This is a genomic window from Enterobacter cloacae complex sp. IR5403, from assembly GCF_049238705.1.
In the GTDB taxonomy this organism is placed as follows: Bacteria; Pseudomonadota; Gammaproteobacteria; order Enterobacterales; family Enterobacteriaceae; genus Enterobacter; species Enterobacter hormaechei_C.
Genome location: NZ_JBMKHP010000015.1, coordinates 1 through 57,671, shown reverse-complemented (window position 1 = coordinate 57,671; position 57,671 = coordinate 1). Strand labels below are relative to the sequence as shown.

Annotated in this window: 52 protein-coding genes, 1 tRNA gene and 2 rRNA genes (1 of these 55 running past the window's edge); 27 read left to right on the top strand and 28 right to left on the bottom strand. The window is 55.0% G+C overall.

Going from position 1 to position 57,671, the window contains the following annotated elements; genetic code table 11:
• The 4 genes from gltB to ACOTW6_RS17865 all read left to right on the top strand — a co-directional run.
• Positions 1-917: the end of a glutamate synthase large subunit gene (gene gltB, locus ACOTW6_RS17880; protein WP_116329940.1), read on the top strand. 3,544 nt of this gene lie to the left of the window's left edge; the window shows 917 of its 4,461 coding nt (coding positions 3,545-4,461); its start codon lies beyond the left edge, outside the window; its stop codon occupies positions 915-917.
• Positions 918-926: 9 nt separating this feature from the next.
• Positions 927-2,345, top strand: coding sequence for a glutamate synthase subunit GltD (gene gltD / locus ACOTW6_RS17875; protein ID WP_017382721.1), 1,419 nt, complete (start codon positions 927-929; stop codon positions 2,343-2,345).
• A gap of 187 nt (positions 2,346-2,532) precedes the next feature.
• On the top strand, positions 2,533-3,783 hold the full coding sequence (gene codB, locus ACOTW6_RS17870; protein WP_062933429.1) for a cytosine permease: 1,251 nt from the start codon (positions 2,533-2,535) through the stop codon (positions 3,781-3,783).
• Positions 3,773-5,065, top strand: a complete 1,293-nt coding sequence (locus tag ACOTW6_RS17865) for a cytosine deaminase (RefSeq protein WP_062933430.1) — start codon at positions 3,773-3,775, stop codon at positions 5,063-5,065. Before codB ends, ACOTW6_RS17865 begins: the two co-directional genes overlap by 11 nt.
• A gap of 89 nt (positions 5,066-5,154) precedes the next feature.
• Here ACOTW6_RS17865 and nanQ read toward each other — a convergent pair whose 3' ends face one another.
• The 10 genes from nanQ to zapE form a co-directional block, all read right to left on the bottom strand.
• A complete protein-coding gene (nanQ, locus tag ACOTW6_RS17860) occupies positions 5,155-5,622 on the bottom strand; it encodes an N-acetylneuraminate anomerase (protein WP_032670742.1) in 468 nt (155 codons plus the stop codon).
• A complete protein-coding gene (nanK, locus tag ACOTW6_RS17855) occupies positions 5,622-6,494 on the bottom strand; it encodes an N-acetylmannosamine kinase (RefSeq protein WP_213789280.1) in 873 nt (290 codons plus the stop codon). The genes nanQ and nanK overlap by 1 nt, the downstream gene beginning before the upstream one ends.
• Before the next feature lie 88 nt (positions 6,495-6,582).
• Positions 6,583-8,073, bottom strand: a complete 1,491-nt coding sequence (locus ACOTW6_RS17850) for an MFS transporter (RefSeq protein WP_015572000.1) — start codon at positions 8,071-8,073, stop codon at positions 6,583-6,585.
• 112 nt (positions 8,074-8,185) lie between these two features.
• Entirely contained in the window at positions 8,186-9,079 is an 894-nt protein-coding gene (gene nanA, locus ACOTW6_RS17845) for an N-acetylneuraminate lyase (RefSeq protein ID WP_015572001.1), read from the bottom strand.
• A gap of 122 nt (positions 9,080-9,201) precedes the next feature.
• Complete coding sequence (gene nanR / locus ACOTW6_RS17840; protein ID WP_047732305.1) at positions 9,202-9,984, bottom strand: transcriptional regulator NanR; 783 nt, start codon at positions 9,982-9,984, stop codon at positions 9,202-9,204.
• Positions 9,985-10,086: 102 nt separating this feature from the next.
• A complete protein-coding gene (gene sspB, locus ACOTW6_RS17835; RefSeq protein ID WP_213789281.1) occupies positions 10,087-10,584 on the bottom strand; it encodes a ClpXP protease specificity-enhancing factor in 498 nt (165 codons plus the stop codon).
• Between the two features lie 5 nt (positions 10,585-10,589).
• A complete protein-coding gene (sspA, locus tag ACOTW6_RS17830) occupies positions 10,590-11,228 on the bottom strand; it encodes a stringent starvation protein SspA (RefSeq protein ID WP_003860438.1) in 639 nt (212 codons plus the stop codon).
• Positions 11,229-11,535: 307 nt separating this feature from the next.
• Positions 11,536-11,928, bottom strand: coding sequence for a 30S ribosomal protein S9 (gene rpsI / locus ACOTW6_RS17825; RefSeq protein ID WP_003860436.1), 393 nt, complete (start codon positions 11,926-11,928; stop codon positions 11,536-11,538).
• A 15-nt stretch (positions 11,929-11,943) separates the two neighbouring features.
• Positions 11,944-12,372 carry a 50S ribosomal protein L13 gene (gene rplM, locus ACOTW6_RS17820; RefSeq protein ID WP_003860434.1) on the bottom strand — a complete coding sequence of 143 codons (429 nt, stop codon included), beginning with the start codon at positions 12,370-12,372 and terminating at the stop codon, positions 11,944-11,946.
• A gap of 349 nt (positions 12,373-12,721) precedes the next feature.
• The gene (gene zapE, locus ACOTW6_RS17815; protein ID WP_421766271.1) at positions 12,722-13,846 is read right to left on the bottom strand and encodes a cell division protein ZapE; all 1,125 of its coding nucleotides are present in this window, start codon (positions 13,844-13,846) and stop codon (positions 12,722-12,724) included.
• Positions 13,847-14,035: 189 nt separating this feature from the next.
• Between zapE and zapG the strand changes: the two genes are divergently transcribed.
• The 3 genes from zapG to degS all read left to right on the top strand — a co-directional run bounded on the left by zapG (position 14,036) and on the right by degS (position 17,132).
• Positions 14,036-14,434: a Z-ring associated protein ZapG gene (zapG, locus tag ACOTW6_RS17810; RefSeq protein WP_003860432.1), complete on the top strand. Its 399-nt coding sequence runs from the start codon at positions 14,036-14,038 to the stop codon at positions 14,432-14,434.
• Positions 14,435-14,604: 170 nt separating this feature from the next.
• Positions 14,605-15,972, top strand: a complete 1,368-nt coding sequence (gene degQ, locus ACOTW6_RS17805) for a serine endoprotease DegQ (RefSeq protein ID WP_006812158.1) — start codon at positions 14,605-14,607, stop codon at positions 15,970-15,972.
• Between the two features lie 92 nt (positions 15,973-16,064).
• Complete coding sequence (gene degS / locus ACOTW6_RS17800) at positions 16,065-17,132, top strand: outer membrane-stress sensor serine endopeptidase DegS (RefSeq protein ID WP_003860430.1); 1,068 nt, start codon at positions 16,065-16,067, stop codon at positions 17,130-17,132.
• Positions 17,133-17,183: 51 nt separating this feature from the next.
• Here the strand turns inward: degS and mdh are convergent, their stop codons facing one another.
• Positions 17,184-18,122, bottom strand: a complete 939-nt coding sequence (mdh, locus tag ACOTW6_RS17795) for a malate dehydrogenase (protein WP_003860429.1) — start codon at positions 18,120-18,122, stop codon at positions 17,184-17,186.
• Between the two features lie 397 nt (positions 18,123-18,519).
• On the opposite strand from mdh, the gene argR reads away from it, so the two are divergent.
• Both argR and yhcN read left to right on the top strand, forming a co-directional pair.
• Positions 18,520-18,990: a transcriptional regulator ArgR gene (gene argR, locus ACOTW6_RS17790; protein WP_003860428.1), complete on the top strand. Its 471-nt coding sequence runs from the start codon at positions 18,520-18,522 to the stop codon at positions 18,988-18,990.
• A gap of 379 nt (positions 18,991-19,369) precedes the next feature.
• The gene (gene yhcN, locus ACOTW6_RS17785; protein ID WP_006812160.1) at positions 19,370-19,633 is read left to right on the top strand and encodes a peroxide/acid stress response protein YhcN; all 264 of its coding nucleotides are present in this window, start codon (positions 19,370-19,372) and stop codon (positions 19,631-19,633) included.
• Positions 19,634-19,692: 59 nt separating this feature from the next.
• Here yhcN and ACOTW6_RS17780 read toward each other — a convergent pair whose 3' ends face one another.
• The 5 genes from ACOTW6_RS17780 to aaeX form a co-directional block, all read right to left on the bottom strand.
• The gene (locus ACOTW6_RS17780) at positions 19,693-19,965 is read right to left on the bottom strand and encodes a barstar family protein (RefSeq protein ID WP_048246795.1); all 273 of its coding nucleotides are present in this window, start codon (positions 19,963-19,965) and stop codon (positions 19,693-19,695) included.
• A gap of 45 nt (positions 19,966-20,010) precedes the next feature.
• A complete protein-coding gene (locus ACOTW6_RS17775; protein ID WP_121478537.1) occupies positions 20,011-21,465 on the bottom strand; it encodes an NAD-dependent succinate-semialdehyde dehydrogenase in 1,455 nt (484 codons plus the stop codon).
• 86 nt (positions 21,466-21,551) lie between these two features.
• Positions 21,552-23,519: a p-hydroxybenzoic acid efflux pump subunit AaeB gene (aaeB, locus tag ACOTW6_RS17770; protein WP_213789282.1), complete on the bottom strand. Its 1,968-nt coding sequence runs from the start codon at positions 23,517-23,519 to the stop codon at positions 21,552-21,554.
• A 5-nt stretch (positions 23,520-23,524) separates the two neighbouring features.
• Positions 23,525-24,457, bottom strand: coding sequence for a p-hydroxybenzoic acid efflux pump subunit AaeA (gene aaeA / locus ACOTW6_RS17765; RefSeq protein ID WP_062933449.1), 933 nt, complete (start codon positions 24,455-24,457; stop codon positions 23,525-23,527).
• 7 nt (positions 24,458-24,464) lie between these two features.
• Positions 24,465-24,668 (bottom strand): p-hydroxybenzoic acid efflux pump operon protein AaeX, encoded by a 204-nt coding sequence (gene aaeX / locus ACOTW6_RS17760; protein WP_003860416.1) that lies wholly within the window; start codon positions 24,666-24,668, stop codon positions 24,465-24,467.
• 179 nt (positions 24,669-24,847) lie between these two features.
• On the opposite strand from aaeX, the gene aaeR reads away from it, so the two are divergent.
• Entirely contained in the window at positions 24,848-25,774 is a 927-nt protein-coding gene (gene aaeR / locus ACOTW6_RS17755; RefSeq protein ID WP_003860415.1) for an HTH-type transcriptional activator AaeR, read from the top strand.
• 48 nt (positions 25,775-25,822) lie between these two features.
• On the opposite strand, the gene tldD is transcribed toward aaeR, so the two are convergent.
• From tldD to csrD, 8 genes are all read right to left on the bottom strand, one after another.
• Positions 25,823-27,268 carry a metalloprotease TldD gene (tldD, locus tag ACOTW6_RS17750; RefSeq protein ID WP_045340029.1) on the bottom strand — a complete coding sequence of 482 codons (1,446 nt, stop codon included), beginning with the start codon at positions 27,266-27,268 and terminating at the stop codon, positions 25,823-25,825.
• Positions 27,269-27,352: 84 nt separating this feature from the next.
• Positions 27,353-31,153 (bottom strand): AsmA2 domain-containing protein YhdP, encoded by a 3,801-nt coding sequence (yhdP, locus tag ACOTW6_RS17745; RefSeq protein ID WP_062933434.1) that lies wholly within the window; start codon positions 31,151-31,153, stop codon positions 27,353-27,355.
• A 42-nt stretch (positions 31,154-31,195) separates the two neighbouring features.
• Positions 31,196-32,665: a ribonuclease G gene (gene rng, locus ACOTW6_RS17740; RefSeq protein ID WP_003860405.1), complete on the bottom strand. Its 1,470-nt coding sequence runs from the start codon at positions 32,663-32,665 to the stop codon at positions 31,196-31,198.
• Positions 32,655-33,248, bottom strand: coding sequence for a Maf family protein (locus tag ACOTW6_RS17735; RefSeq protein WP_040118162.1), 594 nt, complete (start codon positions 33,246-33,248; stop codon positions 32,655-32,657). The genes rng and ACOTW6_RS17735 overlap by 11 nt, the downstream gene beginning before the upstream one ends.
• A gap of 9 nt (positions 33,249-33,257) precedes the next feature.
• Positions 33,258-33,746: a rod shape-determining protein MreD gene (gene mreD, locus ACOTW6_RS17730; RefSeq protein ID WP_003860402.1), complete on the bottom strand. Its 489-nt coding sequence runs from the start codon at positions 33,744-33,746 to the stop codon at positions 33,258-33,260.
• A complete protein-coding gene (gene mreC, locus ACOTW6_RS17725; RefSeq protein ID WP_003860400.1) occupies positions 33,746-34,762 on the bottom strand; it encodes a rod shape-determining protein MreC in 1,017 nt (338 codons plus the stop codon). Before mreC ends, mreD begins: the two co-directional genes overlap by 1 nt.
• Positions 34,763-34,824: 62 nt before the next feature.
• The gene (mreB, locus tag ACOTW6_RS17720) at positions 34,825-35,868 is read right to left on the bottom strand and encodes a rod shape-determining protein MreB (RefSeq protein ID WP_000913396.1); all 1,044 of its coding nucleotides are present in this window, start codon (positions 35,866-35,868) and stop codon (positions 34,825-34,827) included.
• A gap of 282 nt (positions 35,869-36,150) precedes the next feature.
• Entirely contained in the window at positions 36,151-38,091 is a 1,941-nt protein-coding gene (csrD, locus tag ACOTW6_RS17715; RefSeq protein ID WP_062933435.1) for an RNase E specificity factor CsrD, read from the bottom strand.
• Positions 38,092-38,275: 184 nt separating this feature from the next.
• Between csrD and ACOTW6_RS17710 the strand changes: the two genes are divergently transcribed.
• From ACOTW6_RS17710 to ACOTW6_RS17645, 14 genes are all read left to right on the top strand, one after another.
• On the top strand, positions 38,276-39,250 hold the full coding sequence (locus ACOTW6_RS17710; RefSeq protein ID WP_213789283.1) for an MDR family oxidoreductase: 975 nt from the start codon (positions 38,276-38,278) through the stop codon (positions 39,248-39,250).
• A gap of 77 nt (positions 39,251-39,327) precedes the next feature.
• Entirely contained in the window at positions 39,328-40,329 is a 1,002-nt protein-coding gene (gene msrP, locus ACOTW6_RS17705) for a protein-methionine-sulfoxide reductase catalytic subunit MsrP (RefSeq protein WP_062933437.1), read from the top strand.
• Positions 40,330-40,929 carry a protein-methionine-sulfoxide reductase heme-binding subunit MsrQ gene (msrQ, locus tag ACOTW6_RS17700; protein ID WP_003860393.1) on the top strand — a complete coding sequence of 200 codons (600 nt, stop codon included), beginning with the start codon at positions 40,330-40,332 and terminating at the stop codon, positions 40,927-40,929. It abuts the gene before it with no gap.
• 234 nt (positions 40,930-41,163) lie between these two features.
• Positions 41,164-41,616 (top strand): type II 3-dehydroquinate dehydratase, encoded by a 453-nt coding sequence (gene aroQ / locus ACOTW6_RS17695; protein WP_003860391.1) that lies wholly within the window; start codon positions 41,164-41,166, stop codon positions 41,614-41,616.
• 21 nt (positions 41,617-41,637) lie between these two features.
• The gene (gene accB / locus ACOTW6_RS17690) at positions 41,638-42,102 is read left to right on the top strand and encodes an acetyl-CoA carboxylase biotin carboxyl carrier protein (RefSeq protein ID WP_003860389.1); all 465 of its coding nucleotides are present in this window, start codon (positions 41,638-41,640) and stop codon (positions 42,100-42,102) included.
• Between the two features lie 10 nt (positions 42,103-42,112).
• Positions 42,113-43,462, top strand: a complete 1,350-nt coding sequence (gene accC / locus ACOTW6_RS17685; RefSeq protein ID WP_003860388.1) for an acetyl-CoA carboxylase biotin carboxylase subunit — start codon at positions 42,113-42,115, stop codon at positions 43,460-43,462.
• A 108-nt stretch (positions 43,463-43,570) separates the two neighbouring features.
• A complete protein-coding gene (locus ACOTW6_RS17680; protein ID WP_003860385.1) occupies positions 43,571-43,813 on the top strand; it encodes a YhdT family protein in 243 nt (80 codons plus the stop codon).
• A complete protein-coding gene (panF, locus tag ACOTW6_RS17675) occupies positions 43,803-45,254 on the top strand; it encodes a sodium/pantothenate symporter (RefSeq protein WP_213789288.1) in 1,452 nt (483 codons plus the stop codon). The genes ACOTW6_RS17680 and panF overlap by 11 nt, the downstream gene beginning before the upstream one ends.
• An 11-nt stretch (positions 45,255-45,265) precedes the next feature.
• The gene (gene prmA, locus ACOTW6_RS17670; protein WP_213789284.1) at positions 45,266-46,147 is read left to right on the top strand and encodes a 50S ribosomal protein L11 methyltransferase; all 882 of its coding nucleotides are present in this window, start codon (positions 45,266-45,268) and stop codon (positions 46,145-46,147) included.
• 137 nt (positions 46,148-46,284) lie between these two features.
• On the top strand, positions 46,285-47,025 hold the full coding sequence (locus tag ACOTW6_RS17665) for a carbonic anhydrase (protein ID WP_213789289.1): 741 nt from the start codon (positions 46,285-46,287) through the stop codon (positions 47,023-47,025).
• Positions 47,026-47,354: 329 nt separating this feature from the next.
• Positions 47,355-48,320: a tRNA dihydrouridine synthase DusB gene (gene dusB, locus ACOTW6_RS17660; protein WP_006812176.1), complete on the top strand. Its 966-nt coding sequence runs from the start codon at positions 47,355-47,357 to the stop codon at positions 48,318-48,320.
• A gap of 23 nt (positions 48,321-48,343) precedes the next feature.
• The gene (fis, locus tag ACOTW6_RS17655) at positions 48,344-48,640 is read left to right on the top strand and encodes a DNA-binding transcriptional regulator Fis (RefSeq protein ID WP_000462905.1); all 297 of its coding nucleotides are present in this window, start codon (positions 48,344-48,346) and stop codon (positions 48,638-48,640) included.
• Between the two features lie 178 nt (positions 48,641-48,818).
• A complete protein-coding gene (locus ACOTW6_RS17650) occupies positions 48,819-48,983 on the top strand; it encodes a DUF2556 family protein (RefSeq protein WP_003860373.1) in 165 nt (54 codons plus the stop codon).
• 140 nt (positions 48,984-49,123) lie between these two features.
• Positions 49,124-51,208, top strand: a complete 2,085-nt coding sequence (locus ACOTW6_RS17645) for a putative bifunctional diguanylate cyclase/phosphodiesterase (protein ID WP_213789285.1) — start codon at positions 49,124-49,126, stop codon at positions 51,206-51,208.
• Here ACOTW6_RS17645 and envR read toward each other — a convergent pair.
• The gene (gene envR / locus ACOTW6_RS17640) at positions 51,203-51,850 is read right to left on the bottom strand and encodes an acrEF/envCD operon transcriptional regulator (protein WP_213789286.1); all 648 of its coding nucleotides are present in this window, start codon (positions 51,848-51,850) and stop codon (positions 51,203-51,205) included. The two genes, ACOTW6_RS17645 and envR, sit on opposite strands and share 6 nt — an antisense overlap.
• A gap of 398 nt (positions 51,851-52,248) precedes the next feature.
• Here envR and ACOTW6_RS17635 point away from each other — a divergent pair, with 398 nt between their 5' ends.
• From ACOTW6_RS17635 to ACOTW6_RS17625, 3 genes are all read left to right on the top strand, one after another.
• Complete coding sequence (locus tag ACOTW6_RS17635) at positions 52,249-53,388, top strand: efflux RND transporter periplasmic adaptor subunit (RefSeq protein ID WP_047051267.1); 1,140 nt, start codon at positions 52,249-52,251, stop codon at positions 53,386-53,388.
• A gap of 11 nt (positions 53,389-53,399) precedes the next feature.
• Positions 53,400-56,513, top strand: coding sequence for an efflux RND transporter permease subunit (locus tag ACOTW6_RS17630; RefSeq protein WP_213789287.1), 3,114 nt, complete (start codon positions 53,400-53,402; stop codon positions 56,511-56,513).
• 248 nt (positions 56,514-56,761) lie between these two features.
• On the top strand, positions 56,762-56,983 hold the full coding sequence (locus ACOTW6_RS17625) for a lipoprotein (protein WP_003860364.1): 222 nt from the start codon (positions 56,762-56,764) through the stop codon (positions 56,981-56,983).
• A 340-nt stretch (positions 56,984-57,323) separates the two neighbouring features.
• Here the strand turns inward: ACOTW6_RS17625 and rrf (ACOTW6_RS17620) are convergent.
• From rrf (ACOTW6_RS17620) to rrf (ACOTW6_RS17610), 3 genes are all read right to left on the bottom strand, one after another.
• Positions 57,324-57,439 (bottom strand): 5S ribosomal RNA (gene rrf / locus ACOTW6_RS17620).
• A 43-nt stretch (positions 57,440-57,482) separates the two neighbouring features.
• Positions 57,483-57,558: transfer RNA gene (locus ACOTW6_RS17615), tRNA-Thr, on the bottom strand.
• Between the two features lie 14 nt (positions 57,559-57,572).
• Positions 57,573-57,671 (bottom strand): 5S ribosomal RNA (gene rrf / locus ACOTW6_RS17610); the annotation flags it as partial.

Below are 57,671 nucleotides of genomic sequence, written 5' to 3'. Positions count from 1 at the left end.
TGGAGCTGTCTAAGCTGCTGGAAACCGCTCAGCCGCATCCTGGCAAAGCGGTTTACTGTACCGAGAACAACCCGCCGTTCGACAACGGCGTGCTGAACGCACAGCTGCTGCAACAGGCGAAGCCGTATGTGGATGAGAAGCAGAGCAAAACGTTCTGGTTTGATATCCGCAACACCGACCGTTCTGTGGGTGCGTCTCTCTCCGGTTACATCGCGCAAACGCACGGCGATCAGGGCCTGGCGTCGGATCCGATTACCGCGCACTTCAGCGGTACCGCGGGTCAGAGCTTCGGCGTGTGGAACGCAGGCGGAGTTGAGTTATACCTGACCGGCGATGCCAACGACTACGTCGGAAAAGGCATGGCGGGCGGTCTGCTGGCGGTGCGTCCTCCGGTTGGTTCAGCCTTCCGCAGCCATGAAGCGAGCATCATCGGCAATACCTGTCTGTACGGCGCAACCGGCGGTCGTCTGTTTGCCGCGGGCCGTGCGGGCGAACGTTTTGCGGTGCGTAACTCCGGCGCCATCACCGTGGTGGAAGGCATCGGCGATAACGGCTGTGAATACATGACGGGCGGAATTGTGTGCGTCCTGGGGAAAACCGGCGTGAACTTTGGCGCGGGTATGACGGGCGGTTTTGCCTACGTCCTGGATGAAGACGGTGAGTTCCGCAAACGCGTGAACCCGGAGCTGGTGGAAGTGCTGGACGTTGATACGCTGGCCATCCACGAAGAACACCTGCGCGGTTTAATTACCGAACACGTGCAGCATACCGGTTCTTCGCGCGGCGAAGAGATCCTGGCGAACTGGCCGGCGTTCTCTGCGAAATTCGCGCTGGTGAAGCCGAAGTCCAGCGATGTTAAAGCCCTGTTGGGTCACCGTAGTCGTAGCGCAGCAGAGCTGCGCGTGCAGGCGCAGTAAGGAATTCAGATGAGCCAGAACGTTTACCAGTTTATCGACCTTCAGCGTGTTGATCCGCCAAAGAAACCGCTGAAGATCCGTAAAATTGAATTTGTTGAAATCTATGAGCCGTTTTCAGAAGGCCAGGCCAAAGCACAGGCAGACCGCTGCCTGTCCTGCGGTAACCCTTACTGCGAATGGAAATGTCCGGTCCATAACTACATCCCGAACTGGCTGAAGCTGGCCAACGAAGGGCGTATTTTTGAAGCCGCCGAGCTGTCTCATCAGACCAACACCCTGCCGGAAGTGTGCGGCCGCGTGTGCCCTCAGGATCGTCTGTGTGAAGGCTCCTGTACGCTGAACGACGAGTTTGGCGCGGTGACCATCGGCAACATCGAACGCTATATCAACGATAAAGCGTTCGAGATGGGCTGGCGTCCGGATATGACCGGTGTGCGTCAAACCGACAAGCGCGTAGCGATTATCGGCGCGGGCCCGGCAGGCCTGGCCTGTGCGGACGTGCTGACCCGTAACGGCGTGAAGGCGGTGGTCTTTGATCGCCACCCGGAGATTGGCGGCCTGCTGACCTTCGGTATCCCGGCCTTTAAGCTGGAAAAAGAGGTGATGACCCGCCGCCGTGAAATCTTCACCGGCATGGGCATTGAGTTCAAACTCAACACCGAAGTGGGCCGCGACGTGCAGCTCGACGACCTGCTGAAGGATTACGACGCCGTGTTCCTGGGCGTGGGCACTTATCAGTCCATGCGCGGTGGTCTGGAGAATGAAGATGCGCCAGGCGTGTACGACGCGCTGCCGTTCCTGATTGCGAATACCAAACAGCTAATGGGCTACGGCGAGACCGCCGATGAGCCGTTCGTCAGCATGGAAGGCAAACGCGTGGTGGTGCTGGGCGGCGGTGATACCGCGATGGACTGCGTGCGTACCTCCATTCGCCAGAATGCGGCGCATGTTATCTGTGCCTACCGTCGTGACGAAGAGAACATGCCGGGCTCTAAGCGCGAAGTGAAAAACGCACGTGAAGAGGGCGTCGAGTTCCAGTTCAACATCCAGCCTCTGGGTATTGAAGTGAATGCCAACGGTAAAGTGAGCGGCGTGAAGATGGCGCGCACGGAGATGGGTGCGCCGGATGCGAAAGGCCGTCGTCGCGCGGAGATCGTGGCCGGTTCTGAACACGTGATCCCGGCTGACGCCGTGGTGATGGCGTTTGGTTTCCGTCCTCACAGCATGGAGTGGCTGGCGAAGCACAGCGTAGAGCTGGACTCTCAGGGTCGCATCATTGCGCCAGAAGGCAGCGATAACGCGTTCCAGACCAGCAACCCGAAAATCTTCGCCGGTGGCGACATCGTTCGCGGCTCTGACCTGGTGGTCACAGCGATTGCCGAAGGCCGTAAAGCGGCTGACGGGATCATGAACTTCCTGGAAGTGTAAGCCCCTCTGACTCCCCGGCAGAAGCATAAAGCGGAACGCTGGGGAGCCTGTTTTCAGTAGCCTGCCCTAAAGTTAATGGTACCTTTTTAAGCAAAAAAGCAGCCTAAATCCCGACGTAAACGTTTGCTTTCATGAAAAAAATGTATATTATGCGGCGGATTTTTTGGCCAAAATTCAAGGAGGCGTTGTGTCGCAAGATAACAATTATAGCCAGGGCCCCGTCCCTCTGGCGGCGCGGAAAGGCGTGGTTCCACTCACTTTTGTGATGTTAGGGTTAACGTTTTTTTCCGCCAGTATGTGGACCGGAGGCACGCTCGGTACCGGTCTTTCCTATAATGATTTCTTCCTTGCAGTTCTCTTCGGCAATCTCCTCCTCGGTATTTACACTGCTTTTCTTGGCTACATTGGCGCAAAAACCGGCCTCTCAACCCATCTTCTTGCGCGTTACTCGTTCGGTATTAAAGGTTCCTGGCTTCCCTCCATGCTTTTAGGCGGTACGCAGGTAGGATGGTTTGGCGTCGGCGTAGCGATGTTTGCCATCCCGGTGAGTAAAGCCACGGGCATCGACGTGAACATCCTGATTGCGGTTTCCGGCCTGTTGATGACGTTAACCATTTTTTTTGGCATCTCGGCACTGACGATTTTATCCATCATCGCCGTACCCGCTATCGTCATCCTGGGTAGCTACTCCGTCTGGCTGGCGGTGGACGGCGTGGGAGGAATGGACCACCTCAAATCCATTGTGCCGCAGACGCCGCTCAACTTTTCCAGCGCGCTGGCGCTGGTTGTAGGCTCGTTTATCAGCGCAGGCACGCTGACCGCCGACTTCGTCCGCTTTGGCCGCAATGCCAAAGGTGCCGTTCTGGTGGCGATGGTGGCATTTTTCCTTGGCAACTCGCTGATGTTTATCTTCGGTGCGGCAGGCGCTGCCGCCGTAGGACAGGCCGATATTTCTGACGTGATGATCGCCCAGGGACTGCTGCTGCCGGCCATTGTCGTTCTTGGCCTGAATATCTGGACCACCAATGACAACGCGCTGTACGCCTCTGGTTTGGGTTTCGCCAATATCACTGGCCTTTCCAGCCGTACGCTGTCGGTGGTAAATGGCATTATCGGTACGCTGTGCGCGCTGTGGCTTTACAACAACTTCGTTGGCTGGCTGACCTTTTTGTCGGCAGCGATTCCGCCGGTTGGCGGGGTGATTATCGCCGACTACCTGATTAATCGCCGCCGCTATGCCAGCTTCGACCACGCAAAATTTGTGTCCGTTAACTGGATTGCCATTTTCTCGGTCGCCCTGGGTGTTGCTGCCGGGCACTACATTCCGGGAATTGTCCCCGTTAACGCAGTATTGGGTGGCGTCTTCAGCTATTTGGTGTTAAACCCATTCGCCAAACGTACCCTTGCTAATCCTTCGGAGGTTTCCCATGCAGAATAATTCCCTCACTATCCGTCAGGCCCGTTTGCAGGGGCAAGAGGGTTTATGGCAAATCACGATTGAGGACGGACGCTTCAGCCGTATCGATCCTCAGGAAACCGCCTCTGCGCCAGTCGGTCAGGTGCTGGACGCCGAATGCGGGCTGGTTATCCCTCCTTTCATCGAGCCGCATATCCATCTGGATACAACGCAAACGGCGGGTGAACCGAACTGGAACCAGTCCGGCACGCTTTTCGAGGGAATCGAGCGCTGGGCCGAACGCAAGGCGATGCTTACCCACGAAGACGTTAAAACTCGCGCGATGCAGACCCTGAAGTGGCAAATCGCCAACGGCATTCAGTACGTACGTACACACGTTGACGTCTCGGACCCCACCCTTACGGCACTGAAAGCCATGCTGGAGGTGAAGCAGGAAGTCGCCCCGTGGGTCGATATGCAAATTGTGGCATTCCCGCAGGAAGGCATTCTTTCTTATCCGAACGGTGAAGAACTGCTTGAGGAAGCCGTGCGTTTAGGGGCGGATGTCATCGGCGCAATCCCCCACTTTGAATTTACGCGTGAATATGGCGTTGAGTCGCTGCATAAAACGTTTTCCCTGGCCAGAAAGTACGACCGACTGATCGATGTCCACTGTGATGAAATTGATGATGAACAATCGCGCTTCGTTGAAACCGTTGCCGCACTGGCACATCGTGACGGAATGGGTTCACGCGTGACCGCCAGCCATACCACGGCGATGCACTCCTATAATGGCGCGTATACGTCCCGACTGTTCCGCCTGTTAAAAATGTCAGGCATTAACTTCGTGGCAAACCCGCTGGTTAACACGCATTTGCAGGGCCGTTTCGATACCTATCCCAAACGCCGAGGCATCACACGCGTCAAAGAAATGCTGGAAGCGGAGATCAACGTCTGCTTTGGTCATGACGACGTTTTCGATCCGTGGTATCCGCTGGGAACCGCGAATATGCTTCAGGTTCTGCATATGGGACTGCACGTTTGCCAACTGATGGGTTACGGGCAAATAAACGATGGGCTTAACCTGATCACTACCCACAGCGCGAAAACGCTCGATTTGCAGGACTATGGCGTGCGCGTTGGCAATTCAGCAAACCTGGTGATTCTCCCGGCAGAGAATGGGTTTGATGCAGTTCGTCGCCAGACGCCGGCACGATACTCTGTTCGCCACGGCAAGGTGATTGCCGAGACGGTGCCCAGCCAGACAACCTTGCACCTGACGCAGCCGGAAGCGGTGACGTTTAAGCGCCAGAATATCGAATAACATTGCCGGATGGCGGCTGCGCCTTATCCGGCCTGCAAATTACGTTATGCCCGCAGGCCTGATAAGCGAAGCGCCATCAGGCCTATAAACTACGTATCCAGCAAGCGGGCGCGTACCTTCACCACGACTTTCTTTATCTCGCCTGGCTCAAGGATTGCGCATCCTGGCTTATGTGGCTCTCCCGGCATAAATACGGCGCACATCCCCGACCGGAGGGTGACACACTGTTCACCTGCAATCTCACTGCACAACTGATAATCTTCTTCAGGATGAAAATCTTCACGCTGGCGTGCCGAGCCCGTCACGCCAAAGAGGATGCGCTCTTCTCCCGTCAATAACACCTGGATATCAATATATTGCTCATGCAGTTCCGCTTTCTTCTGGTCTGGAAACTGCGTGGCAAACGTCATCACGTTCATGAAGATATCCTCACCGCGAAGCTCATAACGTCCTGCCGCTTTTTCCAGCGGACGGGCAGCCAGCGCGAGGGTTAGCGCCTCCAGAAGAACGGGATGCAACCCCGTGGAGGGAAGCGTCCGAATCTCACCAAAAAACATCATCTTTCTCCCTGAGCTAACAGCGCCGCGCCCAGTAAGCCCGCATCGTGTCGATAGTGCGCGGCGGTTAATTCAACGTGATAAACAGAAGGATGCTCCTCAAGATACGCGCGGACCCGCGCCAGATACCCTCCTGCCAGCCCGATGCTGCCGCCAATCACCACGCGCTGGCAGTCCATCACCGCTTTCGTGTCGGCAATAAGCCGCGCCAGTACCTGTGCAGAACGTTGGACCAGTTCCGCCGCCTGTTTATTTCCCTCTGCCGCGCGCGCAAAAATCGTTTTTGCATCGCATCCTGCAAGCTCTCCCCTGGCTGCGGCGGCAATACCGCGACCAGACGCGATGGCTTCCACGCACCCCACGCGACCACAGCCGCATTGCGGGCCGTTTGGATCGGCGAGCGTATGCCCAAGATGCCCTGCCAGTCCGCCGCTTCCGGTCACGAGTTTCCCGTTACTGACTACGCCGCCCCCCACGCCCGTTGAAACGGTCAGGAATACCATGTCTTTAATTTCCTTCGCACTAACGTGATATTCCGCCCATGCCGCAGCCTGAGCATCATTGATCGCCAGGGTCGGCAAACCAGCAATGTCTTCGAGCGTCTGCACCAGCGGAAAATGGTGCAATCCTCCGAGATTTTGCGGGTTAATCGCCAGCAGATTGCCGTCCTGAATGATTCCGGTTGAGGCAATGGCCGCACGCGTCGCCTGGGTCTGTAACGGCTTGACCAGCTCAGCCAGCGCCTCACGCAGCGCGTCAGGCGTCTTACTGGCGGGCGCAGGGCGCTCGCGTCGCGCGTGGATCTGTAAACCGTCATCCACCAGGGCGGCGGCAAGTTTAGTTCCACCTATGTCTATCGCCAGTGTCGTCATAGCACCACCCCGCTCGGAAATGTTTTTATCCCGTTGTGACATACCTCATCCCTTACGAATGTGCCCGGTACAGGTCCGGGCAAGCGGATTAACTTTTGCTTTTCGCTAAAGCGCTTTTATCGCCGCCAAACGGGACGGCTCCGCTGAAAGGTTTACCGTCAATAGCGTCATGCGTACGCAGGGCTTCTGGCCTGATCCAGCGCTGAACGCGGGAGGGCATATCCAGACCAATAAGCAAGATCACCACAAACGTCAGGCCAAAGGAGAGCGACCCCAGGGCCGTGCCCAGCGCCATATCCTGCGACAGCAGCGCGCCAATCACCGGGGCAATCGCGCCGCCCAACGCGCCAACGTTGTAGGTAAAGCCCAGACCCGCCGCACGCTGGTCGGTATCGAAATAGCCGCCGATGAGTTTGGGTAAGATCCCGGAGATCCCCTGCCCCAGCATCTGCTGGAAAAAGAGTAACAAGCCCAACACCCAGACATTGGCGCCGCCGATCGCAAAGACGGGAACAATCAGGAGCTGTGAGGCCAACAGGCTACAGACATAGGCCTTGCGGGTGCCAAGCCAGTCGCCGAGAAAACCACCCACGCAGCAGCCTACCGCCGCGCCGAAGCCGCTAAAGAACAGCACCTTCGCCACCGTTGACGGATCATAGGCCAGGTCGGTTTTCAGATAAGTGGGTAATAGCGCCTGAATCGGCCAGGAGTAGAGAAAGGCGAAGAGCACGACAACCATCAACGTGACGCCCGTCGGCCAGCGTTTACCGCTGCTTTGCACCATAAAGCTGATAAAGACGATGGCGCACAGCAGGCCGAGAATAACGACCAGCCCCGCGTTGTTGAGTTCGCCTGCAAAACAGAACCACAGCGCCGTACCGGCAAACAGCGTCATCGCCATATTGATGACGCGGTATTTACCGCGATACAGAATATCCACCATGGTGCGCACCGGGGCTTTGCCTTCGTGCTTCGCTTTCCAGTCCTCAGCTTCCGGAATATTTTTCCGCAGCCACAGGGCAAAGACGATGGGCAGAATGCCGATAAAGAACAGCGCCCGCCAGCCCCAGACGGGCACGACAAGGCTGTAGACCTGGGCCGCAACCACGGCGCCGACGGAGAAACCGGAAATCAGAAAACCACTCGCCTTGTTGCGCAGGTGCTTTGGCCAGCTTTCAATCACATAGGTTGCGCTGGAGCCATATTCCCCCGCCATCCCCATCCCTATCACCATCCTGGCGATAAACAGGGTGACGTAACCCGGCGCAAAACCGCAGGCCAGCGTACCGCAGGAAAAGAGTACGATGCTGGTGATCATCGCCAGCTTGCGACCATAGCGGTCGCCCATGGCGCCCAGCAGCAGGCCGCCGAACCAGCGCGATATAAAGGCCGCCGAAATCAGGCTCGCCGCTTCCACTGTCGTCAGGGCAAACTCGCTTTTTATTTCTGTCAGGACTAAGGCTATCAATACAAAATCGAAGCCATCAAGCAGATATCCCAGCCAGGCGGCGGAGAAGGCGCGCCACTGAGGACGGGTAAGATGGCGGTACCACGGGATGCTTTGGGTAGACTTACTCATTTCACTCTCCCGACGATTTCTCTGTCGTTTTGCCGGATGGCGGCTGCGCCTTATCCGGCCTACGTAGCATGTTTTTGTAGGCCGGATAAGGCGAAGCGCCCCCGGCTATGCGTTAGCGTTTTTCCGCCATTAGCTGCTCCGCCAGCGCTTTCAGCGCTGGCACGAATTTTTCATCCACAGGGGCAAACGGCTTACGGCACAGCGGCACGGATACCACGTCCATATAGTGCAGAACCGTTTTCAGACCACGGAACACCCCGGCTTTAATCAGCAGATCGATCACCGTGTTGCATTCGCTTTGCAGGCGCTGTGCGGTGGCGTTATCCCCTTCACGAACCGCTTTAGCGATCGCCTGGTAGCGCCAGCCCATAATGTTGTAGGTGCTGCCGATCCCCCCGTCCGCGCCGGCCAGCAGGCCGGAGGCGAAAATCTCGTCATAACCGTTGTAGAGCACCAGATCCGGATGTTCACGACGGATCTGCTCCATCTGGAAGAGATCGCCGGAGGTTTGCTTCAGCGCGCCGACGCCCGGCAGCGTTACCAGCGTGTTGATCTGATCCAGGCTTAACTTCACGCCGCTTAACGCAGGGATGTTATAGACCACCATCGGCAGACCATCCGCCGAATCAATAATTGCACGGTAATGATCGCAATGTTCTTCAAAGCTAAAGGGATAGTAAAACGGTGTGACGGCGGACACAGCGTCAAAACCGACGCGGGCGGCGGCCATGGCTAACTGCTGGCTTTCCGCCGTGCTGACGCAGCCAACATGGGCGATGAGCGTGATTTTCCCCTTCGCCTCTTCCGCCACAATCTCCATCACCTGCTCTCGTTCCGAAAGGCTCTGTACAAAGGCCTCTCCCGTTGAACCGCCGACGTACAGCCCATCGATACCCTGTTCAATATTGAACCGCACCAGACGTCGCAGGCTCTCTTTATCCAGCATCTGCTCAGAGTTGAACGGGGTCAGGAGTGCGGCCATTACGCCGCGTAATTGCGTTGCCATAGTTACCTCAATCGATCGTGTGTTTGTTATAACGACATACCTTTATACCTGTTATACCAGACTAATTAAGCAGCAGTGGAATACAGAACGCTTATATTGCGATCTGCTTCACTAAAGGATCGTTATTTTTTGGCTTTTGAATGCTGACCGAAAGCGTGCCAGGTGGCGGAGACGCTGTTGAGGTGAGTTTGCAACGCCCGATCCGCTTCATCGGGATCGCGGCGGCGGATCGCATCCACAATTGCGATATGCTGGCGATAGCTGACTTCATTATGCTGATAAAGCTCTGCGTCCGGCACTTTAGGACGCGCCGCAATTAACCAGTCTAGCAGCGCAACGTGGATCGCATTGAAGATCGGATTGCCGGGGATCTCCGCCAGCACGCGGTGAAAATCGACATCGGAACGAATAAATAGCGTGTTGTCATCCAGGGACTGGCTGTTGATCTCCAGGGCTTTCGTGAGCTGCGCAATCTGATCGTCAGTGGCATATTCTGCGGCATAACGAACGAGGCTGGATTCAAAGAACAGGCGAAGCTGCTCGAAATGGGCAATACCGTCGGGCTGGGTCAGAAAGTCTTTCGCCATTCCCGACAATTCACTGATGATGGTATCGGCAGACGGCATGGTTACGCGGGCACGTTCACCGTTGTTAATCTGCACCAGCCCTTTACGCTTTAGCGCCGCCAGCGCTTCGCGCACCGAGGGGCGACCCACGTTGAAGAACTCCATCAGTTCGCGCTCGGAGGGTAACTGCTCTCCCTGGGCAAATTCCTTCCGACGGATCATCTGCTCCAGCTCTTCTTCCACCATATCAGACAGTTTTTTGCGCGCCAGCGGTCGACGGCGCAGGCTGCGACCAATGGTTTCATCAGAGTTTTCAGCTTTAAGATCAGTCGGTTTCATTGCAGTCCGGTGCCATTGAAGGAAAACAGTTCATCATAACACAGGAAATTAGAGGGGGCGAAAAGGGACGGAAAGCAAAACAGGCCCGTCGGGCCTGTTTGTTTATTTCACAACGCGCAGTGCGGGACGACCACCGCGTGGTGGTGGCTCGTCATCCGGATCGGTGTCGTCATTATGATCGGGTTTATCGCCATCGATGACAGACATTACCGTGTCGCTTTCGCGTTCATCGGATGCCTCATCATCATTCAGGTTGGCAACCTCTTCATCATAAGCCGCTTCCGGCTCGAACATGGTGCCCGCACCGTTTTCACGGGCGTAGATAGCCAGCACAGCTGCCAGCGGCACGGAAACCTGACGCGGCACGCCGCCGAAGCGCGCATTAAAGCGCACTTCGTCGTTCGCCAGCTCCAGGTTACCCACTGCGCGTGGCGCAATATTCAGTACAATCTGTCCGTCGCGCGCGTATTCCATTGGAACCAGCACGCCCGGCAACGTCACATCCACAACCAGGTGCGGCGTGAGCTGGTTATCCAGCAGCCATTCATAGAAGGCGCGCAGCAGATACGGACGGCGTGGTGAAAGTTGTGACATTTCCACAGTCATTAGCCTCGGCCGAGACGCATTTCACGTTCCGGTTCAGTTAAAGATGCCAGGAAAGAGTCGCGCTCAAAGACGCGAGTCATGTAGCCTTTCAGCTCTTTCGCGCCAGGGCCGCTGAACTCTACGCCCAGGGTTGGCAGACGCCACAGCAACGGAGCCAGGTAGCAATCCACCAGGCTGAACTCGTCGCTCAGGAAGAAAGGCTTTTGACCAAATACCGGCGCAATCGCCAGCAGCTCTTCACGCAGCTGTTTACGTGCAGCATCCGCTTCAGAAGAGGAACCGTTGACGATAACGTTCATCAGCGAGTACCAGTCTTTCTCGATACGCTGCATGTACAGGCGGCTTTCACCACGCGCAACAGGATAAACAGGCATCAGCGGCGGATGCGGGAAACGCTCATCCAGGTATTCCATAATGATACGGGATTCCCACAGGGTCAGCTCGCGATCCACCAGCGTCGGTACGCTTTGGCTCGGGTTGAGATCGATCAGATCCTGAGGTGGGTTATCCTTTTCCACATGCTCGATCTCAAAACTGACACCCTTCTCGGCCAGCACGATACGAACCTGATGGCTATAAATGTCAGTAGGACCAGAAAACAGCGTCATTACCGAACGTTTGTTGGCAGCGACAGCCATGAAAACCTCCAGGTATATTCAGAATTTTTACTGCTACCAGCCCAACGGGGCCAGCCAGATGATGTATCGCCCATCCCAGAGAAGACACATTGTTCAAGAATCGAACAAAAATCGAGTATTCACCGATATTTGGGCAGAAAATTGGATGATAGTTTACCAGATTTTGATGGCTTTGTGGTGAGGGGATTCCGGAAATGTGGAAAAAGAGAAGATATATGAAATGTTACTGTGGATAACCTGCGCATTATCCATAAAAAAACCCGCCGAAGCGGGTTTTTCGCCAATCGTTCTGCGTAAGCAGAATGGATTAACGTTTGGAGAACTGTGGACGACGACGCGCTTTACGCAGACCCACTTTCTTACGTTCAACCTGACGAGCGTCACGAGTAACGAAGCCAGCTTTACGCAGTTCAGAACGCAGGGATTCGTCGTACTCCATCAGCGCGCGGGTGATACCGTGACGGATCGCACCTGCCTGACCGGAGATACCACCACCTTTAACGGTGATGTACAGATCCAGTTTTTCTACCATATCAACCAGTTCCAGCGGCTGGCGAACTACCATGCGGGCAGTTTCGCGACCGAAGTATTGTTCCAGAGAACGCTGGTTGATTACGATTTTACCACTGCCCGGTTTGATGAAAACGCGAGCTGCGGAACTTTTGCGGCGACCAGTGCCGTAGTATTGATTTTCAGCCATTGCCTATAATCCCGATTAGATGTCAAGAACTTGCGGTTGCTGTGCCGCGTGGTTGTGCTCGTTGCCTGCGTAAACTTTCAGTTTACGGAACATAGCACGACCCAGCGGGCCTTTTGGCAGCATGCCTTTAACCGCGATTTCAATCACACGCTCAGGACGGCGGGCAATCATCTCTTCAAAGGTCGCTTCTTTGATACCACCGATGTGGCCGGTGTGGTGGTAGTACATTTTGTCAGTACGCTTGTTGCCGGTAACAGCAACTTTGTCAGCGTTCAGAACGATGATGTAATCACCGGTATCAACGTGCGGAGTGTATTCCGCTTTATGCTTACCGCGCAGGCGACGAGCCAGTTCAGTAGCCAGACGGCCCAGAGTTTTACCGGTCGCGTCAACAACATACCAGTCGCGCTGTACGGTTTCTGGTTTAGCTGTAAAAGTTTTCATTAAAAGCTTACCCAAATAATAAGTTACACGTTGGTGAACACCCAAACGTTTAGTCAGTTGAGGTTCACACGACAAAGTCCGGCAAACCTACCCCTTCGAATAGCACATGCCGACACATAGAAAGTTTCGGGAAAAAAACCTTCTCGTAACGTGGGGTCGCAAGATTATAGAGAAGTTGAGGTCAAAGATCGACCCTTAAATGTGATTTGGAATGGGTTTTTCGGGGTCAGGTATTGTGCGGTCTGGTGCCCTCACCCCCAGCCCCTCTCCCACAGGGAGAGGGTAGCGTTTGTTAAGGCCTGATGCCCTCACCCCCGGCCCCTCTCCCACGGGGAGAGGGGAGCATTTATTACGGCATATGCTCACGCTTGAGGTACTCTTCGCTCTGCATCTCTTGCAGGCGCGACAGGCAGCGCTGGAACTCAAACTTCAGGCGCTCGCCCTGATAAACCTCATATAAAGGCACCTCGGCGCTGACCACCAGCTTAACGTGGCGCTCGTAAAACTCATCTACCAGCGCGATGAAGCGGCGCGCTTCGCTCTCCATGAGTGGGGTCATAACGGGCACATCCCACAACATAACGGTATGGAACAGACGCGAAAGTGCAATGTAGTCATGCTGGCTGCGGGCGTCCACGCAGAGCGTTGCAAACGAGACGGCCAGCGTCTGGTTTTCTACGCCAAGCGTCGGCAACGGACGATGATTAATCTCCAGCGCTGGCGCGTTACCCCGCGGCGCCCCCGCCAGCGCCAGCCACAGTTTATCCATCTCGCGGGCTGTGTCAGCGTTCAACGGCGAAAGCCACAGGTGTGCCTGCGTTAATGTGCGCAGACGATAATCGACGCCGGCATCGACGTTCATGATGTCGCAGTGCTGTTTGATAGCATCAATGGCCGGCAGGAAACGCACCCGCTGGAGACCATTGCGATAAAGCTCATCCGGTGGAATATTTGAGGTCGCCACCAGGGTGATCCCACGCGCAAACAGCGCTTTCATAAGCCCCCCCAGCAGCATGGCATCCGTAATATCGGAAACAAAGAACTCGTCGAAGCAGAGCACGTCCGTTTCCGCCTTAAAGCGATCGGCAACGATGTCCAGCGGGTCGGTTTCGCCCTGGAGCGCCGTCAGCTCTTCATGGACCCGCAGCATAAAACGGTGAAAGTGCAGACGCTGCTTACGCGTGCCGGGCAGGCTCTGGTAGAACATGTCCATCAGCCAGGTCTTACCCCGCCCAACGCCGCCCCACATATATAAGCCACGAACCGGTGCGTTTGCCGTGGGCTCTTTTTTGCCCAGCAAACGGCCGAATGCCGCCTTCAGCCCACTGCTCTGCACCGCATCGGCGGGTTTCGCCAGAAGTTCCTGATAAATCGTGTCCAGGCGGTTAACCGCTTCACGCTGGACATCATCCGGCTGGTGTGTGCCCTCGCTCAGGGCCAGTTGGTAACGCGATGAAGGGGACAGGTTTTGCATGATGTTGTTGTTATTCCTTTAGTTAAACCTCACCAGCGCGCGTGGCTGATGAAAAAAAGGCCGTTCTACACTACGCGATGATACGTCAGGATTCCACTTCTGCGGAAATAGCGGTTATAGTGGCATAATCAGGCACAGGCAGGAGCCGAGCCAACACCCTACGGAACAACAAGACAACGGGAGAAGTTCATGACCTGGGAATATGCGCTAATCGGTTTAGTCGTCGGCATCATCATTGGTGCTGTGGCCATGCGTTTCGGTAACCGCAAATTGCGTCAGCAGCAGTCACTGCAATACGAACTGGAAAAGAACAAAGCCGAACTGGAAGAGTATCGCGAAGAGCTGGTCAGCCACTTTGCCCGTAGCGCTGAGCTGCTGGACAACATGGCGACAGATTATCGCCAGCTCTACCAGCACATGGCGAAAAGCTCCAGCAGCCTGCTGCCGGAAATGACCGCGGAGACCAACCCCTTCCGCAATCGTCTGGCTGATTCTGAAGCCGGTAACGATCAGGCACCGGTTCAGATGCCACGCGACTATTCAGACGGCGCGTCCGGCCTGCTGCGCGGTGGCGTAAAACGCGATTAATCGCACAACCTGAATAAATTTTACGGGCGCACCTTATGCGCCCGTCCTTTCTTCCCGTCCCCAGCTATTATTTAGTCAAACACCTCATTGTTCAGCGGTTGAAAATTCAATAACATCAAGATGTTTTTGGGGCCGTTCTTTTTCATTCCAGGATACGAGAGTCAGCATCGATGAAGAAAAAAAACCAGCTGTTGAGCGCCTTAGCGTTAAGTGTCGGGTTATCTCTCTCGGCGTCCTTCCCTGCCAGTGCGGCACTGCCTTCGCAGGTGCCTGGACAAGAGGCCATTCCCAGCCTTGCGCCGATGCTTGAAAAAGTCCTGCCTGCGGTGGTCAGCGTTCAGGTGGAAGGGACGGCACGCCAAAGCCAGCGTATTCCCGAAGAGCTGAAGAAATATTTTGGCGAAGACGCGCCGGATCAGCAGGCTCAGCCGTTTGAAGGTCTGGGCTCAGGGGTGATTATCGACGCGGCCAAGGGCTATATCCTGACCAATAACCACGTGATCAGCCAGGCCGATAAAATCAGCGTTCAGCTGAACGATGGCCGGGAGTTTGACGCCAAACTGATCGGCGGTGACGATCAGAGTGATATCGCCCTGCTACAGGTGCAAAACCCCAGCAATCTGACACAGATCGCCATTGCAGATTCCGATAAGCTACGCGTCGGTGATTTTGCCGTCGCGGTCGGTAACCCGTTCGGCTTAGGCCAGACCGCCACCTCCGGGATTGTCTCCGCCCTGGGGCGTAGCGGCCTGAATCTCGAAGGGCTGGAAAACTTCATCCAGACCGATGCCTCCATCAACCGGGGCAACTCCGGCGGTGCGCTGCTTAATCTGAACGGCGAGCTGATCGGCATCAACACCGCTATCCTCGCGCCAGGCGGCGGCAGCATCGGGATTGGTTTTGCCATTCCGAGTAACATGGCGAAAACCCTGTCTCAACAGCTGATTCAGTTTGGCGAGGTTAAGCGCGGTCTGCTGGGCATCAAAGGCATGGAGATGAGCGCCGATATCGCCAAAGCCTTTAAGCTCAACGTCCAGCGCGGGGCGTTTGTCAGCGAAGTGCTGCCCAACTCAGGCTCTGCAAAAGCGGGCGTGAAATCCGGCGATGTTATTGTCAGCCTGAACGATAAACCGCTGAGCAGCTTCGCTGAATTACGGTCACGCATTGCCACCACGGAGCCGGGCGCTAAAGTGAAGCTGGGCCTGATCCGCGAGGGCAAACCGCTGACCGTGGAAGTGACGCTGGATAAGAGCACCTCCTCTTCCGCCAGCGCAGAACAGATCTCCCCGGCTCTACAGGGCGCTACGCTGAGCGACGGTCAGCTTAAAAACGGCACGAAAGGCATTTCTGTTACGACCGTTGAGAAGAGCAGCCCGGCCGCGCAGGCAGGTTTGCATCAGGACGACGTGATCGTGGGCGTGAACCGCACTCGCGTGCAGTCTATTGCCGAAATGCGTAAGGTGCTGGAGAGTAAACCGGCGGTCATTGCCCTGCAAATTATCCGTGGCAACGACACCCTCTACATTTTACTGCGTTAACCATTTGCGACTCCGGACATCGCCGCTGCGTGTGATGTCCGGATAACTCATGTTATGCTGCAAACCGTTCCTTTTTTAACGACACACGCATCATGCTTTTAAAGCTCTTTCGTTCAATTGTCATTGGTTTGATCGTTGCCGGTCTGCTGCTGGTGGCTATGCCATCGTTACGCCAGTTCAACAAACTGTCGGCTCCTCAGTTCGACAGCACGGATGAAACGCCTGCGACGTACAATCAGGCGGTACGCCGTGCCGCCCCCGCCGTGGTTAACGTCTATAACCGCGGGCTTAACAGTTCCGCTCATAACCAGCTGGAGATCCGCACGCTCGGTTCCGGTGTGATCATGGATGACCGGGGCTACATCATCACCAATAAACACGTCATTAACGATGCCGACCAGATTATCGTCGCCTTGCAGGATGGCCGCGTGTTTGAAGCCCTGCTGGTGGGGTCGGACAGCCTGACCGATCTGGCGGTGCTGAAGATCAACGCCACGGGCGGTCTGCCGACTATCCCGATTAATCGCAAACGCACGCCGCACATCGGCGATGTGGTGCTGGCGATCGGTAACCCGTACAACCTGGGCCAGACCATCACTCAGGGGATCATCAGCGCGACCGGTCGAATCGGCCTGAACCCGTCAGGGCGGCAGAACTTCCTGCAAACCGACGCCTCGATCAACCACGGTAACTCCGGCGGTGCGCTGGTGAACTCTCTGGGCGAACTGATGGGCATTAACACCCTCTCCTTCGACAAGAGCAACGACGGCGAAACGCCGGAAGGGATTGGCTTTGCCATTCCGTTCCAGCTGGCGACCAAGATCATGGACAAGCTGATCCGCGATGGCCGCGTGATCCGTGGCTACATCGGTATTGGCGGGCGTGAAATCGCGCCGATGCATACGCAGGGCGGTGGTATCGATCAGATCCAGGGGATTGTGGTCAACGAAGTGGCGCCTGGCGGCCCGGCGGCCAACGCAGGTATCCAGGTGAACGACGTTATCCTTTCCGTCAACGGTACGCCAGCGGTCTCTGCGCTGGAAACCATGGACCAGGTGGCTGAGATTCGCCCGGGCTCCATCATCCCTGTTGAAGTCATGCGTAATGACAAAAAGCTGACGATTCAGGTCACCATTCAGGAATACCCGGCCACTAACTGACGGGCATAAAAAAACGGAGCTTAGCGCTCCGTTTTTTTTACCGGGACAAGATCACTTGTTAACGAATTCTTCGCCCAGCGTGATGTCTTTCTTCAACGTATCCAGCATGCCTTCCATCGCGTTTTGCTCAAACGCGCTCAGCGTACCGATAGACTTACGCTCTTCAACACCGTTTTTACCCAGCAGCAGCGGCTGAGAGAAGAAGCGCGCGTGTTCACCGTCGCCTTCAACATAGGCGCATTCAACAACGCCTTTTTCGCCCTGCAACGCGCGAACCAGAGACAGGCCGAAACGTGCCGCCGCCTGACCCATAGACAGGGTCGCAGAACCGCCACCCGCCTTCGCTTCCACCACTTCGGTGCCTGCGTTCTGAATACGTTTGGTCAGGTCAGCCACTTCCTGCTCGGTAAAGCTCACGCCCGGGATCTGCGACAGCAGAGGCAGGATGGTCACGCCAGAGTGACCGCCGATAACCGGCACTTCCACTTCCGTTGGCTGCTTGCCTTTCAGCTCGGCCACGAAGGTATTGGAGCGGATGATATCCAGCGTAGTTACGCCGAACAGTTTGTTCTTGTCGTAAACGCCTGCTTTCTTCAGCACTTCTGCTGCGATGGCAACGGTGGTGTTCACCGGGTTGGTGATGATCCCGATGCACGCTTTCGGGCAGGTTTCAGCGATCTGCTGAACCAGGTTTTTCACGATGCCCGCGTTGACGTTGAACAGGTCTGAACGATCCATACCCGGTTTACGTGCAACACCTGCGGAGATCAGCACCACGTCGGCACCCTGCAACGCAGGACGCGCATCTTCACCGGAGAAGCCTTTGATTTTCACAGCTGTCGGGATGTGGCTCAGGTCAACCGCCACACCTGGGGTTACCGGAGCAATATCGTACAGGGAGAGTTCTGAGCCTGAAGGCAGTTGGGTTTTCAGTAGTAGGGCAAGCGCCTGGCCGATACCACCAGCAGCGCCGAGGACTGCGACTTTCATCCTAAACTCCTTATTATGGTTAACTTAAGTATCTGTAACTCCGTTGCGGCGACCATAATTCAGCACGTCATTAATTACAATTTTCATCGCTAAAGAATTTGAGGTCGCACGTCTTTCGCCTTCACCTGAATGCTATCGGGCTGTAGGCAACAACGAATTAAGAGGGGGTTACAATACACCCTGCCACGCCACCAAAACAACATCATTTTGATAACATTTAATTTACTTTTAAGGTTATTTGCGCGGCGTGACCCAGGCATGTTTTCCGATAACGAAATCTGATAAAATCTCTCCCTTTCATAACATTATTTCAGCCTGCCGCCAGGTAGATAATTTGCATAAAAATTCATCCACATGCATAATAATGTTGTTTCTATCGTCATATTCCGGGTGACTTATGCGAAGCTCGTCTAAGCAAGAAGAATTAGTGAAGGCGTTTAAAGCGCTACTCAAAGAAGAGAAATTCAGTTCTCAGGGAGAAATTGTTCAGGCGTTGCAGGAACAAGGCTTCGACAACATCAACCAGTCGAAGGTCTCTCGCATGTTAACCAAGTTTGGGGCGGTGCGTACGCGCAACGCCAAAATGGAAATGGTTTATTGCCTGCCTGCTGAACTTGGCGTGCCAACGACCTCCAGCCCGCTGAAAAACCTGGTTCTGGACATCGACTATAACGATGCCGTGGTCGTGATCCACACCAGCCCGGGCGCAGCCCAGCTGATTGCCCGCCTGCTGGACTCGCTGGGTAAAGCAGAGGGGATCCTCGGAACCATCGCCGGTGATGACACCATTTTCACCACCCCGGCAAATGGTTTCTCGGTGAAAGACCTCTACGAAGCGATTCTGGTCCTGTTCGAACAGGAGCTGTAATTGTCTGCCCCGTAGCGCATGGCTGCGGGGGATCATTCTGCTGTTGCCGCGTTTTACCCTGCTTTGCTCTGCCTGCTGCTTTTGCAAATAGTGCTTTTTACCGCCTGTTAACATTCATTCAGTGAATGATCTGCCGCAAGATCGCACAAAAAATCAAATTCGCTTATCCATTTGATTTACAGATCAAAAAACCACAAACCTCGCACTTTAGCGCCCTTTTTTATGCGTTCTCGTTATAAAAATTATTTTTTTTAACACGTAATAACAGACGAAACCATTAGCCTGGTATTAATTTTTTGAGTGATTAGTGTATACTTGATTTTGTGATGAGGGTCACAGAACAAAGACCCCAGTAAAATAATTGACGAGGTAAATAATCATGAAAATTAAAACCACTGTAGCTGCCCTGAGCGTACTGTCAGTCCTGTCATTCGGTGCGTTTGCAGCCGACACTATTAATGCTGAACAGGCACAATCCCGTCAGGCTATCGGGACTGTTTCTGTTGGCGCCATCGGTACGTCTCCGATGGACATGCACGAAATGCTGAACAAAAAAGCGGAAGAACAGGGTGCGTCATCCTATCGCATCATCGAAGCGCGCAGTGGCGACCACTGGCACGCTACCGCAGAACTGTACAAATAAACCCTCGTCGTATCTCATCATACGACTTGCCCCTGACCTCCCGGTCAGGGGCTTTTTTATCACTGGCGCACGTTGAAACGCAGTTGCCCTTCCAGCTCCTCCTCCGCTTCATCAAACAGTAAAATCAATGCGCCAAAGCGTCTGCGCAGTTTTTCAGGCAGATGGGTAAATTCGATTTCCAGCGGTAACGGCAGATGATTGCCGGTAACCACATCCCACAGCATATCAAGATTGCTTACGCTGCCCCGCTCCAGGTCGAACGCCCGAATAAACTCGCGATAGAAGTCTTCCTGACTCTCAATTTCGTCAAAATCAAAGGTATAAATTTTCATTGCCAGCCACCCGGTACAGGCGGGCGGCAAATGCCGCCCTGTCTATTATAATCCCCCGATATGCAGGGTTTTGACTTCCAGAAACTCCTCCAGCCCCAGCACGGACCCTTCGCGGCCCAGCCCGGACTCTTTTACGCCCCCAAACGGACCCAGCTCGGTCGAGACCGCACATTCGTTAATTCCGATCATGCCGCTCTCAATGGCCTGTGAGACGCGGAACACGCGCGAAAGATTCTGGGTATAAAAGTAGGCTGCCAGCCCGTAAGGTGTATTGTTAGCGCGCATAACCACTTCGTCTTCCGAGGTGAAGCGGAAACAGGCGGCAACGGGACCAAAGGTCTCCTCTTCTGCCAGCTTCATGCCTTCATGGCAGTCACCGAGTACGGTTGGCATCCAGAAGTTGCCGCCAAGTTCGTGCGGTTTACCCCCAGCCAGCACCGTGGCGCCCTTCGCTACCGCATCTTCGACGTGCTCACGCACTTTCTCGACAGCCGAAGGCTCAATCAGCGGGCCGACAACGACGCCCTCGTCCAGACCGTTACCCACCTTCAGCGCCTTCACCGCATCGGCAAGTTGATTGACAAACTTGTCATAGACCGTCTCCTGAATATAGAAACGGTTTACGCTGACGCAGACCTGCCCGGCGTTACGGAACTTATTGGCGATCGCCCCTTTGACGGCGGCCTCAATATCCGCGTCCTCGAAGACGATATACGGCGCATTACCGCCCAGCTCCATCGATACCTTTTTCATGGTCTCTGCGGAATTGCGAACCAGCGTTTTCCCGACGGCGGTTGACCCCGTAAACGAGATTTTGCGCACGTCATGGCTGGCCATAATGGCGTCGCTAATTTCTGAGGTGCTCCCCGCGACCGCATTCAGCACACCGTCCGGCACACCGGCCTGCTTCGCCAGCGTCAGCAGCGCAAAGGCGCTCAGCGGCGTGTTGTTTGCAGGCTTGATGACGCCGGTACATCCTGCTGCCAGCGCCGGGCCGAGCTTACGGGTGAGCATAGCCATCGGGAAGTTCCATGGCGTGATAGCAGCAACCACCCCGACAGGTTCACGAGTGGCCAGAATACGGGAGCCGGGTTTAACCGGAGGAATGATTTCGCCATTGGCGCGCTTGGCCTGCTCGGCAAACCACTGAATGAAGCTGGCAGCGTAGTCCACCTCACCTTCAGCCTCTTTCAGCGGCTTGCCCTGCTCGGAAGTCATCAGTCGCCCGAGCCAGCTTTTATTCTCGATAATCAGTTCATACCAGCGATAGAGGATCGCGGAACGCTCTTTTGCCGTTTTTGCGCGCCATGCGGGAAAGGCCTTCGTCGCGGCCGCAATGGCCTCTTCGGTTTCGGCTTTCCCTGCTTTCGCCACTTTCGCGACCACCTCGCCCGTGGCCGGGTTTAGCACATCAAACGTGGTGTCGAGTGTTTTCCAGATACCGTTAACCAGATACCCGGTCTGAAAAAGAATACTGTCCTGAAGAGCCTGGGTTGTCATGTGTCCTCCCTTCCTGAATGTTTGAACCTGCAAGAATAAGTATAGCCACAAAAAAACCGACGCTTTTGGCGTCGGTTTTCTCTTCATTAGCTGTCTGTCAGCGCATTCTGGTAGCGGTGCAGCATAAACACCAGCCGCTCTACCGGCTCGGTAACCTGCGGCGGCGCTTCCCAGATCCGCAGTTTCTCCTGATAGATATCCAGTTCCTCCAGCAGTTGCTTAAAGTAGCGGCGACGTTTGTCATCACTGGATGCCGATATCACATGGTCCGCCGTTCGCCGTAGCTGGCGGTGGAAGGCGGACAAATCATCGTTGATCGGCACTGGCGCGTTCCGCAGACGCTGGTGCGCGATAATCATGATTAACGCCAGGCGGAAGCGGGCGACATCGCCCGGGAATTTATTCAGCAACAGGAACAGCTGCTGATAGAGCGCCGGCAGGTGGTTCTCCTTGCGCCGCGCGGTGTTGGTGGTCAAGGACGATACGGCGGCCGACACAAACTGATTCAGCAGCACGCGCCCTGTCCGCGCCTGAGAGTTATCCCGCACCAGCAGGATCACCATCATCGCCAGGAAACAGCCCACCAGCTGACCTAATGCGCTATCCAGGAACTGGCTGAAATGGAAGGTCATCGGGTTATCCAGCACGATGATGTTAATCGTGCTCGCCAGCGCGCCTAACGATCCCAGACGGCGTTTTTGTACCTCAATCCCGATAAAGAACGCCATCACCGCCAGGCTGATGCAGAGCAAAAGCATGCTTTGCTGCGTCGAGGGGATAATCACCAGGAAGTAGAGCGCGCCAATGGGTAACGCCGCAATGGTGCCGTACAGAAAATCGATAGCGACCATGCGCGGGTTAGGCAGACGCATCGCCAGCGCGGTGACGACGGCAATCATCACCATCGCGCCGCTGCCGGACGTCCAGCCGGTCCACAGCCAGAACAGCGTGCCGAGTATACAAGCCAGGGTGGTACGCCAGAAATTAACCATCGCATGGTGGCGCTCGGCGGACTCCGGTTTGATCACCACTTCGCCCTGTAACACCTCTTCTTCCGCCGCACTGATTTTGGTGTTGCTAATCACGCCGCGTTTCAGGAGCAGGTAGCGCGTTGCGGCGCCAACCCAGGTATAAATGGTGACTGGCGTATCCCGTTCTCCTGTCCAGGCAATCACACGACGCATGCGTTTAAGCTGTCGATGCACGTCCTGCACCGTCTCCACGGGCTCATCAAACAGTTCGCGGAAAGTATCCGTTACCACTTCGGGGCGGGTGTTCTGAATCAGGTAGGTTTCACACGCCTGGGTGATCAGCGTTAACGAGACGGTATTGATCGCTTTCAGACGACGATTGGCCCGCTCCCAGCGGGAAGACTCCATGTTGAGATTACTGCGCATCCCTTCCAGCGCCTGCGTGCGGCGCACCAGCGCGCTCCAGGCCTTGTCGACCTCTTCGCTGTCGCCGTGCTTAATGCACAGTTGCATGAGCTGGTACTGGGCAACAATCAGCGCGTCCAGCTCACGATCGACTTCCTGCTTGATGGATCGCGGAGAGAAGAGCAGATCTGCGACAATCGCGCAGACGATACCAATGACAATCTCGCTACAACGTTCGACGGCGAACTGCGGAGCAAGCAGCGGTTCACTCTGAATGGTGATGATAATAATCAGCGCGGTATATCCCGCCAGGCCCCAGGCGTACGAGTTCTCCACCTTCACCAGCGAAGAGACCCAGGTGCAAAAACCCGCCCAGATACAGCACACAATCAGCATCAGCAGCGGCGTACGGATCATCAGGATGATAATGGTCAGAGCGGCGATACAGCCGATAAAGGTGCCGATAATACGCAGCATCCCGCGATAGCGAATTGCCCCGGAGTAAGGTTCGCCACCCGCCGCGAAGGCTGGACCGGCGGCGACGATCGCGGCGGTCAGAACGGCCCAGCGCGGCGTTTCAAGCTGGAAATGGAAGCCAACAAACAGCGCCAGCACAATGGCGCATGCCAGCTTCACGGCGAAGCGGATGTGCTGGCTGGCGATGGAAAAAATGCCCATAGCGATCAACCAAACTCGCGCAGGCGATGGGCGATTTGACGGAAGATAGAATCCTGGCTGGCATCGCGGTCTTTTTCACCCGTGATCACCACCGTCGCCGTGGTGCCTGCGGGCCAGAGGTTGCTCTGCTGCTCATCCAGACGAATGCGTACCGGTACGCGCTGCGCCAGGCGTACCCACTCGAGGTTAGAATCGACGGTCGCCATCCCTTTTGAATCATTGGTACTGCTGGAGTTGGTCACCCCCGCGGCCACGCTGTCCACGGTTCCCTTCAGGACCCGGTTGCTGCCGAGCGGCGTGATTTCGGCGCGATAGCCCGGACGCACGCCTTCCAGCTTGGTCTCTTCCATATAGGCGAGGACGTAGAAAGAGTTCTGTTTCACCAGCGCCACGGCAGTAGAGCCGCGCGTGATAAACTCACCCGCATAGACGTTGAGGTTGGTCACCCAGCCATCGGACGGGGCGCGGATAACGGTACGTTCCAGATCGAGCTTCGCCAGATCGCGCGTCGCCTGCGCTTTTGCCAGCTGATGCAGCACGGTTTGCAGCACGTTATTGGACTGGTCAATCTCTTCCCGGGACATAGCCTGGATGCCCAGCTTGTTACGGCGTCCTGCTTCACGGCGTTTTTCAGCGGCCAGCGCGTTGTAATACGCTACGTCGGCTTCCGCTTCTTCCAGCGCTTTTTGATAGCGCGGCTGGTCGATGGTGAACAGTACCTGATCTTTTTTCACCAGTTGGTTATCGTGGACGTTGACCGCCGTAATGAGACCGGCGACATCGGGCGCTATCGCGACCACCTCCGCGCTGAAACGCGCATCGCGCGTCCACGGGGATTCGGTGTAATAAACCCAGGCGCGAAAAATAGCGATGAACGCCAGGATGACCAGCGCCATAGTGATGGCAGTGCGGGAGATTTTTCTTGTTAGCGTTTTCACATCAACCTCAGACAAACATGCGCGATATTAAATAGAACAGGCAGCAATACAGCGCGGTATTGAACAATGCAGGATGCCAGACGAAATCATAAATCCCGGTAGGGACCAGCACCTTGCGCACCAGCCAGAAGATCGCCAGTGATAAAAGAAGCTCGAAAAATATCGGTGGGAACGACAAACCGAACACCACGATAACGGGAAACAGACTCATGTTGACCTTGATTAAAGAGAGTGCAGGTTACTGGATTTTTAAGCTCGCGCCGCCGCAGGAGAGCAAGAATTGCCGGGCGAGAGTGGCGCAGCCGTTATGTAATTAATAATATATTAACGTAACTGTTATGCTGTTATCTATCATATGTGATCTAAATCACTTTTAAGCCAGAGTGAATAATGGAACGTCTAAAACGCATGTCCGTCTTTGCGAAAGTGGTTGAGCAAGGCTCTTTTACCGCCGCAGCACGTCAGCTACAAATGAGCGTCTCATCCATTAGCCAGACAGTGTCAAAACTGGAAGATGAGCTTCAGGTGAAGCTGCTCAACCGCAGCACCCGCAGCATTGGGCTGACGGAAGCGGGTAAAATTTACTATCAGGGCTGCCGTCGAATGCTGCATGAGGTGCAGGACGTTCACGAGCAGCTCTATGCCTTTAACAACACGCCTATCGGCACGCTGCGTATCGGGTGTTCTTCAACTATGGCACAAAATGTTCTCGCTGCCATGACGGCGGAAATGCTGAAAGAGTACCCCGGTTTAACCGTTAATCTGGTAACGGGCATTCCGGCACCGGACCTGATTGCCGATGGGTTAGACGTGGTGATCCGCGTTGGCGCGTTGCAGGACTCAAGCCTGTTCTCGCGTCGACTGGGCAGCATGCCGATGGTGGTCTGCGCGTCGAAAAGCTATCTGGCACAGTATGGCGTGCCGGAAAAACCTGCCGACCTGAGCAACCACTCGTGGCTGGAATACAGCGTTCGGCCAGATAACGAATTTGAACTGATCGCGCCGGAAGGGCTTTCCACTAAACTGCTGCCTGAAGGCCGCTTCGTGACCAACGATCCGATGACTATCTCACGCTGGCTGGTGGCCGGGGCCGGGATCGCCTACGTACCGCTGATGTGGGTGATCAACGAGATCAACAGCGGCGTGCTGGAGATCCTCTTCCCGCGCTACCAGTCCGATCCGCGCCCTGTGTACGCGCTCTATACCGAAAAGGACAAGCTGCCGCTGAAGGTGCAGGTCTGTATTAACTATCTGACGGACTATTTTGTGGAAGTGGCGGAGCTGTTTCAGGGGATGCGAGGCAGAAGGAAAGAGTAGGCTTTTCCCCTCTCCCCGTTGGGGAGAGGGTTAGGGTGCGGGGAAAATTTACGCCGTGCCGCCCACCGTCAGATTATCCACTTTCAGCGTAGGCTGACCGACGCCCACAGGCAGGCTCTGGCCCTCTTTGCCGCAAACGCCCACGCCGTTATCCAGCTTAAGGTCGTTACCGACCATGGAGATCTGCTGCATGGCCTCAATGCCGGAGCCAATCAGGGTTGCGCCCTTCACCGCTTTGGTCACTTTGCCCTTCTCAATCAGATACGCCTCTGAGGTAGAGAAGACAAATTTGCCGGAGGTGATATCCACCTGACCGCCACCAAAGTTTGGCGCGAAGATCCCGTAATCAACGGATTCGATAATCTCCTGCGGCGTGGATTTACCCGGCAGCATGTAGGTGTTGGTCATGCGCGGCATCGGCAGGTGCGCGTAGGATTCGCGACGGCCGTTACCCGTCGGCGCAACGCCCATCAGCCGCGCGTTAAGCTTGTCCTGCATGTAGCCTTTCAGTACGCCGTTTTCGATCAGCACGTTGTACTGACCCGGCGTACCTTCATCGTCGACAGAAATCGAGCCGCGACGGTCGAGCATGGTGCCATCATCCACCACGGTACACAGTTCGGAGGAGACAAGCTGCCCCATCTGACCGCTGAATACGGACGTCCCGCGACGGTTGAAATCACCTTCCAGGCCGTGACCGACCGCTTCGTGCAGCAGCACGCCCGGCCAGCCTGCGCCCAGTACCACCGGCAACGTACCGGCGGGTGCAGCCACGGCAGACAGATTAACCAGCGCCATGCGCACGGCTTCTTTTGCCCATGCATCTGCGCGGGCTTCGCCGTCAACATCGCCCAGGAACCAGTCATAGCCAAAACGACCGCCGCCACCGCTTGAGCCGCGCTCGCGCTTGCCGTCGTCTTCAACCTGAACGCTGATGGAAAGACGCACCAGCGGACGAACGTCAGCGGCCAGCGTACCGTCCGTCGCCGCCACCAGAATCAGTTCATAAACCCCGGTCAGGCTGGCAGAGACTTCCTGCACGCGTTTATCCGCCGCGCGAGCCACTTTGTCCACGCGACGCAGGATGTCCAGCTTCTCTTCGCGGCTCATGCTTTGCAGCGGGTCGATGCTGGTATAGAGCGCAGCGTGCTGCACTTCACCCAGCGTTTTCACCCGTCCGTCGCCCGTATCACGCACAATGGTTCGCGCCGCCTGCGCGCTCTGCTCCAGCGCGGCCAGGCTTATCTGGTCTGCATAGGCAAAACCGGTTTTTTCGCCGCTGACGGCGCGCACGCCGACGCCCTGGTCAATGTTATAAGAGCCATCTTTAATGATGCTGTCTTCTAAAACCCAGGATTCGTGATAGCTCGACTGGAAATAGAGATCGCCGTAGTCGAGGCGGCGTTCGGTCAGTTGACCAAGAATGGAGAACAGGTCCTGATGGCTCAGGCCGTTCGCTGCGAGCAAATGTTCACTTACCAGGTTCAGACTCATCGTATTGCTACTCGTTCGTTGCCGCCAGTGGCGGTATAAAGATCGTATTTATTGAGAGTGAGGCAATTACCTGCCCACGTCAAATCATTGCTGTGCTTCTTTGCGCGGCTGGCGCAGCACCTCATTAATCTGTGGTTTATCAACCGGCCCGGTAATGCGATAGCGCAGAATCGAGACTTTGCTCCAGAGCGGCCCCAGCACTTTACTGGCCGCAAACACCGCCGCACCAACAATCGGGTTAACCACAAAGGCTGCCGCAACGCCCACGCTTGCGGAAATCTCCGGCGCCACCACGGCTTCCATATCCAGCTCGCGGCGCACGAGATCCACTGACCCTTTCATCGCGATATCCGCTTCCAGGCCGTCCACCAGCGTGTCGTCGGTGTGCAGAACGCCGTCTTTGATCCACGCCGTGCTGCGAATGGAATCGTAGTAGAAACCTTCGCTGAAGGTGTCGCTAAAGTCGAAGCGCAGCTTGCGCAGCAGCGCGTCAAAACTCAGCAGACGCAGGATCTGCCCGGCGCGCCCCGTGCTCACATCGGCAATCTCACCCTTACCGAAGTTGGTTTTCAGGATGCCGTTAAGCGAAGCTTCATCGGGTGTCCATGGCGCAGCGCGCCAGTGCAGATCGTAATTCACATCGAAGGACGATCCGCGCAGCGGGGTGCTAATGCCGAAGAAGTTAGCCGCGGCGTCCAGCTTGTTGCCTTTAATATCGCCCTTCAGCGAGGTGCGCTGTTCACCCGGTTTGTTCACCCATTCGCCCGCGGCAGTCATGCGGCCAAAGCCGGTATCCACCAGCCCACCAGAGAGGTTCAGCGTATTGCCCTGAATAGCAAAATCACCGTCGATACGGCCATATTTTTGCCCCCACAGCCAGCACTCCGCACAGCGTAGCTGGAGATCGGGCCAGCCGCTGAAATCCACGCGCGTGGCCTCGCTTAACGGAGAAGCGCTTGTCGACTGAGCGTGAGATGCCGCAAAGGTCGGGTTGTAATAGAGATAACGGATAGCCGCCTGCCATGGGGCGTTATCGCGCATCGTCAACGAACCGTTAATCTCACGCCCCTGCGCTTCGACCTTTGAGCCGTTTACCGTCGGCCGGGAGACAATACTCAGGTTGTTCCACTGCTGCCCGCCCAGCGTCAGCGCAGGCGTTCGCAAGGTAATGGACTGCGGGAACTGCGCCGTTTGGTCGACGTTTTGCCCGACACCTTTCTGGAACAGTGCCAGCCACTCTGCGCCATCCATCGGCGGGAGATTCAGTTCAACGCCCGCCTGCTCCGGCAGCGGCGGCGTGGTACGGCTGTCCGTCGTCCAGATCGCCCTGTCCAGCGTCAGCTTGCGGTTAAGCAGCCAGCGGCTATTGAAGTGGTTTGTGCCGCCAGCATTTCCGGTTAAATCGAAGCTGTTAAGGTTGCCCGCAACCTTAACGTTGACGGGCAATGCTTCACCGCTTTTCTTATTCAGCGGCGCGGGAAGCTGGCTGCTGAGGTTTTTCAGATCGCCCGTAATGTCGACGTTATAGCGCGCACCGGCATGATAAGGCAGGTCGATGGCGACCTTGCCATTCCATGACACCGCGCCGTCCACCGCATTCTCAATCGGCTTCGGCAGAACATCCATGCGTGACGGCTGCCAGTTCGCGTCCATATTGACCGCCACCTGGTAGGCTTTATCGCCCTCGGTAGTGGAGAAATCGATATTGACGGGTTGATTGAACCAGGTCGCTTTCAGCGGCTCACTTTTCAGCGTGCCGTTAACAAAGCTGAACTGACCGCTGAGGTTGTTCAGCGTGCTGTCCAGCGGCTTGATATAGAGGCTGTTGTTATTAAGGCGAACGTCGCCTTTGGCGGTGGTCATTTCACCGTCCAGCGGGATATCCAGATGTAAGCGAGCATTCACATCGCCATCTAATTGCAACTGCTGAAGGGTGGCTGCCAGGGAGTCATTCAGCGGCGTATCTTCAAAGTACGGGCCAACCGCTTTGCCCGGCCCCTTAATATCCGCATCAATCAGCAGTTTCTCTTTGGAGTAATCCGGGATGTTTGCCGTCAGGTTGCTTGCCGTTATGCCGCCCAGCGCAACGTTGTCCGTCTTCATCCACAGGCCGTCATTCAGGAAGTTGAGTTCAATATCCAGATTCTTCAGCGCCGGCCAGTCCGGCTGGAAGGCATAGGTGGCGTTGCGTAGCGGCACCAGAACCTGGAACTGGCCTTCGTTGTGCTTATACGGGAACAGGTGCGGGTTGCCGCCGTAGACCAGCGTGGCGTTATCCGCCTGGCCGCCCTGAATGGCGCCGCTGAGATAGTCCACCAGCGCTTTCCCCATCAGGTTTTCCGGGAAATAGCGCCACGCCTGTGAACCGTCATCCGTGCTGATGCCCGCCAGAATACCCAGCCACGGCTCATCGCCTTCAGGCTGTAGATAACGAAAATTACCGCGCGCATGGACCGCTTTGGCTTTCACATCGATATCGCGGCCATCGAGCTGAAAACCTTTGTCATTCTTCAGCCAGTTGAGGGTGGCATTTCCCTTTTCGATCTCCAGTGGCGCACGGAAAACCGTTTCGTACGGCATTTTCGCGTCCTGCATTTCTGCCGTCAGCCTGCCGTTTTCCACGCTTCCTTCCAGTTTACCGCTGAAGTGCTCGGCACCCGGCAGCAGTTTCCACTGTTTCCATGCGAGGTTTTTCCATGCCGCCTGAAAACGCGTCTTTTCCGTAGCCTGGAGCGGAATATCCAGCGCCAGCCGGTTTATCTGCCCGCTCGGCTGCGTCGCCAGCCAGATTTCGCCCAGCTCCGGGGAGAGTTTTGCGGCCATTGAACGCAGCCCTTCGATCGCCGTCAGATCCAGGTTACTGGCGCGGATACGCAGCTCGTCGCTGCGTTTACCGTTTATCCCGCCGACGTCCTGTTCCGGCATCCACGCCAGCGTCAGCGCGCCGCGCGGCCAGGGTTTGTTATCCATGGAGATGCGCGTATCCGGGATAGCGAACTGCCAGCCGCCTTTATCCTGCGTCACGTGTGCGGTGAGGTTATCGACGGAAAGTTGATGCTGATGGTTTTCCCCCTTCCAGCTCGCGCCCCCCTGCTTAAGCCAGATATCGCCGCTGGCGAACGCCCCGTTCGTCAGGGTCATCCAGCCTTCCAGGCTGAAGCGCGCGGTCTCCAGCTGCATATTCTGCTGTAGCCACTCACCGAGCCACGGCTTCACATCCACGTCGTCCGCCTGTAGCCACACCCTGCCGTTGTTCAGCAGGCCATTGTCGTCACGCAGATCCATCCGCACCTGCATCACGCCGTGCTGCCCGTTCAGGCTGGAGAGATTCACCTGCCCCTCGGCGCGGTGGCGATCTTTCCCGTTAAGCCAGGTCAGCTGTGGGATCGCCAGCTCAGCGCGCTGCCCGGAAAGGGTAATAAAGCTCACTTCGCTGTCGCGCAGATCGAAATGATCGAACTGCCGCAGGAACAGATCGTTGATACGGCTGGTTTCCAGCCCCCGATCGCTGTCGCCGCTTTGCAGCGGCGTGTTAGTCATCAGCTGAAGTTGATAAAAGGTGAGATCGCGAAACTGCCAGCGCAGATGCAGCAGGCTTTGCCAGACATCCAGCGCCAGGGTGACGCGTTTGATTTTGAGGTGGCCGCCATCTTTCAGGCTGGCGCGGATATCCCGCGCATCAAGCGTCGGGCCAAAGTTCTGCCAGCTTGCCTCGATATGGCTCACGTCCACCGGCAGGCCGGTGGCGGATTCGATTTTTGCCAGGATCTGCGGACGCCAGCTGTCCAGATGCGGCAAGGCGAGACGCAGCCCGCTCACGAGCAACGCGACAATCACGACCAGCGTTGCCCCTGTAAGCAGTAAAATCCCCGGCAATCGCCTCACGCGTCTCTCCTTGTCAGCCTTAAATCTCGCAGCGAACTGCGTTTACATCATGACGACGTCAAACTGCTCCTGGTTATAGAGCGGCTCAATTTGCACTTTTACCTGTTTGCCGACAAAGATTTCCACTTCCGCCAGCGCGTGCGACTCTTCCCCTTTCAGGGCCTCCGCCACCGCAGGGGAAGCATAGACCAGAAAACGGTCTGAGTCGTAGGCATGATGGACACGGACAATCTCACGCATGATCTCGTAGCAGACCGTCTCCACCGTCTTTACCGTTCCGCGTCCATGGCAGGTTGGACACTCATTACACAGGACATGTTCCACGCTTTCGCGGGTCCGTTTCCGGGTCATTTCCACCAGACCGAGCTGCGAGAAGCCATTGATGCTGGTTTTCACGCGATCTTTACTCAGCGCCTGCTCCAGGGAGTGCAGCACGCGACGGCGGTGATCTTCATTGTTCATATCGATAAAGTCGATGATGATAATGCCGCCCAGATTACGCAGACGAAGCTGACGCGCGATGGCCTGCGTCGCTTCTATGTTGGTGTTGAAGATGGTGTCATCGAGGTTGCGATGGCCGACGAACGCGCCGGTGTTAATGTCGACGGTGGTCATCGCTTCGGTTTGATCGATGATCAGATAGCCACCTGATTTCAGCTCAACCTTACGCTCCAGCGCACGCTGGATTTCGTTTTCAACGTCATAGAGGTCAAATATCGGCTGGCGTCCGGTGTAATGCTCCAGCAGACCCGGCATCTCCGGAATGTACTCGGCGGTGAACTCCAGTAAGGCTTCGTACGTCAGACGGGAATCCACGCGGATGCGGTCAAGCTGGGCGTCGGCGAAATCGCGTAATACGCGCTGAGCGAGCGCCAGCTCACCGTACAACCGGTAGCGGGTTTGGTTGCGTTTTTTACGCTCCATCACTTTGGTCCAGACGCGCTTCAGGTAGGCCGCATCCGAGGCCAGATCTTCTTCGCTGATCCCTTCCGCCGCGGTACGGATAATAAACCCGCCCTGCTCGTCGCAGTAGGCGCTGACCACCTTTTTCAGGCGCTCACGCTCGCTTTCGCTCTCAATACGCTGTGACACGCCGACGTGCGACGCCCCCGGCATAAAGACCAGATAGCGTGAAGGCAGGGTGATGTCGGTGGTCAGACGCGCGCCTTTGGTGCCCAGCGGATCTTTTACCACCTGCACCATCAGATCCTGGCCCTGACGCACCAGCTCAGAAATGTCGCGCACGGCAAACTGCTTTTGCTCTTCGCCTGCCACGCATTCGGTGTGCGGCATGATATCGGAGGCATGTAAAAACGCCGCCTTATCGAGCCCAATATCTACAAAAGCCGCCTGCATACCCGGCAGTACACGACTGACACGACCTTTGTAGATATTGCCTACGATTCCGCGTCGCGCTTCACGCTCAATATGAATTTCCTGAAGAATGCCACCATCAATGTAGGCCACACGGGTTTCCGATGGCGTTACGTTTACCAACAATTCAGCCGTCATAATTATCCCTTCCCTCACGCAGTGAGTTAAAATTGCTCAGCAACTCATACGTTTCCACCAGCGGTAAGCCGACTACGGCGTGATAGCTGCCATTTATCTTCCTGACAAAACAGCCACCCAACCCTTGAATACCGTATGCACCTGCTTTATCCATAGGTTCACCGCTGGCGATATAGCCGGCGATCTCCTCGTCGGTGAGGACTCTGAACGTCACTTCCGTAACCACAAGGCAATCCAGAACGTACTGGCTGTCTGCCAGCGCTACCGCCGTCATCACCTGATGGGTTTGTCCGGACATGCTACGCAGCATCCGCGCCGCATGGTCTGCGTCGCGGGGTTTCTCAAGCACCTCACCATTGAGAATGACGATGGTATCCGCACCCAGCACCGGTAAGTCACGCGGCACGCATGCCACGCCCGCCTGCGCTTTTTCACGCGCCAGACGAGAGACATACTGCTGAGCGCTTTCACCCTCAGCGCGTTTTTCTTCGATACCGGTAACGATGCGTTCGAAGGAGACACCCAACTGCGCGAGCAGTTCCTGGCGACGCGGAGAACCGGAGGCAAGATACAAAGACGTCATAGAAACCTTTTATTGCACGGCAAACTGCTGGCGAATTTTACGCATCAGCAGGAACAGCCACGGCCAGAGCACACCGTTTACTACACTACTCCAGAACACTTCCGGTCGGAAAGAGACGTTGATCACTAAAAACTCTGCCCAGAAAACAACGATATCCGCAGCGAGCGACAACAACATCACCACCAGCGCCTGTTGCCAGAGCGCAAGGTTACGAAAGAGCTGGAATTTGAGTGCGACGAGATACGCAATAATGCTCATGGATAAGGCGCGGACGCCAAGCGTAGAGCCACTGATAAGATCCAGTATGGCACCCATCACAAAACCTGTGCCGACATTTACGCGGTGCGGCAGGGCGAGGATCCAGTAGAGCAAAATGAGCAATACCCAGTTTGGCCGGAAAACAAGAATGTCGTCCGGCCAGGGCATAATTTGCAGCAACAGTGCAACGAGGAATGAGAGCCAGATTACCCAGCGCCCCTGGCTACGATAACTGGCCACTACTGCCCTCCACCCGAGACTTGCGGCGGTGGCGGCGCATCCGGCAGCGGCTGCGTTAACCCCGTCGCCGGAGCCGGTACGGGTGCAGGTGGTCCCATCGCATCCGGCGCAGGCAGCACCTGCGGCATCATCTGCATCAGGCGTTCGTTGGCCACGCGATGCACATCTTCCGGGGTCATCGGGTTAGCGCCGTTACGATCGGCGCCCCACAGCAGCAGCAGGTAGCGCAAACGCTGCAAGCCGGCCGTTGGACGCGCCTGAATCACGGTGTAGGCACGCTGAGTATCGAGCTTCACGGAAGAGACAACCGCAACCGGGTAGCCCTCAGGGAAACGACCGCCCAGACCGGACGTCACCAGCACGTCGCCCACGCGGATATCCGTGTTGGCGGGCAGATGTTCCAGTTGCAGATCGTCCGTGCAGCCATTACCGGCGGCAATCACGCGAATATCGTTACGCAGCACCTGAATCGGCAGTGCATGGGTGGCATCGCAAATCAGCAGCACGCGGCTGGTCAGTTTGGCAACCGCCACAACCTGGCCCACGACGCCTTTATCGCTGATGACAGGCTGACCTTCGTATACGCCGTTCACGCTGCCTTTATCAATCACCACCTGATCGCTGTACGGATCGTTTACGGTGGAGATCACCTGGGTGACCATTTTCTGTTCATCCTGGCGCAGCGGCGAGCCAAGCAGTTCACGCAGGCGTGCGTTTTCCTGCTTATATTGGCCCAGCATCAGCAGCTCGCTGTTTTTCAGCAGCAGCTCCTGGCGTAACGCACGGTTTTCGAGTTCGAGCTGGTCACGCGATGAGAGCGTTTGCGACACGGAGTCGAGCAGTTCGCGGGGACCATTTGAAATAAAGTAGAAAGGACTGACGGCGGTATCCATGTACGTTCGGATCTGGCTGAACGTACCGAGGCGGCTATCGGCAATAATGACCCCGAGCGCAACCAGAACCGCCAGGATCAGGCGAAACTGTAGCGACGGGCCACGGCTAAAAATTGGCTTCATAGGCTATGCGTATTCTCGCGTCAGAGAGAAAGGGTAGCAAATTGCTACCCTCTCACACCCGACTACTCTTCGCTAAACAAGTCGCCGCCGTGCATGTCGATCATTTCCAGCGCCTTGCCACCACCACGGGCGACGCAAGTCAGTGGATCTTCTGCAACTACGACAGGAATACCTGTCTCTTCCATTAACAGGCGGTCGAGGTTACGCAGCAGCGCACCACCACCGGTCAGTACCATACCGCGCTCGGAGATATCGGAGGCCAGCTCTGGCGGGCACTGTTCCAGCGCAACCATCACCGCGCTCACGATGCCGGTCAGCGGCTCCTGCAACGCTTCCAGGATTTCGTTGGAGTTCAGGGTGAATCCGCGTGGCACGCCTTCCGCCAGGTTACGACCACGAACTTCGATCTCGCGAACTTCATCACCCGGATAGGCAGAACCGATTTCGTGCTTGATGCGCTCTGCGGTCGCTTCACCGATCAGAGAGCCGTAGTTACGACGAACGTAGTTGATGATGGCTTCGTCGAAACGGTCACCGCCGATACGCACGGAAGAGGAGTAGACCACGCCGTTCAGGGAGATAACGGCCACTTCAGTGGTACCGCCACCGATATCCACCACCATAGAACCGGTAGCTTCAGAAACCGGCAGACCCGCACCAATTGCCGCAGCCATCGGTTCTTCAATCAGGAATACTTCACGCGCACCGGCACCCTGAGCGGATTCACGGATCGCACGGCGTTCAACCTGGGTTGCGCCAACCGGCACACACACCAGCACGCGCGGACTTGGGCGCATGAAGCTGTTGCTGTGAACCTGCTTGATGAAGTGCTGAAGCATTTTTTCGGTCACGAAGAAGTCAGCAATAACGCCGTCTTTCATTGGGCGGATCGCGGCGATGTTGCCCGGCGTACGGCCCAGCATCTGCTTCGCATCATGACCTACTGCGGCCACGCTTTTTGGCGAGCCGGCACGATCCTGACGAATGGCCACAACGGAAGGCTCATTCAATACGATGCCTTGTCCTTTTACATAAATAAGGGTATTCGCGGTACCCAGGTCAATGGACAGGTCATTGGAAAACATGCCACGAAATTTTTTCAACATACTAAGGGATAATCCTGAAAGCTGGGGCGGAAAACAAAATCCGCTTACTTTACCAACCACACGCAGCAGCGACAAGGCGCAAAAATCGTCTGCTACGGTGAAAATTAGTGCAGCACGTTTCCTTTGTTACAAATTCATCCCCTGAATCCCTCAGGGCTGAGTAAACAGCAGCGTCCCTCACTTTCACTTGTAACCCATTAAAGGTCGTTCACTGGCTTTTATGCTCGTCTTACTCAAAGCTACAGGCGCGATATTCTACGTGAAAACAAAGTAAACGGCAGGTCAAACAGAGTATCTTTGCAAATATTTTTTCACATTGGTGTCAAGCGGCTGAGAGGCGGCAAAAAAATCCCCCTGACCGCCCGTCACGCCGCGCTCTGTCAACATCTGCCATTCACTTCGTGAACGTACGCCTGCGGCAAATACTTGCGTTTGCGTTCCTTTGCACGCTTCCACCAGGCTTTGTACCAGCAGCTGGTTTTCGGTGCGTTTTTCAATATTCCTTACCAGACCCGGATGCAGCTTCAATAATTCAACATCCAGCTCTTTGATCCAGCTGGTGCTCACCAGCGTCAGACCCGCCTGGGTTACCGCCACACGAGCCCCTAGCGCATTGATTAAACGCACCACAGGGCGCAACCGGCTGATGTGTTGACCTACATCTGCCTCTGCAAGTTCAAAAATAATGCGTTTGCGTTGCGATTTTTCGCATTGCATTAACGTGTCACGTAACCAGCGCTGGAAGCGCGGACGGATCAGCGATTCGACGGTCACCTGCAAAGCCAGATTTTCTTCAGGCCAGTACGATAAAAACGGAATGAGGCGGGTGATTTGCTGACGGTCATACTCTTCGGACAATCCGAATTGCAACACCATGGGCAGATATTCCGCGGAGATAACCTCTTCGGTGCCATCAAAAATACGGCACATCAACTCACGATGATGGACATGACCACTCTTCATGACCGCCGGTTTTTGATAGATGCGCGGCCCGCCCCGGCTCAGCATCTGTTCAATCAGGGTTCGCCAGCGCACGTTGCCACGCCCTTTCTCCGGCAGCGTATCATCATAGACCGCCCAGCCGTTCGCCCCCTGCAATACGGCGTTACGCGTGGCCGCTTCCGCATGTTCCATCACCTGCTCCGTTGACTGACCGCCGCGCCAGGCACAGATGCCCATATGCACCATGTCGTCTCTGTCGAGCATTTTGCTCTGGGGCAGCGCATCGACGGCTTTCAGCAGCTGGCTGGCGATACTCTCGGACTCCTTTAAGGTGCGATGCGGCAGCAAGACGGCAAAGTCGCTGCGGTGGTAGCGTGCCAGTAACGCGCCGGGGTAGCGCATAATAAAGGTGGACAGCAGGTTAATCAGCGTGAAGAGGTTCTCTTCCGCCACGCGCTGGCCCCAGGTATCACGGAGCAGATCGAAGTCGGGCAGGCGAATCATCATTACCACGCCATGCGTACCCACCTTTTCGGGGTCATCAAGAAGCGTAGCCAGCTGATTATCAAAGAAGAGACGGTTGTTCAGGCCCGTTTTGTTATCCTGCGCGGCGTAAGAGCGAATTAACGTGTCCATACGGCTACGCTGATCGCTGGCAAACTGGATTTCGGAGAGCAGCACGTCCAGGGCGCTACTGGTGCGTGATGGCCATTCATAAACCGATCCCCGCACCTGCGGACCCCTCTCGCCATTCAGTATCCGCACGGAGCGTGTTTCCAGCAGTTCCTGGCCGGAAAGTTGACGACGCTGCCAGCGAACCGCGAGGAAAATCAGCAGTACGATAAAGGCAACGGCGATAGTTAAGGGCGCGGTGGTCATGAGCGAGCGTAAATAGTTGCTCATCGGATCCTGGTACATCAGATGAATTGTCATACCCGGATGTTTAAGCGAATGAACCGTAACGTCCCGATACTGATCTACCGTGCCGGCAGGACGATAGCTGCCCTGGCGGGTATGGCTGAAAACGGTCTGCTTCCCCTGTTTAATGTCGATCTGCACTATATCCACAGGCACCATTAACTCATCCAGCTCACGCGAAAGCGCCGGGAAGGAGGTTGTAATCAGGCGAGTGTCGATAACCGATGCAACCGATTCAACCCGGTTAACCAGCTTATCCTGGATGGCATTGTAAAAGCTCAGCGAGCAGCCGATTAGCGTGACAAATATGGTCAGCCCCGTCAGCAAGGTAATAAAAGCTGAGAACTTCGTCGTTAATCGCATCCTTGAGATTACTCCGTGGGTTGAAGGGGGGTGCAAGTGAGCACTAACTTGCATTTCAAATGCGACATACTACCAAACCTGGTGTATCTGGCAATTTATTGCGTTAAATCGGCACTGCGTTTCATTGAGCGAGTATAGTCATCAGAACATATTTTCCCATCATCAAACCTAGTGAGGACCCTGTATGCAGGCTTTGATCTTAGAACAGCAGGACGGCAAAACCGTTGCCTCGGTGCAAGCCATTGAGGAGAGCCGCCTGCCGGAGGGCGACGTGACCGTAGATATCGACTGGTCCAGCCTGAACTATAAGGATGCACTGGCGATTACGGGAAAAGGTAAAATCATCCGAAATTTCCCGATGGTGCCAGGAATCGACTTTGCAGGCCGCGTGCATACCAGTGAAGATCCGCGTTTTCACGCCGGACAGCAGGTGCTGCTCACCGGCTGGGGCGTAGGTGAAAACCACTGGGGCGGACTGGCAGCACAGGCGCGCGTAAAAGGTGACTGGCTGGTCCCGATGCCGAAAGGCCTGGACGGTCGTAAGGCGATGATCATCGGCACGGCAGGTTTCACCGCCATGCTGTGCGTGATGGCGCTGGAAGAGGCCGGGATCCGTCCTGAGTCGGGCGAAATTGTCGTCACCGGCGCCAGCGGCGGCGTGGGCAGCACGGCCGTCACGCTGCTGCACAAGCTGGGGTATCAGGTCGCCGCCGTCTCTGGCCGCGAAAGTACGCATGAGTACCTACGTCAGCTGGGCGCAAGCCGCATTCTGAGCCGCGACGAATTTACCGAGACCCGCCCGCTGGAAAAACAGGTCTGGGCTGGCGCAGTAGATACCGTCGGCGACAAAGTGCTGGCGAAGGTGCTGGCGCAAATGAATTACGGCGGCTGCGTGGCGGCCTGTGGACTGGCGGGTGGTTTTGCCCTGCCGACAACGGTGATGCCATTTATTCTGCGTAACGTGCGTCTTCAGGGTGTCGATTCGGTCATGGCCCCAGCCGAGCGGCGGGCTGAGGCCTGGGAACGTCTGGTGCAGGATCTGCCAGCCTCATTCTATGAGCAGAGCGCCACGGAGATTACCCTGAGCCAGGCGCCAGAGTTCGCCAGTAAAATCATGGACAACCAGTTCCACGGTCGTGCGCTGGTTAAAATCGCCTAATCTTCAAATTTTCGTGACATATTCGCGCTAACCCTCCTCCTCCGTCATGCTTAGAAAAACGCCTGACGGAGGATGCCATGAAAACCCGAAAACTGACGGAAGCCGACGTAACGTCTGAATCTGTCTTTATGCTACAGCGCCGCCAGATCCTGAAAATGCTTGGCATCAGCGCCACCGCCCTGACGCTCACCCCTGCGGCTCATGCCGATCTGCTCGACTGGTTTAAGGGCAACGATCGCCCGAAAGCCCCCTCCGGCGCACCGCTTAACTTCACGAAACCGGCGCAGTGGCAGAATAAACTGACGCTAACGCCGGAAGACAAAGTCACCGGCTATAACAACTTCTATGAGTTTGGACTTGATAAGGCCGATCCTGCCGCCAACGCCGGGAGCATGAAAACCGATCCCTGGACGCTGAAGATAGATGGCGAGGTGGCAAAACCGCTGACGCTGGATCATCATGACCTCACAACCCGCTTCCCCCTTGAAGAACGCATTTACCGTATGCGCTGTGTGGAAGCCTGGTCGATGGTGGTGCCGTGGGTAGGTTTCCCTTTGCACAAACTGCTGGCGCTGGTTGAGCCCACCAGCAACGCGAAGTATGTTTCCTTCCAGACGCGCTATGCCCCGGACGAGATGCCAGGCCAGAAGGATCGGTTTATCGGCGGCGGGCTGGAGTATCCCTACGTTGAAGGTTTACGTCTCGACGAAGCCATGCATCCGCTTACGCTGCTCACCGTCGGGGTTTATGGCAAAGCGCTGCCGCCGCAAAACGGGGCGCCCATTCGCCTGACCGTACCGTGGAAATACGGTTTCAAGGGTATCAAATCGATCGTCAGCATTACGCTCACCCGTGAACGCCCCCCCACCACCTGGAACCTGGCAGCGCCTGACGAGTATGGTTTTTTTGCCAACGTTAACCCGCACGTTGACCATCCGCGCTGGTCGCAGGCAACGGAACGTTTTATCGGTTCCGGCGGCGCGCTGGATGTTAAACGCCAGCCAACGCTGCTGTTTAACGGCTATGCGGATGAGGTGGCATCCCTCTACCGTGGTCTGAACTTACGGGAGAACTTCTAAGTGCGTTTAACGGCAAAGCAGATAACCTGGCTGAAGGTACTCCTGCATTTAGCCGGATTGCTCCCCTTTATCTGGCTCTTCTGGGCAGCCAGCCAGGGACAGTTCAGTGCCGATCCGGCGAAAGATATTCAGCATTTTACGGGTCGGATGGCTCTGAAATTTTTGCTGGCGACCTTGCTCGTCTCACCGCTGGCGCGCTACGCTAAACAGCCATTATTGATACGTACCCGTCGGCTTTTAGGGCTATGGTGTTTTGCCTGGGCGACGCTGCATCTCACCAGCTACGCCCTGCTGGAACTGGGCATTAACAACCTGGCACTCCTTGGCAGCGAACTGGTGACGCGTCCCTATCTGACGCTGGGTATCGTAAGCTGGCTGGTTTTACTGGCGCTGACGCTGACATCCACGCAGTATGCGCAGCGAAAACTGGGTCGACGCTGGCAACTGCTGCATAACTTCGTCTATCTTGTCGCGATCCTCGCCCCCATTCATTACCTGTGGTCGGTGAAGATTTTATCCCCTCAGCCGGTCATCTACGCCCTGCTGGCCCTGGCCCTTTTAGCGTGGCGTTACAAGAAGTTCCGCCAGTGGTTGCGATAGTTCACGAAACTGTGCGTTTTCCCGCAGATTATTTATCAACCGCGAATCTTTTTCGGATAGCGGTTGATAATCTTCCCTGATAAGACCAGTATTTAGCTGCCAAATGCTACGAAATCGTTATAATGTGCGACTTCGGTTTTCCGGACAGGGGTTTTAGGCCTCTGAAAGGGTGACAATTGCGCTTTGAGGGTATATGTTGTTTTTTACCCGAAAATCGCAGGAGATAGCGGCACAATGGCTGATAAATTCCAAATTTTAGTTTTAAACGGACCGAACCTGAACATGCTCGGCACCCGCGAGCCAGAGAAGTACGGCACGCTGACATTGAGCGAAATTGTTAACCGTCTGAGTACGGAAGCAGCGTCGCTGAATGTGGATTTGGACCATTTTCAGTCAAACGCGGAGTACGCAATCATCGACCGTATTCATCAGGCTAAAGACACTGTGGACTATATCCTGATCAATCCGGCCGCGTTTACGCACACCAGTGTTGCTATACGCGACGCACTGCTCGCGGTGAGTATCCCGTTTATCGAGATCCACCTGAGTAACGTGCACGCCCGAGAGCCGTTCCGCCACCATTCCTACCTGTCAGATATCGCCGCTGGCGTGATTTGTGGGCTGGGTGCAGACGGCTATTCATACGCTTTACAGACAGCGGTAAAACGCTTGTCACAATCACACTAAACAAGAGTACGGAACCCACTCATGGATATTCGTAAGATTAAAAAACTGATCGAGCTGGTTGAAGAATCAGGCATCTCCGAACTGGAAATTTCTGAAGGCGAAGAGTCTGTACGCATCAGCCGTGCAGCCCCAGCCGCTAGCTTCCCGGTAATGCAGCAAGCTTACGCTGCGCCAGTGCAGCAGCCTGCGCTCTCCGCAGCCGTTGCGCCAGCGGCAGCAGAAGCGGCACCTGCGGCTGCAACAGAAATCAGTGGTCACATCGTACGTTCCCCAATGGTTGGTACTTTCTACCGCACCCCGAGCCCGGACGCGAAGGCGTTCATCGAAGTGGGTCAGAAAGTCAACGTAGGCGATACCCTGTGCATCGTTGAAGCCATGAAAATGATGAACCAGATCGAAGCAGACAAATCAGGTACTGTGAAAGCGATCCTGGTCGAAAGTGGTCAGCCGGTAGAATTTGACGAGCCGCTGGTCGTCATCGAGTAACGAGGCGAACATGCTGGATAAAATTGTTATCGCCAACCGTGGCGAGATTGCACTGCGTATTCTTCGTGCCTGTAAAGAACTGGGCATCAAGACCGTGGCCGTGCACTCAAGCGCGGATCGCGATTTAAAACACGTATTGCTGGCGGATGAGACGGTCTGTATCGGTCCGGCTCCGTCCGTAAAAAGCTATCTGAACATCCCGGCGATCATTAGCGCCGCCGAAATCACTGGCGCGGTCGCGATTCACCCGGGTTATGGTTTCCTCTCTGAGAACGCCAACTTTGCTGAGCAGGTTGAACGCTCTGGCTTTATCTTCATTGGCCCGAAAGCCGATACCATTCGCCTGATGGGTGACAAAGTGTCTGCCATCACCGCGATGAAAAAAGCTGGCGTGCCAACCGTACCGGGCTCTGACGGCCCGCTGACCGACGATATGGATGCTAACCGCGCCCATGCTAAACGCATTGGCTACCCGGTGATCATCAAAGCGTCCGGCGGCGGCGGCGGTCGCGGTATGCGCGTTGTACGCAGCGATGCTGAGCTGGCACAGTCCATCTCCATGACCAAAGCGGAAGCGAAAGCGGCTTTCAGCAATGACATGGTGTACATGGAAAAATACCTGGAAAACCCACGCCACATCGAAATTCAGGTGCTGGCTGACGGTCAGGGTAACGCGATCTATCTGGCAGAACGTGACTGCTCCATGCAGCGTCGTCACCAGAAAGTCGTCGAAGAAGCGCCAGCGCCGGGCATTACGCCGGAACTGCGTCGCTACATCGGTGAGCGTTGCGCCAAAGCGTGTGTCGATATCGGCTATCGCGGGGCGGGTACCTTTGAGTTCCTGTTCGAAAACGGCGAGTTCTACTTCATTGAGATGAACACCCGTATTCAGGTTGAACACCCGGTCACTGAAATGATCACCGGCGTTGACCTGATCAAAGAACAGCTGCGTATCGCTGCCGGTCAGCCGCTGTCCATCAAACAGGAAGAAGTTGTGGTTAAAGGCCATGCGGTAGAGTGCCGTATCAACGCCGAAGACCCGAACACCTTCCTGCCAAGCCCGGGTAAAATCACGCGTTTCCACGCGCCGGGTGGCTTTGGTGTGCGCTGGGAGTCCCATATCTACGCCGGTTACACCGTACCGCCGTACTATGACTCAATGATCGGTAAGCTGATCTGCTACGGCGAAAACCGTGACGTGGCCATTGCCCGCATGAAGAACGCCCTTCAGGAGCTGATCATCGACGGGATCAAAACCAACGTTGATCTCCAGATGCGCATTATGAGCGACGAGCACTTCCAGAATGGTGGCACTAACATCCACTACCTGGAGAAAAAACTCGGTCTGAACGAGAAGTAAGAGACCAGTGTTGCTAAAAGGCCGGATTATCCGGCCTTTTTTATTTCTGGGGATCGCTAAGCCCCATCATGTACAATCCCCGCTTTCTTCATCCACAAGGGACAAAAAATGGACAAACGTTTTGTTCAGGCCCATAAAGAAGCGCGCTGGGCGCTGTGGTTGACCCTTCTCTATCTCGCTGCATGGTTAGTAACTGCTTACTTACCTGATTCGGCGATTGGCATTACCGGTCTCCCGCACTGGTTTGAAATGGCCTGCCTGCTGCTGCCGCTGGTGTTTATCCTGCTGTGCTGGGCGATGGTGAAATTCATCTATCGCGATATTTCACTGGAGGACGATGATGCAGCTTGAAGTCATTCTGCCCCTTATCGCTTACCTGTTCCTGGTGTTTGGCCTGTCGGTTTATGCGATGCGTAAACGTTCGACCGGCACCTTTCTGAACGAGTATTTCCTCGGGAGCCGCTCAATGGGTGGCGTCGTGCTGGCCATGACGCTGACCGCCACGTACATCAGCGCCAGCTCGTTTATTGGTGGCCCCGGCGCCGCTTATAAGTACGGGCTGGGCTGGGTACTGCTGGCCATGATCCAGCTGCCTGCCATTTGGCTCTCTCTGGGCATACTGGGTAAAAAGTTTGCCATTCTGGCCCGTCGCTACAATGCCGTAACGCTGAACGATATGCTGTTTGCCCGCTATCAGAGTCGCTTGCTGGTATGGCTGGCAAGCCTGAGTCTGCTGGTGGCGTTTATTGGCGCAATGACGGTGCAGTTTATCGGCGGCGCACGTCTGCTGGAGACGGCAGCCGGTATCCCCTATGAGACAGGTCTGGTCATTTTCGGTGTGAGTATCGCGCTGTATACCGCGTTTGGCGGGTTCCGCGCCAGCGTACTCAACGACACGATGCAGGGGATGGTGATGCTCATTGGCACCCTCGTTCTGCTGGTAGGTATCGTGCATGCCGCAGGAGGCCTGAGCCATGCGGTTGAAACCCTGGAAGCGATCGATCCGAAACTGGTCTCGCCGCAGGGGGCGGATGACATCCTCTCGCCAACCTTTATGACCTCGTTCTGGGTGCTGGTGTGCTTTGGCGTGATTGGCCTGCCGCATACCGCCGTGCGCTGCATCTCATATAAAGACAGCAAAGCGGTGCACCGCGGGATCATTATCGGGACAATTGTGGTGGCGATCCTGATGTTCGGTATGCATCTGGCGGGCGCGCTGGGACGCGCGGTGATCCCTGACCTTACCGTACCGGATCTGGTCATTCCGACCCTGATGGTGAAAGTGCTTCCGCCGTTTGCCGCCGGGATTTTCCTCGCCGCACCCATGGCGGCCATTATGTCGACCATCAACGCTCAGTTGCTGCAAAGTTCCGCTACGATCATTAAAGATCTCTATCTGAATTTGCGCCCTGAACAGGTCGAAAATGAGCGACGCCTCAAGCGTATGTCGGCGGTGATTACCCTGGTGCTGGGGGCGTTGCTGCTGCTGGCCGCATGGCGTCCACCAGAGATGATCATCTGGCTGAACCTGCTCGCCTTTGGCGGGCTGGAGGCCGTTTTCCTGTGGCCGCTGGTGCTGGGGCTGTACTGGGAACGCGCGAATGCCGCGGGTGCATTAAGCGGCATGATTGTCGGGGGCGTCCTGTATGCCGCTCTCGCCACGTTTAAAATTCAGTATCTGGGCTTCCATCCGATCGTGCCTTCGTTACTGTTAAGTTTACTGGCGTTTGTGGTGGGAAACCGTTTTGGTCGACCGGTGCCACAAACTGCCCTGATTTCTACTGACAAATAAAGAGTTTTGCCATGCCGTGGATCCAATTAAAACTGAACACAACCGGCGCGAACGCCGAAGAACTGAGTGATGCGCTGATGGAGGCCGGTTCGGTCTCTATCACCTTCCAGGACACGCATGACACGCCGGTCTTTGAGCCGCTGCCAGGCGAAACGCGCCTGTGGGGTGATACGGACGTTATCGGCCTGTTCGATGCAGAAACCGACATGAAAGAGGTCGTGGCGATTCTGGAAAACCATCCGCTGCTGGGCGAGGGTTTCGCGCATAAAATTGAACAGCTGGAAGACAAAGACTGGGAACGCGAGTGGATGGACAACTTCCATCCGATGCAGTTTGGTCAGCGTCTGTGGATCTGCCCAAGCTGGCGTGAAGTGCCTGATGAAAACGCCGTCAACGTGATGCTGGATCCGGGCCTGGCGTTCGGCACCGGTACTCACCCGACAACCTCCCTGTGCCTGCAATGGCTGGATGGCCTGGATCTGGAAGGCAAAACCGTGATCGACTTCGGTTGCGGTTCCGGGATCCTTGCTATCGCAGCACTGAAACTGGGCGCGGCAAAAGCCATCGGGATCGATATCGATCCGCAGGCGATTCAGGCCAGCCGTGATAACGCCGAGCGTAATGGCGTTTCCGATCGCCTTGAACTGTATCTGCCTGATGCACAGCCAGAGGCCATGAAAGCCGATGTGGTGGTCGCGAATATCCTGGCTGGCCCGTTACGCGAGCTGGCGCCGTTAATCAGCGTCCTGCCGGTTGAAGGCGGTCTGCTGGGCCTGTCCGGTATCCTTGCCAGCCAGGCAGACAGCGTCTGTGAAGCCTACGCCGATCTCTTTACGCTCGACCCGGTGGTCGAAAAAGAAGAGTGGTGTCGCATCACCGGCCGCAAAAAATAAGCGTTTGGCGTGGTCGTCTGACCACGCCTTTTCCCTTCGGTTTTTTCTCCCGCCTTCTTCCTTTCTTCGATAAAATAACCGCACAAATCATAATGTTAATTGTTGATTTGGATAATAAAATTTACAGGAAGAATATGATGAAACACATTTCAGGCAAGGCAGCGCTGCTGGCGCTGAGCATGATTTCAGCTACGGCTTACGCATCACACTGGAGCTATCAGGGAGAAGGCGCACCGGAACACTGGGGCGAACTGGACGAGGCGTACAAGACCTGTAAAAGCGGGATGTATCAGTCGCCGGTCAACATAGATAACACGGTCAAAGCCCACATCTCTCCGCTGGAAACGCACTATATCGACGGCCCGGTCATTCTGACAAACAACGGCCATACTATCCAGGCGAGTGAAAATGCCGATACACGCGACAGCATCACGCTTGATAAACAGCGTTGGACGTTACAGCAGTTCCATTTCCATACGCCATCCGAAAACACGGTGCACGGTAAAAAATACGCAATGGAAATGCATCTGGTCCATAAAAACGCTGACGGTGAACTGACGGTCGTTGCCGTTATGTTCGATCAGGGCGCGGCAAACACTGAGCTGGATAAACTCTGGGGCGTGATGCCAGGACAGGTTGACCAGAACGTCACGATTAAGCCAACCCTCGATGTGAACAAATTACTGCCCGCGGATAAAACCTACTGGCGTTTTAGCGGCTCTCTGACCACGCCACCGTGTTCAGAAGGGGTAACGTGGCTGGTGCTCAAGCATCCGCTGACCGTCTCTGCTGAACAGCTGCAAAAATTCACTCACACCATGCACCACGAAAACAGCCGCCCGGTTCAGCCGCTTCATGGCCGTCTGGTTGTTGAATAAGTCGATTTTGTACGTTGATATCCTGTGCTGAAATGCGACGCAGATCGCAAAGAAGCGCCATAATCTGCTGCTTATAGCAGCAGATTATCCCGGACAATTGATCCATTTATTCAGAAATGATGAGAAGTTACGGGAAATTGTAAGCGCCCACAAAATGTTCATTTATTCATAACACAATGATTTAAATAGCGAATAATCTTATCCGAAAAGAATGACTGGCGATTCCTTGATCTACAACAGAGGATTGTTCAAAGTTTGGCCTTTCATCTCGTGCAAAAAATGCGTAATATACGCCGCCTTGCAGTCACAGTATGGTCATTTCTTAACTCATGCGCATCGGACACCACCAGCTCAGAAATCGCCTGATCGCAGCCCCAATGGCAGGTATTACCGACCGGCCGTTCAGGACGCTGTGCTACGAGATGGGAGCAGGATTAACCGTTTCCGAGATGATGTCGTCTAACCCGCAGGTTTGGGAAAGCGACAAATCCCGCCTTCGGATGGTGCACGTGGATGAACCAGGTATCCGCACCGTGCAAATTGCCGGAAGCGTGCCTGAAGAGATGGCAGATGCCGCGCGTATTAACGTGGAAAGTGGCGCCCAGATTATTGATATCAATATGGGTTGCCCGGCCAAAAAGGTGAATCGCAAGCTTGCAGGTTCAGCCCTTCTGCAATACCCCGACCAGGTGAAGTCAATCCTGACGGCGGTTGTCAGCGCAGTGGACGTTCCTGTTACGTTGAAGATTCGCACGGGTTGGTCGCCGGAACACCGTAACTGCGTAGAGATTGCCCAACTGGCCGAAGACTGTGGCATTCAGGCCCTGACCATTCATGGACGCACTCGCGCCTGTTTGTTCAACGGTGAAGCTGAATACGACAGCATTCGGGCAGTTAAGCAGAAAGTTTCCATTCCGATTATCGCGAATGGCGACATTACTGACCCGCTTAAAGCCAGAGCTGTGCTCGACTATACGGGAGCTGATGCTCTGATGATAGGACGTGCCGCTCAGGGAAGACCCTGGATCTTTCGGGAAATCCAGCATTATCTGGACACTGGGGAGCTGCTTGCCCCGCTGCCTCTGGCAGAGGTCAAGCGCTTGCTTTGTTCGCATGTTCGGGAATTGCATGACCACTACGGCCAGGCAAAAGGGTACCGAATTGCGCGTAAACACGTCTCCTGGTATCTCCAGGAGCACGCTCCAAATGACCAGTTTCGGCGCACATTCAACGCCATTGAGGATGCCAGCGAACAGCTGGAGGCGTTGGAGGCATACTTCGAAAATCTTGCGTAATGAAATAAAGAGCTGACAGAACTATGTTCGAACAACGCGTAAATTCTGACGTACTGACCGTTTCTACCGTTAACTCTCAGGATCAGGTGACTCAAAAGCCCCTGCGTGACTCGGTTAAACAGGCACTGAAGAACTATTTTGCTCAACTGAACGGTCAGGATGTTAATGACCTGTATGAGCTGGTACTGGCTGAAGTTGAACAGCCACTGTTGGACATGGTGATGCAATACACCCGTGGTAATCAAACCCGCGCTGCCCTGATGATGGGCATCAACCGTGGTACCCTGCGTAAGAAACTGAAAAAATACGGCATGAACTAATTTCGATTAGCTAACTGCTTGTTTAAAAAGGCGCTCTTCGGCATGGGGAAGCGCCTTTTTTATCGCCCGGACGGACAACCGTCAACGCTTTGTAAACCTTCCCTTTCCCCACTTTTCAACGCCCGCTTTTCGTGTATATTTCCACCAACTTACAGGCTCTCTTTTCGCGGAATGACACATGATTCGTAAATACTGGTGGCTGGTCGTTTTTGCTGTCTCTGTTTTCATTTTCGATGCGCTGCTGATGCAGTGGATTGAACTGATGAGCACCGAAACCGATAAATGTCGCAATATGAATTCCGTGAACCCGCTTAAACTGGTCAACTGCTCAGAGCTGGACTAACCGCTTCCATCCTGTAAAACCCCTGTTAACACCTAATAAAAACAGGGATTTAAATCACTTTTCGTCATTTCCTGACGATGATAATGTCTGTGCCCTTTCCAACCGCTCTTGCTTAACGTCTCACAACGAGTGAACAGACCATGCTGGTTAGCCAATACAACCAAATCCTCGTAGTCATCTCCTTTATCGTTGCCATTCTTGCCGCCTATACCGCGCTGAATATGGCTGCGCGCGTTGCCGGAAGCCAGGGCGTCGCTGCACGCGTCTGGCTGGCAGGTGGCGGTGTTTCGATGGGGATTGGCGTATGGGCGATGCATTTCATCGGTATGCTGGCGATGGATCTTTCCATGAGCATGAGTTACAACGCGGCCCTGACCGTGCTTTCGATGGTTATCGCCATCAGCTCGTCAATGTTCGCCCTGTGGCTCGTTAGCGGCGAGCAGCTACGTTTGCGTCGGTTACTGCCTGGCGCCGTCGTGATGGGAACGGGCATTGTTGCCATGCACTACACCGGTATGGCTGCCCTGGAGGTCACACCGGGTATTGTCTGGGATAAAACGTGGGTGGCTATCTCTGTGCTCATAGCCCTTGCCGCTTCACTGGCCGCTCTTTGGCTGACGTTCCGTTTACGTCAGGAAGCTGCACGAATGGCGTCGATGCGGCTGGGGGCGGCGATCACCATGGGCATCGCTATCACTGGCATGCATTACGCTGGCATGGAAGCAGCACAATTTCCGATGTCGACGATGGTCCACCATCATGGCATTAACGGGAGCTGGCTTGCGATACTGGTTAGCGTGGTCGCGCTCGCTATTCTGGGGATTACGCTGCTGGTGTCGATGTTCGATGCCCGCCTTCAGGCTCGTACCTCGCTGCTGGCCTCATCACTGGCAGAAGCGAACCGTGAACTCGCACAGCTGGCGTTGCATGATACGCTGACGCGATTACCCAATCGTATTCTGCTTGAGGATCGCCTCGATCAGGCCATCAGCAAGGCCGATCGCGAAGGAAGCCCTTTCGCGCTGATGTTTATGGATCTCGACGGCTTTAAAACCGTCAACGATGCCTATGGTCATGATGTCGGTGACAAGCTTCTGGTAGCGGTGACTCAGCGTTTGCTGTTGCAGTTGAAAGGTCAGTACACGCTGGCGCGTATCGGTGGGGATGAATTCGTCCTGCTGGCCGAAACCGCCACTCCGGATGATGCTGCCTCACTGGCAAATTCACTGGTGCGCGTCATTGATAGCCCGTTCCATCTCGATCCTTACGAACTGATGGTCACCCTGAGCATTGGCATTGCGCTCTATCCACACGATGGCAAAACCGATCGTGAACTGATGTTTAACGCTGATGCTGCGATGTACCACACAAAACATATGGGTCGTAACGGCTATCACTTCTTCCAGCCGTCAATGAATACGCTGGCGCAGACGCATCTACAGCTGATGAATGATCTGTGGCAGGCCATCGACCGTAATGAGTTACGCCTGCTTTATCAACCTAAATTCCACGCCCCTGCCGGACCGGTCCTCGGGTTCGAAGCGCTGTTACGCTGGCAGCATCCCAAACAGGGATTACTCTCCCCCGACCTGTTTCTACCGCTGGCAGAGAAAACGGGGCTGATTATTCCGATTGGAAACTGGGTAATCGACGAGGCCTGCCGCCAGCTGCGTGAATGGCACCTTCAGGGCCACACGGACTGGTCAATGGCGGTGAATCTTTCTACGTTGCAGTTCGAACAGCCGTCGCTGGTTAAAACGGTTCTCGATTGTCTGACGCGCCATAGCGTGCCACCCGGCATGTTGATCCTGGAAGTGACTGAAACCACGGCAATGAACAATCCGGACGAAAGCGTTCGTGTCCTGACAGCGCTGACGGATGCGGGAGTAAAAGCCTCGATAGACGATTTTGGCACCGGTTACTCAAGCCTTCTCTATCTTAAGCGGCTTCCCGCCTGCGAGTTGAAAATCGATCGCGCTTTTGTGAAAGAGTTAAGCGGAGAGAGCGAAGATGCGACAATTGTCTCGGCAATTGTCGCCCTGGCAAAAACGCTGAATCTGAAGGTCGTGGCGGAAGGGGTCGAAACCGCAGCGCAGCAGACCTTCCTGACAGAACTGGGATGCAATACGCTACAGGGTTATCTGCTGGGCAAACCAATCACCGCGCAAGCTATTATGGAACAGTGCCAGCACGGGGAGATGTCGCCACCCCGGACGCAGTCATGAGGCTGTATCGTAAATCACTGGCGCCACTCGGGTGATATTTAGTGTCGCCAGAATATTATCCACCAGCGCCGGTGCTTGTTTGTACAGATTAAAACGGGTGTTATCCATTAGCCAGTTTTTAATGACTCCGCTAAAAAAGGCATGGAAAACAATCAGCGCCAGTTCAATATTAGTTTGTGAAGAGATAATGTTATGAGCAATGCATCGCTTTAGCGTCTTGCGAAGATAACCATCGTTTAAACCGATCCGCTTGCGTATTTCACATTCTGAAATCACATCGTCATGAAATTCACATTTATGATACAGAATTTGTAAAAGCGCATACTGTCGGGGTTCGCTCGCAATATATTGCAACGCGACAATAAATTGTTCACGAAGCATTAACAAAGGGTCGTCATTTTCGGTAAGCATTAGCCTGTCACGAATGATTTCACGCAGCGGCAATTGCTGTTCCCATATTGCGTTAAATATTTCCGCTTTACTCGAGAAATGCCAGTAAACCGCCCCGCGAGTGAGTTGAGCAGCATCGGCAATGTCGGTAAGCGTGGTGCTGGCCACGCCACGCGTCGCGAATAGCCTGATAGCGGCTTCAATCAGCTGCTGGCGGGTCTTTTGTGCCTCTTCTTTCTTTTTGCGCGCCATAACCTGCTACTCGTTACTTACAAAATTGATACGTTATCAAAGGATATTGCCGTGGTCGTGCCAGACAAAGTATTAACCAAAATCCGTATTAGTTTTGCACAAAAAAAGTCAATTCATTTAATTTATAAATCTCGTGAATATATTGAATACATTAAATACATGAAAGGTATGAATGGCATTCACCAAAAAGCATTTCGTTGAATATCCTGACAGAAATAGCGTGTCGAATGCACTGGGTCAGATTCTGATTTTTACTTTTTAAAAGCGCCATCAGCACGTATAAATTAAAAAACATTAAATACCCTCATTATTATACGCAGCTACATTTCTTTTTTTGCCTCACACCCTTTCACCGATTCAAGACAAATATCGGTTCAGGGGTAGTTTAAGGAACAGTAATGACGAATCACTTCAGATGCTTACCCTTATACGGTTTCATTGTCTGTGCCGCTCTGCTCACCGGGTGCGATGGGCAAGAAAACCCACAGCAGCATGCGCAAGCTCCTCAGGTCAGTGTTCATATTGTTAAAAGCGCGCCACTGGCCGTAACGACAGAATTGCCTGGCAGAACTGACGCGTATCGTGTTGCGGAGGTTCGTCCCCAGGTAAGTGGTATCATTCTGCACCGTAATTTTACCGAAGGCAGCGACGTCAAAGCGGGTGACTCCCTTTATCAGATCGATCCGGCCACCTATCAGGCAGCCTACGACAATGCGAAAGGTGAACTGGTAAAAGCACAGGCGGCGGCCAATATCGCTCATCTGACGGTGAAACGTTACGTTCCGCTGGTCGGTACGCAATATGTGAGCAAGCAGGAGTACGATCAGGCGGTGGCAACCGCCCAGCAGGCGGATGCGAGCGTCGTTGCCGCGAAGGCTGGCGTTGAAAGCGCGCGGATCAACCTGGCTTATACGAAAGTCACCTCCCCAATCAACGGGCGTATTGGTAAATCCAGCGTCACCGAAGGGGCGTTAGTCACTAATGGTCAGGCAACTGCACTGGCGACGGTTCAGCAACTCGATCCCATTTATGTCGATGTGACGCAATCCAGCAGCGATTTTATGCGCCTGAAGCAGCAGACGAGCCTGCAAAAAGGAGACACCAGCAGCGTCGAGTTACTGATGGAAAATGGTCAGCCTTATCCGCTGAAAGGAACGCTTCAGTTCTCTGATGTCACGGTAGATGAAAGTACCGGCTCAATCACCCTTCGCGCCCTCTTCCCTAACCCACAGCATATGCTGTTACCGGGTATGTTTGTCCGTGCGCGCATTGACGAGGGTACACAGCCTGATGCCATTCTTGTTCCCCAGCAGGGAGTAACCCGTACACCACGCGGGGATGCCACCGTGCTTGTGGTAAACGATAAAAACCAGGTGGAATCACGCACTGTCGTTGCACCGCAGGCGATTGGCGATCGCTGGCTGATCACGGAAGGCCTGAAAAACGGCGACCGCGTCATTATCAGCGGCCTGCAAAAAGTTCGCCCTGGCGTTACCGTCGTGGCTATTCCTGATACCGCCGCGACTCCAGCCAGTTAAGGAATAACGACATGGCTAATTTCTTTATTCAACGGCCTGTTTTCGCCTGGGTACTCGCCATCATTCTGATGATTGCGGGCGGGCTGGCCATTTTAAAACTGCCGGTCGCACAATATCCGACCATTGCGCCGCCGGCGGTGGCAGTGACAGCAACCTACCCTGGCGCTGATGCCCAGACGGTACAGGACACCGTAACTCAGGTTATCGAACAGAACATGAACGGTATCGATAATCTGATGTACATGTCGTCCACCAGTGATTCCGCCGGTAATGTCACCATTACGCTGACGTTCCAGTCTGGCACGGATCCTGATATCGCGCAGGTGCAGGTTCAGAACAAACTCCAGCTCGCCATGCCGCTGCTACCGCAAGAAGTGCAGCAGCAAGGTATCGGCGTGGAGAAATCCAGCAGCAGCTTCCTGCTGGTTGCTGGCTTTGTGTCGGACAATAAAAACCTCACGCAGGATGATATCTCCGACTATGTTGCTTCTAACGTAAAAGATGCGATCAGCCGTACTTCCGGCGTCGGTGACGTGCAGCTGTTCGGTGCCCAGTATGCAATGCGCATCTGGCTGGACAGCAACGCGATGAACAAATATCAGCTCACGCCGCTGGATGTTATTAACCAGCTGAAAACGCAGAACGATCAGATTGCTGCGGGCCAGTTGGGCGGAACGCCGTCCGTACCCGGGCAGCAACTGAACGCCTCAATTATTGCTCAAACGCGCCTGAAATCGCCGGAGGAGTTTGGTCGTGTGACGCTGAAGGTGAACCAGGACGGCTCAATGGTCCACCTGAAAGATGTGGCCCGCATTGAGCTGGGTGGCGAAAACTACAACATGGTCACCAAAATCAATGGCCAGGCAGCAACGGGGCTGGGGATCAAGCTGGCGACTGGCGCAAACGCGCTGGATACCGCTGCCGCCATCAAGAGTAAACTGGCGCAGTTGCAGCCCTTCTTCCCTCAGGGCCTGAAAGTCGTGTATCCGTACGACACCACACCTTTCGTGAAGATCTCCATCCATGAAGTGGTGAAGACGCTGTTTGAAGCGATTGTTCTCGTGTTCCTGGTGATGTACTTGTTCCTGCAAAACCTGCGGGCAACGCTTATTCCCACTATCGCCGTGCCCGTGGTGTTACTGGGCACCTTTGCGGTACTGGCTGCGTTCGGGTTCTCCATTAACACCCTGACGATGTTCGGGATGGTATTGGCGATAGGTCTGCTCGTCGATGACGCCATCGTGGTGGTCGAGAACGTAGAACGCGTCATGGTTGAGGACAAGCTGCCGCCAAAAGAGGCGACGCAGAAGTCAATGGAGCAAATCCAGGGTGCTCTGGTGGGCATTGCCATGGTGCTTTCGGCGGTATTTATTCCGATGGCATTCTTTGGTGGTTCAACCGGGGCTATCTATCGCCAGTTCTCGCTGACCATTGTCTCCGCGATGGCCTTGTCGGTACTGGTGGCGTTGATATTAACGCCTGCTCTTTGTGCCACGCTGCTCAAACCGGTTACCAGCGAACATCATGAAAAGAAAGGTGGTTTCTTCGGCTGGTTTAACGCGCTCTTTGATAAGAGTGTGGAGCACTACAGCAACAGCGTAAGCGGCATTTTACGTAAGACCGGCCGCTATCTGCTGGTTTACGTCATCATCGTCGGCGGCATGGCAGTACTGTTCCTGCGCCTGCCTTCCTCCTTCCTGCCGGAAGAGGATCAGGGGGTGTTTATGACGATGGTTCAGTTGCCGGCAGGGGCGACGCAAATGCGTACCCAGCAGGTACTCGATCAGGTTCAGGATTATTACCTGACGAAAGAGAAAGCGAACGTTGAATCGGTCTTTACCGTAAACGGGTTTAGCTTTAGCGGACAGGGGCAGAACTCCGGTATCGCTTTCGTCAGCCTGAAGCCATGGGAAGAGCGTCCGGGCAAGGAAAACGGCGTTGAGGCGATTGTCAGCCGCGCGACGAAAGCGTTCAGCCAGATCAAAGATGGTCTTGTATTTCCGTTTAACCTGCCTGCCATTATTGAACTGGGTACCGCAACAGGCTTTGACTTTGAATTGATTGACCAGGCAAACCTGGGACATACGCAGTTAACGCAGGCGCGTAACCAGCTGCTGGGCATGGTGAGAGAACATCCTGACTTACTGGTCCGCGTGCGTCCTAACGGACTGGAAGACACGCCACAGTTCAAGCTGGACGTCGATCAGGAGAAGGCACAGGCGCTGGGTGTGAGCGTATCTGACGTCAATCAGACGATTTCAACAGCGCTGGGTGGCACCTACGTGAACGACTTTATCGATCACGGACGGGTGAAAAAAGTTTATGTCCAGGCTGATGCTCGCTTCCGTATGCTACCCGGAGACATTAACGGCCTGTATGTGCGTAGCGCTAACGGCGAAATGGTGCCTTTCTCTGCCTTTAGCAGCTCTCACTGGGTGTACGGTTCACCGCGTCTGGAACGTTACAATGGGATGCCATCAATGGAGATCCTCGGTGAGTCTGCACCTGGCAAAAGTACCGGTGAGGCAATGGCGCTGATGGAAAACCTTGCGTCAAAACTGCCTTCCGGCATCGGTTACGACTGGACGGGGATGTCTTATCAGGAACGACTTTCCGGGAATCAGGCTCCGGCGCTGTACGCCATTTCACTGATTGTGGTGTTCCTGTGTCTGGCGGCTCTCTATGAAAGCTGGTCAATTCCCTTCTCGGTCATGCTGGTTGTGCCTCTGGGGGTGATCGGCGCGCTTCTGGCTGCATCTATGCGAGGGCTGAACAATGACGTTTACTTCCAGGTTGGTCTGCTTACGACAATTGGTTTATCAGCCAAGAACGCCATACTGATCGTTGAGTTCGCCAAAGATCTCATGGATAAAGAAGGCAAAGGGATTATCGAAGCCACGCTTGAAGCCTCGCGTATGCGTCTGCGTCCTATCCTGATGACTTCCCTGGCATTCATCCTTGGTGTTATGCCTCTGGTCATCAGCAGCGGTGCAGGTAGTGGGGCACAAAATGCGGTCGGGACGGGCGTGATGGGCGGGATGCTGTCAGCCACCCTCTTAGCCATTTTCTTTGTTCCTGTTTTCTTTGTGGTTGTCCGGAGACGATTTACAAAGCACAAGGATTAATGAAAATCATAAAGGCACCTCTGGTGCCTTTTTTATTTCCTGAAAACAATGTAATAAAACGCCGCCTCTTCACATTTCCTCCATTAATAATCAGTGCCCGCGCTTTTTTCTTCATAATTTTTACAATCCACACAAATTGAGATTATTCCCCGTGCTGCATGGTATTAGTGCGGTGGTAAAATAATCATCGATTCGTTAATTGCCGCATCGGCTCTTTAGCGAATAGGTGATCATATTGAGGTAACATCATGAAAAGATTCCTTTCCGTTGCACTTCTCGCTGCGCTGCTTGCTGGTTGCGCGCACGACTCTCCATGTGTACCGGTATACGACGATCAGGGGCGACTGGTTCACACCAATACCTGTATGAAGGGCACTACCCAGGATAACTGGGAAACAGCAGGTGCGATTGCTGGTGGCGCCGCGGCAATCGCTGGCCTGACACTCGGTATTGTCGCCCTGACTAAATAAGGCTTCTAAAAGCGCGGTGATGGCCGCGCTTTTATTTTTACCTGATATAAGAAACGTATATTCCCCATCACGAATAGCATCAGATATTAATTAAATTCAATACGCTACCTTACTCCTCGCTATATCCCTTACCTGTACAGTATTTGGCATAACATTTAATTCATTTAACGCTACTGCGAGCCAGCAGGATGCATTTCACCACTTCAGTTTCAGTAGGGTAAAGCGCTACGTCCGTAAGGTATTAACGGCACCAGTGAAAACATCGAATGAGGGAATTGGTTTAGCTGGAGAGATAACGCAAAAAGGCCATCCTTTCGGATGGCCTTTCTACTTGTTTGATGTCTGGCAGTTCCCTACTCTCACATGGGGAGACCCCACACTACCATCGGCGCTACGGCGTTTCACTTCTGAGTTCGGCATGGGGTCAGGTGGGACCACCGCGCTAAAGCCGCCAGACAAATTCTTTTACTTCTTGCCGAACTTTAACCTAAGTATAAAGTGGTGCTGATACCCAGAGTCGAACTGGGGACCTCACCCTTACCAAGGGTGCGCTCTACCAACTGAGCCATATCAGCACGCTAAATTTGATGCCTGGCAGTTCCCTACTCTCACATGGGGAGACCCCACACTACCATCGGCGCTACGGCGTTTCACTTCTGAGTTCGGCATGGGGTCAGGTGGGACCACC

Excerpts from the sequence above, each read along its gene's own strand:
- mreC (WP_003860400.1), bottom strand. The coding sequence starts at position 34,762 with ATGAAGCCAATTTTTAGCCGTGGCCCGTCGCTACAGTTTCGCCTGATC.
- aaeX (WP_003860416.1), bottom strand. The coding sequence starts at position 24,668 with ATGAGTCTGTTTCCCGTTATCGTGGTGTTCGGTTTGTCGTTCCCACCG.
- aaeR (WP_003860415.1), top strand. The coding sequence starts at position 24,848 with ATGGAACGTCTAAAACGCATGTCCGTCTTTGCGAAAGTGGTTGAGCAA.
- ACOTW6_RS17625 (WP_003860364.1), top strand. The coding sequence starts at position 56,762 with ATGAAAAGATTCCTTTCCGTTGCACTTCTCGCTGCGCTGCTTGCTGGT.
- tldD (WP_045340029.1), bottom strand. The coding sequence starts at position 27,268 with ATGAGTCTGAACCTGGTAAGTGAACATTTGCTCGCAGCGAACGGCCTG.
- csrD (WP_062933435.1), bottom strand. The coding sequence starts at position 38,091 with ATGCGATTAACGACGAAGTTCTCAGCTTTTATTACCTTGCTGACGGGG.
- nanK (WP_213789280.1), bottom strand. The coding sequence starts at position 6,494 with ATGACGACACTGGCGATAGACATAGGTGGAACTAAACTTGCCGCCGCC.
- ACOTW6_RS17680 (WP_003860385.1), top strand. The coding sequence starts at position 43,571 with ATGGACAAACGTTTTGTTCAGGCCCATAAAGAAGCGCGCTGGGCGCTG.
- sspA (WP_003860438.1), bottom strand. The coding sequence starts at position 11,228 with ATGGCTGTCGCTGCCAACAAACGTTCGGTAATGACGCTGTTTTCTGGT.
- mreB (WP_000913396.1), bottom strand. The coding sequence starts at position 35,868 with ATGTTGAAAAAATTTCGTGGCATGTTTTCCAATGACCTGTCCATTGAC.
- ACOTW6_RS17645 (WP_213789285.1), top strand. The coding sequence starts at position 49,124 with ATGCTGGTTAGCCAATACAACCAAATCCTCGTAGTCATCTCCTTTATC.
- ACOTW6_RS17850 (WP_015572000.1), bottom strand. The coding sequence starts at position 8,073 with ATGAGTAAGTCTACCCAAAGCATCCCGTGGTACCGCCATCTTACCCGT.
- zapG (WP_003860432.1), top strand. The coding sequence starts at position 14,036 with ATGACCTGGGAATATGCGCTAATCGGTTTAGTCGTCGGCATCATCATT.
- nanA (WP_015572001.1), bottom strand. The coding sequence starts at position 9,079 with ATGGCAACGCAATTACGCGGCGTAATGGCCGCACTCCTGACCCCGTTC.
- aroQ (WP_003860391.1), top strand. The coding sequence starts at position 41,164 with ATGGCTGATAAATTCCAAATTTTAGTTTTAAACGGACCGAACCTGAAC.
- ACOTW6_RS17735 (WP_040118162.1), bottom strand. The coding sequence starts at position 33,248 with ATGACGTCTTTGTATCTTGCCTCCGGTTCTCCGCGTCGCCAGGAACTG.
- msrP (WP_062933437.1), top strand. The coding sequence starts at position 39,328 with ATGAAAACCCGAAAACTGACGGAAGCCGACGTAACGTCTGAATCTGTC.
- yhcN (WP_006812160.1), top strand. The coding sequence starts at position 19,370 with ATGAAAATTAAAACCACTGTAGCTGCCCTGAGCGTACTGTCAGTCCTG.
- rplM (WP_003860434.1), bottom strand. The coding sequence starts at position 12,372 with ATGAAAACTTTTACAGCTAAACCAGAAACCGTACAGCGCGACTGGTAT.
- nanQ (WP_032670742.1), bottom strand. The coding sequence starts at position 5,622 with ATGTTTTTTGGTGAGATTCGGACGCTTCCCTCCACGGGGTTGCATCCC.
- aaeB (WP_213789282.1), bottom strand. The coding sequence starts at position 23,519 with ATGGGCATTTTTTCCATCGCCAGCCAGCACATCCGCTTCGCCGTGAAG.
- dusB (WP_006812176.1), top strand. The coding sequence starts at position 47,355 with ATGCGCATCGGACACCACCAGCTCAGAAATCGCCTGATCGCAGCCCCA.
- nanR (WP_047732305.1), bottom strand. The coding sequence starts at position 9,984 with ATGAAACCGACTGATCTTAAAGCTGAAAACTCTGATGAAACCATTGGT.
- gltD (WP_017382721.1), top strand. The coding sequence starts at position 927 with ATGAGCCAGAACGTTTACCAGTTTATCGACCTTCAGCGTGTTGATCCG.
- zapE (WP_421766271.1), bottom strand. The coding sequence starts at position 13,846 with ATGCAAAACCTGTCCCCTTCATCGCGTTACCAACTGGCCCTGAGCGAG.
- ACOTW6_RS17630 (WP_213789287.1), top strand. The coding sequence starts at position 53,400 with ATGGCTAATTTCTTTATTCAACGGCCTGTTTTCGCCTGGGTACTCGCC.
- accC (WP_003860388.1), top strand. The coding sequence starts at position 42,113 with ATGCTGGATAAAATTGTTATCGCCAACCGTGGCGAGATTGCACTGCGT.
- ACOTW6_RS17665 (WP_213789289.1), top strand. The coding sequence starts at position 46,285 with ATGAAACACATTTCAGGCAAGGCAGCGCTGCTGGCGCTGAGCATGATT.
- ACOTW6_RS17650 (WP_003860373.1), top strand. The coding sequence starts at position 48,819 with ATGATTCGTAAATACTGGTGGCTGGTCGTTTTTGCTGTCTCTGTTTTC.
- fis (WP_000462905.1), top strand. The coding sequence starts at position 48,344 with ATGTTCGAACAACGCGTAAATTCTGACGTACTGACCGTTTCTACCGTT.
- ACOTW6_RS17710 (WP_213789283.1), top strand. The coding sequence starts at position 38,276 with ATGCAGGCTTTGATCTTAGAACAGCAGGACGGCAAAACCGTTGCCTCG.
- rng (WP_003860405.1), bottom strand. The coding sequence starts at position 32,665 with ATGACGGCTGAATTGTTGGTAAACGTAACGCCATCGGAAACCCGTGTG.
- ACOTW6_RS17775 (WP_121478537.1), bottom strand. The coding sequence starts at position 21,465 with ATGACAACCCAGGCTCTTCAGGACAGTATTCTTTTTCAGACCGGGTAT.
- ACOTW6_RS17635 (WP_047051267.1), top strand. The coding sequence starts at position 52,249 with ATGACGAATCACTTCAGATGCTTACCCTTATACGGTTTCATTGTCTGT.
- mdh (WP_003860429.1), bottom strand. The coding sequence starts at position 18,122 with ATGAAAGTCGCAGTCCTCGGCGCTGCTGGTGGTATCGGCCAGGCGCTT.
- accB (WP_003860389.1), top strand. The coding sequence starts at position 41,638 with ATGGATATTCGTAAGATTAAAAAACTGATCGAGCTGGTTGAAGAATCA.
- ACOTW6_RS17865 (WP_062933430.1), top strand. The coding sequence starts at position 3,773 with ATGCAGAATAATTCCCTCACTATCCGTCAGGCCCGTTTGCAGGGGCAA.
- envR (WP_213789286.1), bottom strand. The coding sequence starts at position 51,850 with ATGGCGCGCAAAAAGAAAGAAGAGGCACAAAAGACCCGCCAGCAGCTG.
- degQ (WP_006812158.1), top strand. The coding sequence starts at position 14,605 with ATGAAGAAAAAAAACCAGCTGTTGAGCGCCTTAGCGTTAAGTGTCGGG.
- panF (WP_213789288.1), top strand. The coding sequence starts at position 43,803 with ATGCAGCTTGAAGTCATTCTGCCCCTTATCGCTTACCTGTTCCTGGTG.
- prmA (WP_213789284.1), top strand. The coding sequence starts at position 45,266 with ATGCCGTGGATCCAATTAAAACTGAACACAACCGGCGCGAACGCCGAA.
- rpsI (WP_003860436.1), bottom strand. The coding sequence starts at position 11,928 with ATGGCTGAAAATCAATACTACGGCACTGGTCGCCGCAAAAGTTCCGCA.
- argR (WP_003860428.1), top strand. The coding sequence starts at position 18,520 with ATGCGAAGCTCGTCTAAGCAAGAAGAATTAGTGAAGGCGTTTAAAGCG.
- ACOTW6_RS17780 (WP_048246795.1), bottom strand. The coding sequence starts at position 19,965 with ATGAAAATTTATACCTTTGATTTTGACGAAATTGAGAGTCAGGAAGAC.
- degS (WP_003860430.1), top strand. The coding sequence starts at position 16,065 with ATGCTTTTAAAGCTCTTTCGTTCAATTGTCATTGGTTTGATCGTTGCC.